The sequence below is a fragment of the Aeromonas sp. 62-46 genome, from assembly GCF_001898585.1.
Taxonomy (GTDB): Bacteria; Pseudomonadota; Gammaproteobacteria; order Enterobacterales; family Aeromonadaceae; genus Aeromonas; species Aeromonas caviae.
Genome location: NZ_MKUI01000014.1, coordinates 1 through 56,969, shown reverse-complemented (window position 1 = coordinate 56,969; position 56,969 = coordinate 1). Strand labels below are relative to the sequence as shown.

The window sequence follows — 56,969 nt, the reverse complement described above, 5'->3', positions numbered from 1 at the left end:
CGTCACGCAGTTCCAGCGCTTCGCGGGAACCGGTGGACGCGCCAGACGGAGCGGCTGCCATACCAACAAAACCACCTTCCAGGTGAACTTCGGCCTCAACGGTCGGGTTACCACGGGAGTCGATGATTTCACGACCGATCACTTTAACGATCTTGGACATGTGTATTTCCTCAGGTTTCGTAAAAAAACAACAAAAATATGCCAAAAAAAGCGGCTGTGGCACAGAGCCCCAACCGCATTTATTTTCAATTACTTCAAATTACGCTTCTGATACTCGCCCGCCGCCTTCACAAAACCGGCGAACAGGGCGTGGCCATCACGGGGAGTCGAGGTGAACTCCGGGTGGAACTGCGCGGCCACGAACCAGGGGTGATCCGGGATCTCGATGATTTCCACCAGCTTCTTGTCGGCGGAGAGACCGGTCACCTTCAGACCTGCCGCTTCAATCTGCGGCAGCAGCTTGTTGTTCACTTCATAACGGTGACGGTGGCGCTCGTAAATGGTCGGGCTGCCGTACATCTGACGGACCTTGGAATCTTCCACCAGGTGGCAGAGCTGGGAGCCCAGACGCATGGTGCCGCCCAGATCGGACTTCTCGGTCCGGGTCTCGACGTTGCCTTCGTCATCCACCCACTCGGTGATGAGACCAACCACGGGGTACGGGCTGTCTTTCTTGAACTCGGAGGAGTGAGCCCCTTCCATGCCCGCCACGTTGCGGGCGTATTCGATCAAGGCAACCTGCATGCCCAGGCAGATACCGAGGTACGGGATCTTGTTCTCGCGGGCATATTTGGCGGCCAGAATCTTGCCTTCCACGCCGCGTTCGCCGAAGCCACCCGGTACCAGGATCGCATCCAGACCTTCCAGCAGCTCGGCGCCACGGGTCTCGATGTCCTGGGAGTCGATGTACTTGATGTTGACGGAGAGACGGGTCTTCAGGCCACCGTGCTTGAGCGCTTCGTTGACGGACTTGTAGGCGTCCGGCAGGGAGACATACTTGCCCACCATGCCGATGGTGACTTCGGCAGTCGGGTTGGCCTCTTCATAGATGACCTGTTCCCACTCGGCCAGGTCGGCTTCTTTGCACTCGATGCCGAAGCGCTCGGTGATGTAGCCGTCCAGCCCCTGGGATTTCAGCAGCGCCGGGATCTTGTAGATGGAGTCGACATCCTTCATGGAGATGACGGCGCGCTCGGGCACGTTGCAGAACAGGGCGATCTTGGCACGCTCGTTGGCCGGAATGGCGCGGTCGGAGCGGCAGATCAGCACATCCGGCTGGATACCGATGGAGAGCAGCTCCTTCACGGAGTGCTGGGTCGGCTTGGTCTTCACCTCGCCGGCGGCGGCCAGGTAAGGAACCAGGGTCAGGTGCATGAACATGGCATTGTTGCGACCCACAATGGCCGCCAGCTGACGAATGGCTTCAAGGAACGGCAGGGACTCGATGTCGCCCACGGTACCGCCCACTTCGACGATGGCAACCTGATGGCCTTCGGCACCGGCAATCACCCGCTCCTTGATGGCGTTGGTGATGTGCGGGATCACCTGGATGGTGGCGCCCAGATAGTCACCACGACGCTCCTTGCGCAGCACGTCTGCATAGATGCGACCGGTGGTGAAGTTGTTGCGGCGGGTCATCTTGGTGCGGATGAAACGCTCGTAGTGGCCCAAATCCAGATCGGTTTCGGCCCCGTCCTCGGTTACGAACACTTCACCATGCTGGGTCGGGCTCATGGTGCCCGGATCCACGTTGATGTACGGGTCCAGTTTCATGATGGTCACATCCAGACCACGGGCTTCCAGAATGGCTGCCAGAGAAGCTGCGGCAATGCCTTTGCCGAGGGATGAAACAACGCCACCAGTCACAAAAATATATTTGGTCGTCATGCTGAACCTGAAAGAAGTTTAGGGAATTTTAAGGGGTGCTTCGGGGATGAAGCAGGACGGGGAAACAGTATACCAAAACCCCCACTCCCAAACAATGAACAAAAATCTATCAGGCTCCCCGCCGCCCCGTCTTGCGCCAAATCAACTTTGCTCGGTTTCCTTGGCCTTGTTCCAGGCCTCGTCCAGCTTCTCCAGGGAGCAATCCGTCATTTTCAGACCTTCTGCGGCAATAAAGTGTTCAACCTGACGAAAACGACGCTCAAACTTGGTGTTGGCAGCCCTCAGCACCTGCTCGGGATCCTTGCCCAGATGACGCACCAGATTGACGGTGGCAAACAAGAGATCGCCGAGCTCGTCGCTCACCCGAGTCTCGTCCACGTCGACCATCAGCGCCTCTTCCATCACCTCCTCAATCTCCTCGTGGATCTTGTCCACCACGGGCCCCAGCGTTTTCCAGTCGAAACCGACGGTGGCGCAGCGCTTCTGGATCTTGGCTGCCCGGGTCAGGGCAGGCAGGGAGAGGGGGATATCGTCCAGCACGCTCTCCTTGTCGAGCGCCGCACGCTCTTTCGCCTTTTCCGCCTCCCAGTTCGCTTTGACCGCCTTCTCGTCACCCAGGTCGGCATCGGAGAAGACATGGGGGTGGCGGCGAATGAGCTTCTCGCTCACGGTATCGACGATGTCGGCAAAGTCGAACAATCCCTGCTCCTTGCCGAGCTGGGCATAGAACACCACCTGGAACAGCAGATCACCGAGTTCCCCCTTCAGCCCTTGCCAATCTTCGCTCTCGATGGCATCCGCCACCTCGTAGGCCTCCTCCAGGGTGTGCGGCACTATGGTCTGGAAGCTCTGCTTGAGATCCCAGGGGCAGCCCCCGTTCGGGTCACGCAATCTGGCCATGATGTCGAGCAGTTGGGGAAGGTCGTAGCATTGGGACATGGGCAACTCACTTTCGATTCGGTAAATGGGGTTCATGAGGATCCGATCACGCCACTGTTCCACATGATGTGGAGCCATGGCGGACGGAGATGGGGTGCATGATATCCGTCTTCAATGCTCTACAAGGAGGGAGAAAATGCAGACCGGCCACTGGGGCCGGTCTGTTGAGCATTACAGCCGCTTGGCGCTGATCACGTCGTTGAGCTGACTGAGCTTGGCCAATGCCCGGTTGAAGGCGTTGATGTTGTAAATCTCCAGCTCCATGTCTATTTCGGCGGTCTGCTCGCGCACGTTGGAGCGCGAACGCACCCCCATCACGTTGATCTTCTCGTTGGCGAGCACGGTGGTGATGTCGCGCAGCAGACCGGATCTGTCGTTGGAGAGAATGCGGATGGTGAGACCGTAACCGCCGGAGTAGTTCTCCCCCCAGACCGCATCGATCAAGCGCTCCGGGTTGCGACGCGACAGCTCCTTGAGCTGCTCGCAATCTTCCCGGTGGATGGAAACCCCCCGTCCCATGGTGATGAAGCCCTGGATGGCGTCCCCCGGGATGGGCTGGCAGCAGCGGGCGATGTGAGTCATCAGGTTGCCCACCCCTTCCACCACGATGTGATCCTTGGGTTTGGGGCGGAAGGGCACATTGGCCTTCTGCTCCAGCTTCTCCAGCAGACGGCGATCTTCTTCTTCCGCCGTCGGCTTGTTGTAGCGGGTGTCGAGGTAGTTGAGCAGCTGGTTGATGCGGATGTCGCCGCTGCCGATACCGGCCAGCAAATCTTCCAGCTCCTCCGCATGGAAACGCTCCAGCACCACCTTGTCCACCTTGGAGAGAGTGAGGTTGTGTCTGTCCAGCTCTTTCTCCAGCAGCTCCTTGCCGGCGGCAATGTTCTTGTCCCGGTCCAGCTTTCTGAACCAGGTGGCCACCTTGGCCCGCGCCCGGCTGGAGCGCAGGAAGCCGGCGTTCGGGTTCATCCAGTCGCGGCTCGGGTTCGGCTCCTTCTGGGTGATCACCTCCACCTGATCACCGGTTTGCAGCGTATAGGTGAAGGGCACGATGCGGCCGTCGATCTTGGTGCCGATGCAGCGGTGACCGATCATGCTGTGCACGTGATAGGCGAAGTCGAGCGGCGTCGCCCCTGCCGGCAGGTCGATGACATCGCCCTTGGGAGTGAAGACATAAACCCTGTCCTCGAACACCTGACTGCGCAGATCGTCCAGCAAGGAGCCGCTCTCCGAGAGGTCCTCCTGCCAGGCGAGGAGTTTGCGCAGCCATTCGATCTTGTCTTCGAAGGTGCTGGTCTTGGCAGCGGCCTGTGCCCCTTCCTTGTAGCGCCAGTGCGCAGCCACACCAAGCTCCGCATCCTGATGCATCTGCTCGGTACGGATCTGGATCTCCACTGTCTTGCCCTCCTCCCCCACCACCACGGTGTGGATGGACTGGTAGCCATTGGGCTTGGGGTTGGCGACATAGTCGTCAAATTCGCGGGGAATATGGTGGAAATGGGTGTGAACGATACCGAGCGCCGCGTAGCAATCCTGCAGCCGCTTGGTGATCACCCGCACCGCGCGCACATCGAACAGCTCGTTGAATTCGAGGTGCTTCTTCTGCATCTTGCGCCAGATGCTGTAGATGTGTTTCGGTCGGCCATAGACCTCAGCCTCGACGCCGGCCTCGGCCAGGGCATCGCGCAGAGACTGCACGAATTCACGGATGTAGCGCTCGCGGTCGAGCCGTTTTTCGTCCAGTTGCTTGGCGATCTGCTTGTAGGTGTCCGGGTGCAGGTAGCGGAAGGCGAGATCCTCGAGCTCCCACTTGAGCTGACCGATACCGAGGCGGTTCGCAAGGGGGGCATAGATGTTGGTGATCTCCTGGGCCATCAGCACCCGGGTCTCCTCATCCGCCTTCTTCGCCTCACGCAGGCAGGCGATGCGCTCCGCCAGCTTGATGACCACGGCGCGCACGTCCTCGACCATGGCGAGCAGCATGCGGCGCACGTTGTCCACCTGCTCCGGCGAGGTTTCGCTGCGGTGAAGGGTTTGCAGGGAGCGGATGGCCTCCATCTCCAGCACCCCTTCCACCAGCTTGGCGATCTTGGGGCCGAAGTCCTCGTTCACCTTTTCCTGGCTGATGAGACCCGCTTCGACGAAGGGATAGAGAATGGCGGCCTTGAGGGTGGCGAGATCCATGCTGAGCATCAGCAGGATGCCCACCATCTCGACCCCGCGCACCAGCAGGCGGTTGGTGAGCGCTTCGTCACCCAGGGTCAGGCAATACTGGTAGACGGTTCGCAGCTGATTCTTGTCACTTTCACTCAGGGTAAGGGAACTGACCCACTCATCCAGAGTGAAATTGTCTTTCAAATGAATATCGCGCACCGCAACCATGGTATCAATCCTTAAAAGTGTGGGGTCGAAAGCCGATGCTCTCCTCATCCCCTCATCAACTGATGACTGCCTCAAATGGGGATGCATGAAAGAGTTTTCAAGGCATGTCACCGCGCAAGGTGACAGGGCTCTTCCCCGCATCCGATCCACTATCGACGACCTAGATTACCCTAATCACTCCCGCTCAAACAGCGCTGCCGCCGCTGGAAAACCAAGATAACCGCATGCTGCCCTGCCCGTTGAAGGCAGCGAGAAACACCTGTTTTACCTCACTCTGGCAGCATCATGCACATCGAAAAATCATCACGACCGCATCTTGATTCATCCAGAATAATGCGGTCGCCTCGACTCAGCCCCGTTCGAACAGCGCCATGGACTCCAGATGACCAGTGTGGGGGAACATGTCCAGCATCCCCAGACGGGTCAGCTTGTAGCCCCCCTGCACCAGCACCTGGCTGTCACGGGCCAGGGTGACCGGGTTACAGGAAACATAGACCACCCGTTTGGGGGAAAGTGCCACCACGTGGCTCATCACCTCCAGCGCCCCGGGTCTGGCCGGATCCAGCAGCACCAGATCGAACCCTTCCCGGGCCCAGGACATGCCCACGATGTCGCCGCTCAAGTCCGCCTTGTAAAAGCGGGCGTTGTCGATGCCGTTGCGGCGAGCATTCTCCTGTGCACGCGTCACCATGGCGAGCTCCCCTTCCACCCCCACCACTTCGCGGGCCTGACGGGCCAGCGGCAGGGTGAAGTTGCCGATGCCGCAGAAGAGGTCCAGCACCTTGTCATCCTTGCCTGCGTCGAGCCAGCTCAATGCCTGCTCCACCATGCGCTGGTTGACGGGCCCGTTGACCTGGATGAAGTCGCCGGGAGCGAATGCAAGAGACAGGCCATCCAGCGTGTAACTTGGCTGAGACTGTTGACGCAGAGGTTCGATCTGCTCGTCCGCCGCCTGCAGATAGAGGTCTATCCCCTGGGCGGTGGCAAACTCAGTCAAGTGCGCCCGATCCGCCTCGGTGGGGCGACCGGTGTGGCGCAGCAGCATCAGAATGCCCTGCTCCCCCTGAATGAGTTCCGCATGGCCCAGTTCGCGCTGGCTCTTCAGCCGGTTGAGGCATTCGCGCAGAGGGGCGATAAGGGCGGAGAGGGGCTCGGCCAGCACAGGACAGCCGGCAATCTCTACCAGATCGTTCGACTGGCGACGACGAAAGCCCACCCGGGTGCAGCGACCGTTCTTGTCAAACTTGATGGCCAGACGGCAGACCCGGCGGTAGGCGCGAGACTCCCCCGTCAGCGCAGGTGCCAACGCTGGCGCCTGGATGTTGCCAAGGCGCTCGAACAGGCTGACCAGTCCCGCCTCCTTGGCCGCCAGCTGATCTCCCTCTCCCAGGTGCTGGGCACTGCAACCGCCACACTCGCGATAGTGGTCGCAGAAGGGGGCGACCCGGTTGGCCGCCGGGGTCACCACCTGTTGCAGGGCGGCGTGGGCATAGTGCTTCTTGTCGTCGATGATGCGGGCCTTGATGGCCTCGCCGGGCAGCGCCCCTTCGACGAAGATGGCCTTGCCCTGATGACGGCCGACGCCGACACAGTGGTGATCCAGACTGTCTACCGTAAATTCAATACGTTGGGGCTGGGTGGACTTCTTTTGGGGCTTGAAAAACTGGGCCATAAAACTTGGTGCCTATAGGTGGCTATGTCATGATTGTGGAATCTGCGGCAGACCATTGTCCCACAAGAATAATCGTATGACCAAATACGGCCTGAGGGCCCCAGCCGCGGCATCCGCCCCATCGTCCATTCTGACCAAAAGTGGCCCATTGATATGACCGGATACGGCCTGAGACCCCGTACAGCGACATTGACTGTATTGCCTGCCCGACCCCAGTGCCTGCATGCGCCCCGGGTCATGGCTTCTCTTGCGAAAGGCGGGTCGGCGGCATGACCAAGTACGGTCTCAGGGCCCGGGTGCTGGCCTTCACCATCTTGCCGACCCTCATCATTGGCGGCCTCATCGCCGGCTATTTCACCTTCCACCGCTATCAGCAGCTGGAAAACAACCTCATCGATCAGGGCATCAACATCATCGAGCCCCTGGCCATCGCCAGCGAATACGGCATGACACAGCACAGCCGCGAATCCCTCAAGCGGCTGATCGGGCTCACCCATCGCAAGAACTCGCCCTTCATCAAGTCCATCGCCGTCTTCACCCAGGAGAACCAGCTGTTCGTGACGTCCAACTACCACAGGGACTTCAGCCAGCTTCGTCTGCCGGACGGCAGCGTCATCCCGGCTCTGACCAGCGTCTCCGTCAACGGCGATGACATCATACTGCGCACCCCCATCCAGGCAGAGACCAGCCTGGACGGCTTCCCGCTGCCAAGCGATCTGGAGCCGCCGGTCATCGGCTACATCTCCATGCAACTTGCCACGGACAGGGCCATCGTCCTGCAGTACCGCGACGCCTTCTTCGCGGTCATCATCGTGCTCATCGGGCTGGCCATCAGCGCCCTGTTCGGCTTCCGTCTGGTCAAGAGCGTGACCCAGCCCATCACCGACATGGTGCAGGCGGTGCACCGGATCAGGGAGGGGCGACTCGATACCCGGGTCAGCGGCCAGCTCACCGGCGAGCTCGACATGCTGAAAAACGGCATCAACGCCATGGCCAAGGCGCTCTCCGAATATCACGAGGAGATGCAGCAGAACATCGATCAGGCGACGTCGGATCTGCGGGAGACCCTCGAGCAGATCGAAATCCAGAACGTCGAGCTCGACATGGCGAAGAAGCGCGCCCAGGAGGCGGCCAGGGTCAAGTCCGAGTTCCTCGCCAACATGTCCCACGAGCTGCGCACCCCGCTCAACGGGGTCATCGGCTTCACCCGCCAGCTGCTCAAGACCAGCCTGACCCCGAGCCAGACCGACTACATGCAGACCATCGAGAAGTCGGCGCGCAACCTCCTTGGGATCATCAACGACATCCTCGACTTCTCCAAGCTGGAAGCGGGCAAACTGCAGCTCGAGCACATCCCCTTCAGCCTGCGGGACACCCTCAACGAGACCATGCACCTGCTGGGGCCGAGCGCCCACGACAAGCAGCTCGAACTCTCCCTCCAGGTGGATGCCGCCGTGCCGGACTACCTCACCGGCGACCCCATGCGCCTGCAGCAGGTGCTCACCAACCTCACCGGCAACGCCATCAAGTTCACCGAGCGCGGCAACGTGGACGTACGTGTCGAGCAGACCGGGGAATCCAGCGGCAACAAGGTGCGCCTGCGGGTGCTGATTCGCGATACCGGCATCGGCATCTCGGAAGAGCAGCAGCGCCAGTTGTTCCAGGCCTTCAACCAGGCAGACTCCTCCATCTCCCGCCGCTATGGGGGCACCGGACTCGGGCTCGTCATCACCCAGAAGCTGGTGCAGCAGATGGGGGGCCAGATCCGCTTCGAATCCGAACTCGGCAAGGGGTCGGTCTTCTCGTTCCACCTGGATCTGGATGTCTCGCCCCTGCCCCAGAGCGAGCGGCTTCCGCTGGATCGCATCCAGGGCAAGCGGGTCTGGCTGCTGGAGCCGGATCCCTTCACTCACGCCTCCCTGCTCGCCCTGTTGGGAGAGTGGCACCTGGATGTGCACTCCCTGACGGTGGACGAGGAGTGGCCCCCGATGAGCAGCCAGGACATGGTGCTCATCGGCAGCAGCCCCCTGCACAGCCCGCAGCAGGTGATTGCCCGTCTCGACGGACTGGACGGCCAGCAGAACACCATAGTGCTGCTCAGCAGCCACGAGCCGGCCCTCTACGACGCCATGCTGGCCCACGGCGCCGTCCACTGCCTCTCCAAGCCCATCAACCATCGCAAGTTGCTGCACGCCCTGCTCTCCCCCGAGGCGGTACGCCGTGCCCCCCTGCCCGCGCCGACGCCGCGCAGTGTGCAGGCGGTCAAGGTGCTGGCGGTGGATGACAACGCCGCCAACCTCAAGCTCATCGCCGCCATGCTCAAGGAGATGGTGACCGAGGTGGTGGTGTGCAAGAACGGCAAGGAGGCGGTCAACCTGGCCCAGAGCCAGCCGTTCGACATCATCTTCATGGATATCCAGATGCCCGTCATGGACGGCATCAGCGCCACCCAGGCGATCCGCCACTACTCCCTCAACACCGAGACCCCCATCGTCGCGGTCACCGCCCATGCCATTCCCGGTGAGCGGGAGCGCCTCATTCGCCAGGGCATGGACGACTACCTGGCCAAACCCATCGACGAGGGGATGCTGGCGCAGCTCATCACCGACTTCGCCCACCGGCGGCACCAGAATCACGGGGATCAGCAGATAGACTGGCCCCTTGCCGTGCGTCAGGCCGCCGGCAAGCCAGCCCTCGCCCGGGAGATGCTGACCATGCTGCTGGCCAGCTTCGACGAGGTGGAGCCCATCCTGGCGGCGGCGCTGGAAGGGAGTGCCGACGATGCAGACGTGCTGGCCCAGCTCCACCGCCTCAACGGTGGCTGCGCCTACTCCGGGGTGCCGGGTCTGCAACGCCTGCTCTCCCAGCTCGAGCAGCAGCTGCGCGACGGGGTCGCCGTGAGCGATCTGGAACCCGAATTGCTGGAGCTGCAGGATGCCCTGGAGCAGGTGAGGCAGGAGGCCCCCCGCTACCTGGCCCTGACCGACTGAGGCGCTTTTTCTGACTGGACAGGCGGCAGGTGGTAACATCTGCGCCGTTTCCACAGGAGTCAACATGACCAACAACGATATTCTGCGCCGCCTGCGCTATGCCCTCAGCATCAGTAACGACCAGATGGTCGAGATCTTTGCCAAGGGCAATCTGGCCATCACCCATGCCCAGTTGCACGGCTGGCTGATGAAAGAGGCCGAAGAGGGCGAGGCACAGGAAGCGGGCTTCGCCGCCTGCCCGGACTCGGCACTGAGCCAGTTCCTCGACGGCTTCATCGCCCTGCGCCGCGGTGTGCGGGAAGATGCCCCGCCCCAGGTGATCCCGAACCGGATCAACAACAACCTGATCCTGCGCAAGCTGCGCATCGGCCTCAACTACAAGGAAGAGGAGATGCTGGGCACCCTCAAGCTCGCGAACTTCAACCTCTCCAAGTCCGAGCTGAGCGCCCTGTTCCGTGCCAGGGATCACAAGCACTATCAGGATTGCGGGGATCAGATCCTGCGCAACTTCCTGATTGGCCTCACCACCAAATACAGGCCCGGGCCCTGATGACCGCCTCCGGCCAGGTGCGAGGCTAGACCATGAGCTGGCGCCGCCTGCTGGCTCCACGCCCGTCGGCGAGCGGCGGCGTGTGTCGGTTCGCGGCGCGCTGGCGCTGGTCACTGCCCCTCATCCTGCTGCTCGGCGCCTGCCAGCCTGCACCCTATCGGCTCAATCAGGATCATCAGAGCGCCAGCCAGAACGAGCGCATCGCCTTTCTCATCCTGCACTACACGGATGAAGAGGATGCCCGCTCCCTGCGCCTGCTGACCGAGCCGGAGCACAAGGTGAGCGCCCACTACCTGATCCCCCGCGACACCGACGAGCAACCGTTCCCGGTCTACCAGCTGGTGCCCGACAGCCAGAGGGCCTGGCACGCCGGACGCAGTCGCTGGCATCACTACGCCGGGCTCAACGCCAGTTCGCTCGGCATCGAGATAGTGAATCTCGGGTATGACGAGAAAGACGCGGCCCTGCCCGCCCATCTGAGACACTGGCAACCCTATCCTTCTGCCCAGATCGCCGCCCTCGGCGCCCTCGCCCGGGATCTGGTCGAACGCTACCAGATCCCCCCCACCCAGGTGCTGGCCCACAGCGATGTCGCCCCCGAGCGCAAGCAGGATCCCGGCCCCCGGTTCCCCTGGCGCGAGCTCGCCCTGCGCTACGGTGTCGGCGCCTGGCCCGACGAGGCCCGGGTGGCCGAGCTGCGCCAGACGCAGCTCATCCCCTGGGATGCGCTGCAATGGCAGCAGCAGCTTGCCCGTTACGGCTACGGCCTCCCCCAGCACGGCGCCTGGGATGAGCAGAGCCGCGCCGTCCTGCGCGCCTTCCAGCTTCACTTTCGCCCCGCCCTGGTCACCGGCGAGCCGGATGCCGAGTGCCAGGCCATCCTCACCGCCCTGCTGGAGCGCTACTTCCCGGAACCAGGCTGAGACGCCCCTTCCCTTTCGCCCTCTGCACACGGATGCCCGGCCCCATGCCAGATGAGCACGGGGTTCACCCCGCCTTCCACTCCTGAAAACCACAAGGGACGCCGAAGCGTCCCTTGTGGTTGCGATACCTGCGAAGCGGCATCAGATCCCCTGACGGGCTTCCTGCATCAGCGCACGCATGTCGCTGACCGCCTTGGCCAGACCGTCGAAGGCGGCGCGGCCGATGATGGCGTGACCGATGTTGAGCTCATAGAGCTCGGGGATGGCGGCGATAGCCTTGACGTTGTGGTAGTGCAGACCGTGGCCCGCATTGACCTTCAAGCCCTTGCCAGCGGCGTAGGAAGCACCGGCGGCGATGCGCTTGAACTCGGCGTTGCGCTCGGCATCCGTGGTGGCATCGGCGTAGCGGCCGGTGTGGATCTCGATGAAGGGAGCACCGCTCGCGGCGGCCGCATCGATCTGCAACGGATCCGCATCGATGAAGAGCGACACCTGGGCGCCCACGGCGGCCAGGCGGGTCACCGCATCGGTCACCTTGTCCAGCTGGCCCGCCACGTCCAGACCCCCCTCGGTGGTCACCTCGGTGCGCTTCTCCGGCACCAGGCAGACGAAGTGGGGCTTGATGCGGCAGGCGATGCCGATCATCTCCTCGGTCACCGCCATCTCCAGGTTCATCCTGGTCTGGATGGTCTGGCGCAGGATCTCCACGTCCCGGTCGGTGATGTGGCGGCGATCTTCCCGCAGGTGGACCGTGATGCCATCGGCACCGGCCTGCTCGGCCACGAAGGCGGCCTGTACCGGATCCGGATACTGGGTGCCGCGGGCGTTGCGCAGGGTGGCGATATGGTCGATGTTCACACCCAGGTAGATCTCGCTCATTGCTTACTCCTTGATACAGGTCATCTGTGAATGCCGGAGCGGGTGGAGCCCGCTCCTCTGTCCATGTGCCGCCGCAGGCCGGTTCTGGTCGCGGCGACAGCATTATTGTTCATGAAAGGCGATGTCATAAACACAAAACATCACCAGATAATAAAAATCAGCTTGAAACACTGCCTTTTCGCTTCAAAAAGAGCTCCCTGCTCTTCAGTTGACGCTTGCCGAGATAGGGCTGCAGCGCCAGCCGGCTGAAACGCTTGGCCGCCTGCAGCAAGGGAGGCGTGTCGAAACGCCCCTCGGCGAAGGCCAGCAGGTGGGCGCCGAGGAACAGGGTACGGGGATCCGGCGCCCGCTCGCAAGCGACAAAGCCGAGCTCCCGCTCGAAGCCGTAGAGCAGGGTGGGGTCGATGGGGGAGTCGTCGTCCGCGGCATATTCGAAGTCCACCGCGTAGCCCAGGGCCTGCAGCAGCAGGAACTCGAAGCGGCGCAGGGGCAGCTCCGGGGTCTCGCCGTCCGCCAGGGCCATGATGGCACGGGCATAGGCGTCGAACACCTCGGGGAAGGGGGTGTGCGCTTCCAGCAGGTAGTAGACCAGCTCGTTGAGATAGAGGCCGTAGAAGAGACGATCCCCGCCGAGGCGCAACGAGTGATCCGGGCACTCCACCTGGGTGAGGTTCTTGAGATCCCCCTTGCCGCGCCAGGCAATGGTGAGCAGGGTGAAGGGCTGAAGCAGCCCCTTCAGAGAGGAGCGTGGCCCGCGGGAACCGCGAGCCACCAGGGTGAATCGACCGCTATCCTGGGTGAAGACCTCGACCAGCTGGCTGGTCTCCCGATAGGGCCGACTGTGGATGACGAAAGCCGGGGTCAGCAATCAGTCGTCGCCATACCCGAGGCTGCGCAGGGCCCGCTCGTCGTCGGCCCAGCCGGACTTGACCTTGACCCACAGCTCGAGATGCACCTTGTTCTGGAACAGCCGTTCCATGTCGATGCGCGCCTCTGTGCCGATGGTCTTGATCTTCTCGCCCTTGTTGCCGATGACCATCTTCTTCTGGCCTTCGCGCTCCACCAGGATGAGCCCGTGGATGTGGTAAAGACCTGTCTCCTCCACCTTGAAGCGCTCGATCTCCACCGTCACCGAATAGGGCAGCTCCTCACCGGTGAAGCGCATCAGCTTCTCGCGGATGATCTCGGAGGCCATGAAGCGGGAAGAGCGGTCGGTCACGTAATCTTCCGGGAAGAAGTGGACGTTCTCCGGCAGCAGATCCTTGGCCCACTCGCGGATCTTCTCCACGTTGGTGCCCTTCTCGGCACTGATGGGCAGGATGTGGGCAAAGTTCATCTGCTGACCCAGCCACTCGAGGTGCGGCAGCAGATCCTCTTTCTCCTTGACGTTGTCGATCTTGTTGACCGCCAGCACCACAGGGCACTTGAGGTGGCGCAGCTTGCCCAGCACCATCTCGTCATCCTTGGTCCAGTGGGTGCCGTCCACCACGAACACCACCATGGCCACGTCCCCCAGGGAACTGGTGGCGGCGCGGTTCATCAGGCGGTTGATGGCCCGCTTCTCCTCGATGTGCAGACCCGGGGTATCCACATAGATGGTCTGATGGTTCTCCTCGGTGTCGATCCCCAGGATCCGGTGACGGGTAGTCTGGGGCTTCTTCGAGGTGATGCTGACCTTCTGGCCGAGCAACTTGTTGAGCAGGGTGGACTTGCCCACGTTGGGGCGGCCCACGATGGCGACAAAGCCGCAATAGGTGGTATCTGTCATGACCGCGTTCCCAATGCTGATGGAGTGAAAAGAGCGCACTGTGCCGGATCCGTCATGGTGCTCATGACAGCCGTTCCAGTGCTTGCTGCGCCGCGGCCTGTTCGGCCTTGCGGCGGCTGGAGCCGATCCCGACCAGGGGGCCATCCAGCCCATCCACTTCGCACTGGACGGTGAACTCCTGGTTGTGGGCCTCGCCCTTGACGTTGGTCACCGTGTAGGTCGGCAGGGATTTGCGGCTGCCCTGCAGGATCTCTTGCAGACGGGTCTTGGGATCCTTCTGTTCGATCCCAGGCTTGATCTCGCCAAGGCGGCTGGCATACCAGCCGAGCAGGAGGCTGCGCACCCGCTCCAGATCCGTGTCCAGATAGATGGCGCCGATCACCGCCTCGACGGTGTCGGCCAGGATGGACTCGCGGCGAAAACCGCCGCTTTTCAGCTCCCCCGGCCCCAGGATCAGGTGATCCCCGAGGTCGAATTCCCGGCCCAGCTCGGCCAGCGTCTTCTCGCGCACCAGGGTGGCGCGCATCCGGCTGAGATCCCCTTCCGCCGCCTGCGGGAAGCGGTGGAAGAGGTCATCGGCAATCACCAGACTCAGGATGGAGTCCCCCAGAAATTCCAGGCGCTCGTTGTGACGGGACCCTGCGCTGCGATGGGTCAGTGCCCGGGTCAGCAGCTCAGGATCCTGAAAGACATGCCCGAGACGGGACTGCAGTCTGTTCATCTTGATATTCATTTACTTGATTCCGCCAATGCGGTTGAAGCGCACACCGGTCGGCACCCAGCTCGGCAAGCTGGACCCTTCCTCGCGCTCGAATTCGAAACTGATCCAGATGGCGACCGCCTTGCCCACCAGGTTCTGCTCGGGCACGAAGCCCCAGAAACGGCTGTCGGTGCTGTTGTCGCGGTTGTCACCCATCACGAAATAGTGGCCTTCCGGCACCACCCACTCGTCGGGGTAGGTGCCGGGCTGGCGATAGTAGCGGTCCACCAGGTCCGGCATCAGCGGGTTGCGCAAGGTCTCGTGGGAGACATCGCCCAGCTGTTCGGTGTAGCGATCCAGCGGGATCCCCATCTGGCTGAACTCGCCGCGCTGCTCGAACTTGACGTCCAGCTTCTGGAAGCCGGGGCACGTTTTCCCTTCCTGCTCATCGCACTTGGGCCGGATCATCAGCTCCTTGTTGCGATAGATGACCCGATCGCCGGGCATGCCGACCACCCGCTTGATGTAGTCCACCCGGGTATCCAGCGGATACTTGAAGACCACCACATCACCGCGCTTCGGCTCACCGGTCTCGAGGAACTTGGTGTTGGTCACCGGGTCCTTGAGGCCGTAGGCAAACTTCTCCACCAGGATGAAGTCGCCCACCAGCAGGGTCGGCATCATGGAGCCGGACGGGATCTGGAACGGCTCGAAGATGAAGGAGCGCAGGATCAGCACCAGCGCGATCACCGGGAAAACCCCGCCGGTCTGTTCGATCCAGACCGGCATGGGGGCCACCTTGGCCAGTGTCTTCTCGTCCACATCCGGGCCGGCATTGGCACGGGCGGCGGCAATCTTGGCCGCCCGCTGCTTGGCCCAGACCAGCTTGTCGAGCGTCCAGATGATGCCGGTCAGCAGGGTGACGACGACGAGGATCAGGGAAAAGGTGCTTGCCATCGATTAATCCTTTCCGACGTGGAGAATGGCGAGGAAGGCCTCTTGCGGCACGTCCACACGGCCCAGGGACTTCATCCGCTTCTTGCCTTCTTTCTGCTTATTCAGCAGCTTCTTCTTCCGGCTCACGTCACCACCGTAGCACTTGGCGGTGACGTCTTTACGCAATGCCTTGACGGTGCTGCGGGCGATGATCTGGTTGCCGATGGCGGCCTGGATGGCGATGTCGAACATCTGGCGCGGGATCAGCTCGCGCATCTTCTCCACCACCTGGCGACCGCGATACTGGGCGTTCTCCTTGTGGGTGATGATGGCCAGGGCGTCGACCCGCTCGCCATTGATCATGATGTCCAGACGGACCATGTCGGAGGTTTCGAAGCGCTTGAAGCCGTAGTCCAGGGAGGCGTAGCCGCGACTGGTGGACTTCAGACGGTCGAAGAAGTCGAGCACCACTTCCGCCATCGGGATCTCGTAGGTCAGCGCCACCTGCTTGCCGTGGTAGACCATGTTGGTCTGTACGCCGCGCTTCTCGATGCAGAGGGTGATGACGTTGCCCATGTACTCCTGCGGCAGCAGGATGTGACACTCGGCGATGGGCTCGCGCATCTCCTTGATGTTGTTGATGGCGGGCATCTGGGCCGGGCTGTCGATGTGGATGGTGGAGCCATCGTTCAGCTCGATCTCGTAGACCACGGTCGGCGCAGTGGTGATGAGATCCAGATCGTATTCACGCTCCAGACGCTCCTGGATGATCTCCATGTGCAGCATCCCGAGGAAGCCGCAGCGGAAGCCGAAGCCCAGCGCCGTGGAGCTCTCCGGTTCGTAGAACAGGGAGGCATCGTTGAGGGAGAGCTTCTCCAGCGCGTCACGGAAGGACTCGTAGTCATCGCTGGAGATGGGGAACAGGCCCGCATAGACCTGGGGCTTCACCTTCTTGAAGCCGGCCAGCGCCTTCTCGGCACCGTGCTTGGCCAGGGTCAGGGTATCCCCCACCGGCGCACCGTGGATGTCCTTGATGCCGCAGACGACCCAACCTACCTCGCCACAACCCAGGCCGTCGGTGTCCACCTGCTTCGGCGTGAAGATACCGATGCGATCCACACCCCACACCTGACCGGTGCTCATCACCTTGATCTTGTCGTTCTTTTTCAGGGAACCGTTCTTGATCCGCACGAGCGACACGACCCCGAGATAGGAGTCGAACCAGGAGTCGATGATCAGCGCCTGCAGCGGCGCCTCCGGATCCCCTTCCGGGGACGGGATCTTGGCGACGATCTCTTCCAGCACCAGATCGACACCGAGGCCGGTCTTGGCGGAGCAGCGCACCGCGTCCACCGCGTCGATGCCGACGATGTCCTCGATCTCCTCGGCAACCCGCTCGGGCTCTGCGGCCGGCAGGTCAATCTTGTTCAGCACCGGCACCACTTCCAGATCCATTTCCATGGCGGTATAGCAGTTGGCCAGAGTCTGTGCCTCAACCCCCTGACCGGCATCCACCACCAGCAGTGCCCCTTCACAGGCAGCCAGGGAGCGAGAAACCTCGTAGGAGAAATCCACGTGGCCCGGGGTGTCGATAAAGTTCAGCTGATAGGTGTTACCGTCTTGTGCCTGGTAGTTCAGGGTCACACTCTGTGCCTTGATGGTAATGCCGCGCTCGCGCTCCAGATCCATGGAGTCCAGCACCTGGGCCTGCATCTCGCGATCGGACAGGCCGCCGCAAGTCTGGATCAGACGGTCCGACAGGGTCGACTTACCGTGGTCGATGTGCGCAATAATCGAAAAGTTACGAATGTGTTTCATCGAGCAAGAATCACTCAAAATTAAGTTAGGGTCGGATATGAGGGCAGGATTTTACTGGATAACCCGGTCGACGGCCAATCTTTAGTCGGCGGGCCCCACAAATAGCGCCTTGTCTGGCGGGCGTTGGGCACCTGGATGCCCTCCGCCAGACCCGGCCCCTCAAGAGAGATGACGGGTATTGAGCACCACCCCGAGCATGCGGGGACCGTATTCCCCCTGCTCGAGCCGGTCAGAAAAGTAACGAACCAGTAAAAATCCGATGGCGCCGCCCAGCAGACAGCAGAGGATGGTCACCCCCTCTCCCGCCGACAAGAGCGGCACCAGCCAGAGCTGGCCGAGCAGGGCGCCCAGCAGCAGACAGAAGAGCGGCAGCACGTACACCAGGGCCGCACCGCGCAGGATGCTGGCCTGAGGGATGCCCAGGCGGATCTGCTGGCCCACCGCTACATCGCCGGTGAGGGCGACCCGCAGCCGCTGCGCCTTCATGGGAAAGGCCTTGGCGACGGTGCCGGTCCCGCAGCTGGATTGTTGGTGGCAACCGCTGCAGGCGGATCGCCGCTCGCACTCCACCCAGGCGTGATTGCCGTCGATGGCCACTACTGTGGCCAGCTCTTCACTCATGTTACTCACCTGATGACTCCTCACAGGGGGCGGTGGATGCACCGGATCTCAGCACGGCGGCACCCTCAGGGCAAGTCTCACGGCAAAGACTCACTGCACCACCTCGTTGCGGGCCAGCGGCTGCACGGCCTCGGCGATGCGCTTGGCGGTTTCGGCGGGCACCTCGCCCACCACGGTGATCTCTACCCCGACCTCGTTGACGAAGCTCACCAGCGAGGTGGCCCCCTGGCGAATCAACTGCTGGCGCACCGCCTGCTTGGGATCGACCCGGGAAACATAGACGGAGAGATCCACCAGCCCGTCGGAGAGCATCATGTAATCCACCGGCAGACTGGTGCTGACCAGCTGATGCCGATCCTGAGAGAGCACCTTGAAGCCATCGGGCAACCAGGTCAGGTGCCAGTTGAGGGTCTGCTGGGGAGCGGGATAGGCATCTTCCAGCGCCAGCGCATCCGGCAGCTTGCTGCGTGCCAGGGTGACCAGCCAGGGGGCCGGCGCAGATTGCCTGTCCAGATCCACCCCCAGCACCTGCTCCACCAGATTTCCTTCCCGATCCACCATGTCCACCCGCAGCAGCAGATGGCTCTGTTCGTCAATCCAGAGCACGAAGCCGTACTTGTCCGCCTCCTTGGGCACCAGCCGTACCACTTGTGCCACCAGGCCGGCCACCCGGCTGCGGCCCGCCAGCACGGGGTCATAACTCTCCATCACCCGGGGCAGCGGCATCCTCACCAGGCTCGACCAGACCCCGGGGAAACGCGCCCCCTTGAGGGTGTAGGGTTCATGGGTGTTTTCGAAGAAGGTGTATTCGTTCTGGCGTTGCAGGAACTCCACGGCCTTGCCGTCGAGATAGCTCAAGTGAGCCACCTCCTTGCCATCGATGATCCCGTGGCTGAAACGGATAGGCTCGAGGCGCCCCTGGCGGGCCTTGACCATGGACAATTCGAAGTTTTGTTGCGAAACGGCACTCTGCATCTGCTGCAACAAGGCCTCGGCCGACAGATCGTCGGCCGAGGCCTTGGCACAAATCAACAGGAGAGAGGCCAGCAGGATACGGCTGGACTGGCGCACGATCTGATCCCTAAAAATGCGTTATTCCTGAATCTGCTTGTCTTGCAGCAGACGCTGTTGCAGTTGATGGTCGCGCAGGAAGGCATTGATGCGCTCGCGCTGCTCCTGCATCTGCTGCTCGCTCAGACCTTGCTGACGCACACCGGTCCGGCTGCCATCCTGGGGATAGTGCACGCTCACCGGCGCAGCACTGCCACCCACGGGTATGGTATTGAGCACCGGACTGGTCGGTACACCATCCTTGCCCTGGTACTGCTGCACGCCGAAGATGACGGCGGCAGCCACGGAGGCGGCAATGGCATACTGCCCCACTTGCTGGCCAAAGCGGCGAACGAAGGGGATCACCTTGCCGGCGGGCTGCACCTGGGGCGCAGCAGGCTGTGCCGGCTTGGGCGCCAGTATGGCGGGTTCATCCTCCAGCGCCAGCATGATGCTGTCGCTGAGATCCAGTTGCAGATTGACCGGCAGGTCACCCCGCATGGCATCACCGATCAGATGGTAACGCGACCAGGTATCCTGCAGAGCGGGATCCGTTCCCAGCTCGTTCAGTACCTCGATTTCGCTAAGGTCGCCATCCATCAGGGCTGAAAGTTGCTCTTTATTTGCCATAAGTTTGCCTGTCTTTCCCCAGTTAATGCTCGATCAGAGGTTGCAGCTTTTTATCGATTGCTTCCCTCGCCCGGAAGATGCGGGATCTCACCGTACCCACCGGACAATCCATGATCTCCGCAATCTCCTCGTAGCTCAGCCCTTCCATTTCACGAAGGGTGATCGCCGTTCTCAAATCTTCTGGCAAGGCTTCTATGGCGGTAAACACGGTACGCTTGATCTCGTCGGTCAGCGCCAGGTTTTCCGGGGTGGCCACCTCTTGCAGGGCTTCACCACCACCATAATATTCAGCCTCGTCCGCTTCGACATCACTGCTGGGCGGTCTGCGCCCCTGTGACGTCAGGTAGTTTTTGGCCGTGTTGACGGCAATCCGGTACAACCAGGTGTAAAACGCGCTCTCGCCACGGAATGTCGGCAACGCACGGTAGGCCTTGATGAATGCCTCCTGCGCCACATCCGGTACATCGCCCGGATTGTTGACATACCTGGCCACCAGGTTGACCACCTTGTGCTGGTACTTGCGTACCAACAGGTTGAATGCATTTTTATCGCCACGCTGGACCCGTTCAACCAGCTGTTCGTCCAGTAGATTCTGGTCGCTCATCAGAGCCGTAAAACCCCCATCAGGTTATCGTTTTTCTTTTCCGGCCCCTTCTAAGCGCACAAGTTCAGACAGGAGGAATCAGGGAAAGTTCGCTTGCATTGAAAAAAATGTGATGCGGGCTGCATCACAACCCCCCTTGGGCTACCATGGGGCCAGTTCTTAATCCAGGCCAATGATACTTATGAAAGCAAGTGTTGAATACCTTTGCGACGTACTCATCATTGGCAGCGGTGCCGCCGGTCTGTCCCTCGCGTTGCGATTGGCAGACCAGGCCAAAGTCCTGGTTCTGAGCAAGGGGCCCATCAGTGAGGGGGCCACTCTCTATGCGCAAGGAGGCATCGCTGCCGTGTTCGACGAGACCGACAGCATCGAATCCCACGTGAGCGACACGCTCAACGCCGGCGCCGGGTTGTGCGACCCGGCGGTGGTGGAGTTCACCGCCCGCAACGCCCGCGACTCCATCCAGTGGCTCATTCAGCAAGGGGTCCCCTTCGATCAGGAAGAGGATGCCGAGGGGGAATCCCACTATCACCTGACCCGGGAAGGGGGCCACAGCCATCGCCGCATCTTCCACGCGGCCGACGCCACCGGCAAGGCGGTGCAGCTCACCCTGATCGACCAGGTGCGCGCCCACCCCAACATCCAGCTGATGGAGCGCTTCAACGCGGTCGATCTCATCACCACCCGCAAGTTGGGTCTGCCGGGCAACAAGGTACTGGGAGCCTATGTCTGGAATCGCAACGCCGAGCAGGTCGAGGTGATCCGCGCCCGCTTCGTGGCGCTGGCCACCGGCGGGGCCTCCAAGGTGTACCAGTACACCTCCAACCCGGACGTCAGCTCTGGCGACGGCATCGCCATGGCGTGGCGCGCCGGCTGCCGGGTGGCGAACCTGGAGTTCAACCAGTTCCACCCCACCAGCCTGTTCCACCCGGACGACCCCAACTTCCTGCTGACCGAAGCGCTGCGTGGCGAGGGGGCCTATCTGCGCCGTCCCGACGGCAGCCGCTTCATGCCGGAGTTTGACGAGCGGGCCGAGCTGGCCCCGCGGGACATCGTCGCCCGCGCCATCGACCACGAGATGAAGCGCCTCGGGGCGGATTGCATGTATCTGGACATCAGCCACAAGCCGGCGGATTTCATCATCAAGCACTTCCCGACCATTTATGAGCGCTGCCTCGCGGTCGGTATCGACATCACCAGGGAGGCGATGCCCATCGTCCCGGCGGCCCACTACACCTGTGGCGGCGTGATGATCGACAACAACGGCCAGACCGACATCCCCGGCCTCTATGCCATCGGCGAGGTGACCTATACCGGGTTGCACGGCGCCAATCGCATGGCCTCCAACTCCCTGCTCGAATGCGTGGTCTATGCCCATCAGGCGGGAGCCGACATCCTGGCCAAGCTGCCCACCAGCGTGGCGCCCCCCAGCCTGCCGGCCTGGGACGAGAGCCAGGTGGATGACTCGGACGAGCAGGTGGTGATCCAGCACAACTGGCACGAGCTGCGGCTGATGATGTGGGACTACGTGGGCATAGTGCGCACCAACAAGCGCCTGGCCCGGGCCAAGCGTCGCATCGATCTGCTCAAGCAGGAGGTGCAGGAGTACTACGCCAACTTCCGGGTCTCCAACAACCTGCTGGAGCTGCGCAACCTGTTGCAGGTGGCCGAGCTCATCGTCAACTGCGCCCTGGAGCGCAAGGAGTCACGCGGTCTGCACTACAACCTGGATTATCCGGACATGCAGCCGGACTCCAAGCCAACCGTGCTGACCCCGGATCGGGAATGACGCCGGATCAGGAATAAGGTCGTTGCGTTCGATTCGGGCGTATGCCCTCTCCCAGATGACCCCGCCCAGGCGGGGTCATCTGCTATGAGCGGCAGATGTGGCAGGTAGAGAGAGACACCCCTAGCGGACAGCGAGGTGGATGGCGCGGGCCAGGGCGCGGTAGTGTGCAGGGGCCAGGGCATCGGAGAAGAGCCAGAGCTGCCCCTCGGAGCCCTCCACCGTCTTCAGCCGCAACCAGAGCACCCCGGGCAGGATGCGGCTGCGGGGATCCAGCCGATGGCGCCCCCCTTGCCACTCGAGCCACTCCCCGTCCCAGACGAGCACGCCGCTCGTCGCCGGATGGCGGCGCAACGCGCGCCACAGACTCAGCCCCCAGACAGGGAGGAACAGCCCCCATTGCCAGCCCTGGATCAGGCTGGCGACGGGCAAGAGCAGCAACAGAAACAGGATGCACAGCAGCAGACGCTGCTGGCGGGAGGCGATCACGGGCATCACTACCCGCTGGGGAGACGCGAGGCTGGCCATGAGGGGTGGCGGTCGCGAGTCGGACTCAGCGCAGGCTGTCGTGGCGGGCCTGGTTGCGCTCGAGGATCAGGGGGATCATGGCGGCAAAAGCGGGATCCTCAGGCACGCCGTGACCCATGCACCAGCGGAACAGCTCGGGATCCTCGCACTCCAGCAGGCGGATGAAGGTGAGCTGTTCGGCCTCGCCGAGGCCATCGAACTCGTGCTCAAAGAAGGGCATAAAGATCACATCCAGCTCGAGCATGCCGCGACGGCAGGCCCACTTCAGGCGGGACTTCTCACTTGGGTTCAACATGGAACTCTCCTTACAAAGACCGGGGAATGGTAGCAGCAGGATTTTCCGGCTGACAAACATTCCTTACGTCTTTACCATGCAGGTCACATACTTTCTGTCTCTGGAATCCCATCGTGAGCCTGCCGACCCCTCTTCTTCCTGCCGAGCCGACCCTGTTTTCCCTGACCAATCTGGCCATCACCCGCCTCGGCGGCCCGGATCGCGCCAAGTATCTGCAAGGTCAGGTCACCTGCGACGTCAACGCCCTGCAACCGGGCCAGAGCACCCTCGGCGGCCACTGCGATCCCAAGGGCAAGCTGTGGAGCGATTTTCGCCTGCTCTGCCTGGAAGACAGCCTGCTGATGCTGACCAAGCCCTCGGTGCTGGCCCGCCAGCTGCCGGAGCTCAAGAAGTTTGCGATCTTTGCCAAGGTCGAGATCGGCGAGTTTCAGGGCAGCCTGACCGGACTGGCCGGTCAGGGGACGGACGACTGGATGGCACAGCACTTCGCGCTGACCGGCACCGGTCTGGTGGAGGGCGGCATGGCAGTCAGGGTGGAGGCGGACCGCTGGCTGCTGGCGAGCACATCCCCGCTGGCCCTGAACCTGCCGGTGGGCGACGAAGGACTCTGGTGGGGGCTGGAAATCAAAGCCGGTCTCCCTCATCTGGAAGCCGTCCATCAGGGGGAATACATCCCCCAGATGCTGAACCTGCAAGCCCTTGATGGCATCAGCTTCAACAAGGGCTGCTACATGGGGCAGGAGACGGTGGCGCGCGCCAAGTATCGCGGCGCCAACAACCGCGCCCTCTTCGTGCTGAGCGGCACGGCCGCAATGCAGGTGGCCAGCGGTGACACCCTGGAGATCCAGCTCGGTGACAACTGGCGCCGCAGCGGTCTGGTGCTCAATGCCTGGCAGCAGCAGGGTCAGGTGTGGCTCACCGCCGTGCTGCCCAAGGACACCGAGGCCGACGCCCGCTTCCGCCTCAAGCTGGAAGAGGGCTCCAGCCTCAGTCTGCAACCCCTGCCCTATGCGTTGATCGACTGAATCCCCCTAGCGAGGCACCCGCGCCAGCAGTGCCTCCTGCAACCAGCGCCCCGCCTGCCCGAGCGGGCGGGCGCGATACCACTGCAACTCCAGCGCCAGTTCCGCCTCGGCGATGAAGTCCGGCTTGAGCACCACCAGCTCCCCCCGCGCCAGGGGCCGGTGCAGCAGAAACTCGGGCACCGCCGCCCATCCCAGCCCCAGTTTCACCAGCTCCAGGATCCCGAGATCCCCCTCCACCCACCACACTTGCGCCGAGAGGCGGAAGCGATGGCGCTCCGTCCCCTCCCGCCGTCCGGTCACCATCAACTGGCGAGCCCCTTGAAGGTCGCTCTCCTTCAACGGCGTCTTGTGGGCCAGGGGGTGATCCGGAGAGACCACCAGGGGCATGGTGACCGTCCCCAGGGAGCGGGAGACCAGCTCCCGCTCGGGGTGCGCCTTCTGATAGCTGATGCCGAGCTGGGCACGGCCGCTCTTGAGCAGCTCGGTCACGTCCTCCATCAGCGGGAACAACAGCTCCAGCTCCACCGCCGGGTAACGGCTGGCGAACTCCTCCAGCAGGGAACCAAGCCAGGGCAGGTGGGAGTCATCGTCGATGGCCAGGGTGAGGCGCGACTCGACGCCGTTGGCCAGCTCGCCGGCGATGGCCTGCAGTCGCTCGCTCTGGGCCAGCAGCACCCCCGCCTCCTGACAGATGCGGGCACCCGCCTCGGTCAGCACGGGATAGCGGCCGCTGCGATCGAACAGCGCAAGGCCGAGATCGATCTCCAGATTGGCGATGGCGGCACTCACCACCGACTGGGCCTTGCCCAGCCTGCGCGCCGCCGCCGAAAACGACCCGGTCTCGGCCGTCGCCAGCAATGCCTTGAAGTGTTCCAGTGAAGGGGTCATGAGCCAGCTCCGCCGTGCTGTTGTGTCGTCACATCTATCTATTTTAGCGATAGATACCAACGTGAATCTATCCGGTTTTGGCGATACATTGCCGCCATTCCCTGACCAAAGAGAGAGACAGACCATGCGTACGACCCGTGACCGCCTGCGCCACGCCATCGGCTTCGAATTGATTGGCCTGCTGATCGCCGCCCCGCTGGCCAGCTGGGTGACCGGCGTCGGGCTCAACCACATGGGCCCCCTGGCCCTGTTCTTCTCGGTGGTCGCCACCGTCTGGAACTATGTCTACAACATCGGGGTGGACAAGCTGCTGCTGCGCTATCAGGGCCACACCCACAAGGCGCTGTGGCAGCGTGTGCTGCACACCCTGGGGTTCGAGGGGGGCCTGCTGATCGTGGCCCTGCCGGTGATGTCCTGGTGGCTCGACATCGGCCTGCTGGAGGCGCTGGTGCTGGATATGGGCTTCGTGCTCTTCTACCTGGTCTATGCCTTCGTCTACAACTGGAGCTACGACAAGGTGTTCCCCATTCCCATGGGACAGGTGCAGAAGGCGCTGGGATAAGCGATTCGAGGGGTAAGGGCGAGGCACCATCATGCGATGGCATGATGGTGCTGAAGAGGGCCTCGCGGGGTCAGGCCTGGGCCGTGACCTCTTCCGGCGGGGTGTCGTCCTGCCTGGTTTCCTGGCGCATCATGGCTTCGAGGTCGCTCTGGTACTGGTTCAGCATGCGCTGGGCCGCCACCATGTCCCCCTTGTGCAGGCGTTCGAACAGATGATGCTGCACCACGCCGTTGAGGTACTCCACCGTGATGGGTTGCTCCAACGCCGACAACAGCTCCTCTTTTTCCAGCTCCGCATTGATCTCGTCGACACTGGTACGCAGCAGACCGGCCAGTTGCACCAGCATGCGGCGCTCCCCTTCACGCAACAGGCTCAACATGCGGTTTCTCTGCTGCTCATTCTGTTGGGTCATACATTTCCTTACGTAGAATTGGAACAAGCCCGCTCATTCTGCCCTGTCCTTTTCACAGCGTCCATCTCGGGCGCATGACTTATTCCGGGTGCGGGGGGCCGGGTGCTATTTGCCCCCCGGCCCGGTATAGTAACGGCTGATCCAGGGGGCCCGTGCGCCCCGTTGCCGAGACCGTCCATCCCTATGACCGACGCCATTCTGGTGCTCTGCACCTGCCCCGACGAGACCAGTGCAGACCGCCTCTGCGAGCAGCTGCTCGACCAGCGCCTCGCCGCCTGCATCAACCAGCTGCCCGGGGTCACCTCCGTCTATCGCTGGCAGGGCAAGACGGAACGAACCCGGGAGATCCAGCTCGTCATCAAGAGTCGGGCCGCTCTGTTCGAACCCCTGCGCCAGTGCATTCTCGCCCACCATCCCTACGAGGTACCGGAGATCCTGGCGCTCCCGGCAAGCCAGGGCCACCCTGCCTATCTCGACTGGTTGACACAGGAGACCTCATGACCGCCTCTCGCCCCCTCTCCTTCCTGCTGATGCTGCTGGGCCTGCTCTGCGTCCTGACGACGGCCCCCGCCCGGGCCAGCAGCCAGGATCTGCTCGGCAGCCTCGGCATCGAGACCCAGCCCAGATTCCTCAAGGTGGATCAGGCCTTCGCCCTCGAGAGCGAACAACAGGGTGATCGGCTGCTGCTCCGGATACGCATCGCTGACGGCTACTACCTCTATCGCCACAGCATCCGTGTGAAGGGAGAGAACCTCGCCTTCGACGAGCCCGTCCTGCCCCCCGGCACCGAGCACGAGGATGACTTCTTCGGCAAGAGCCGGGTCTATTACCAGGAGGTGCAGATCCCCGTGGCGCTGACCCGGGTCGGGGACGCGGCCAGCCTCACTCTGAGTTACCAGGGCTGTACCGAGGGACTCTGCTACCCACCGACCGACAAGCGGATCGCCGTCGAGCCCCTCGCCGCCCCCGCCCAGGCGGAAGCGGCGGCCAGCCTTCAGGGCACCGACGGGCCGGGCAGCCAGCAGGACAGGCTGGCGGCCGCCCTCGGCAGCCAGGGGTTCTGGATCAGCGTCGCCGCCTTCTTCGCCCTGGGTCTCGGCCTCGCCTTCACCCCCTGCGTCTTCCCCATGTATCCCATCCTGACCGGGATCATCGCCGGGGCCGGGCATCGCCTCTCCACCCGTCGCGCCTTCCTGCTCTCCTTCGTCTATGTGCAGGGGATGGCGGTCACCTATACCCTGCTCGGGCTCGTCGTCGCCTCGGCGGGCCTGCAATTCCAGGCGGCCCTTCAGCACCCCTATGTGCTCATCGGCCTCTCGGTGATGTTCGTGCTGCTCGCCCTCTCCATGTTCGGGCTCTACACCCTGCAACTGCCGAGCAGCCTGCAAACCCGTCTCTCGGGCTTCTCCAACCGCCAGCAGGGCGGATCCGTGGCCGGCGTCGCCATCATGGGCATGATCTCGGGACTGGTCTGCTCTCCCTGCACCACGGCGCCGCTCTCCGGGGCCCTCATCTACGTGGCCCAGAGTGGCGACCTCTGGCTCGGCGGTGCGGCCCTCTATGCCCTCTCCCTGGGCATGGGGCTGCCGCTGCTCTTGCTCGGCACCTCTGGCGGCAAGCTGCTGCCCAGGGCCGGCGCCTGGATGGATGTGATCAAGCAACTCTTCGGTTTTGCGCTGCTGGCGGTGCCCATCCTGCTGCTCTCAAGGCTCCTGAGCGATCAGGTGGCCACCCTGCTCTGGCTCGGCTGGGGGCTGGTGCTGTGCGGTTATCTCTATCACCACAACCAGCATCGCGCCCATTCGGTGGGCAAGAGCCTTGGCGGCTTCGTCCTGCTGCTGGCGATGATGGGTCTGGTGGTGGTGGGCAAGGATCTGCTGCTGCCACCCGAGGGGGCCAATGCCGCCGCCCAGACCCAGGCCCCCCGATTCATCCGCATCAAGACCCTGGACGATCTTAAGGTGCAGCTCGCCGCCGCCCGCGGCAAGCCGGTGCTGCTGGATCTCTACGCCGACTGGTGCGTGGCCTGCAAGGAGTTCGAGCACAAGACCTTCAGCGACCCCGATGTACAGGCGCGCTTCAGCGAGATGGTGCTGCTGCAGGCGGACGTCACCGCCAACGACGACGCCGACGTGGATCTGCTCAACGGCCTCAACGTGCTGGGATTGCCGACCCTCATCTTCTTCGATCGCGATGGCAACGAGGTGAACGGCCAGCGGGTGACCGGCTTCATGGGGCCTGTCGAATTTCTCGGCCAGCTGGACAAGCTGCGCTGATACCGGGTGGCCCGTGCAACCGTGTGGGCCCCCGGTTTGACCGCCATTTTTCTGGCAATCCCTTGTATATGACCGACGCCGTGGCAATATTTGCGCTTTCCCGTCTCGTTCGTCCGGAGTTTTGATGAAAAAGTGGTTCATCCCCCTGCTGGCCCTCTGGCTTTATGGCTGCAACGCAGGTCCTGGTGAAGAGACCATCCAAAGCCAGGTGACCGCCAGGTTGCAGGCGGGCACAGATGCTGACCTGTTCGACATCCGCGACTTCGCCGTGCTCGGCAAGGAGGAGCGGATGGAGGGGGTCTATCTGGTCAAGGTGAGCTATCAGCTCCACTTCAAGCAGGGACTGGATCAGTTGCAGGTGCTGCACGACGAGGATCTCGTCTATGACAGGGTCGGCCCCTTCCAGCAGGAGATGGGACTGATGGAGCTCGAGCGCAAATATGGCGACTTCGAGGCAGGCCAGGCCCTGGCGCAGGAGACCCAGGTCTGGATGATGAAGACGGAGCAGGGCTGGCGCCTGGCCGAGCCAGACGCGACGCAGCAGGGATAATCCCGAACCCCGCCCTCCCCCTAGAGCAGATCCTTCAGCCGATACCAGAGCATCCCGAGCGCCAGCAATGGAGAGCGCAGCGCCGGGCCACCCGGGAAGGTCATGTGAGGCACGCTGCTGAAGAGATCGAAGCCCCGGCTCTCCCCCTTGATCGCCTCCGCCACCAGCTTGCCCGCCATGTGGGTGGCATTGAGGCCATGGCCCGAATAGGCCTGGGCATAGAAGACGTTGGGATGCTGCTCGAGGCGGCCTATCTGGGGCAGCCGGTTGGCGCCTATGCCTATCATGCCCCCCCACTGGAACTCGATGGCGGTACCCGCGAGCTCGGGGAAAACCCGCAGCAGCTTGGGCAGCATAAACGCCTTGATGTCCTTGGGATCGCGCCCCGAGTAGTTGCAGGCCCCGCCGAACAGCAGGCGACCGTCCGCCGACAGCCGATAGTAGTCGAGCGCAACATTCTGATCGCACACCGCCATGTTCTGTGGCAGCAAGCGCTGGCGCAGGCGCTTCTCCAGCACCTGGGTGGCGAGAATGTAGGAGCCCGCTGGCAGCACCTTGCCCCCGAGATCGGGCTGGAGGTCGCCCAGGTAAGCGTTGCAGCCGATCACCAGGTAGTCCGCGCTGACCCGGCCGTGGGCCGTGGTCACCTCGACCCGCTCGCCGTATTCGATGTGGGTCACCCTTGAGTGTTCGAACAGGGAGACCCCGAGACTGGCTGCCGCACGCGCTTCGCCGAGGGCCAGGTTGAGAGGATGCAGGTGACCGGAGCCCATGTCGATCATCCCGCCGATATAGCGATCCGATCCGACCACGGTGTGCATCTCCTCCCGCGCCACCATTTTCAGTGCGTGCCGATAACCCAGGCTCGCCAGGTGCTCGGCATCCTCCTCGAACCCCTTCAGGTGGCGCGCCTTGGTGGCGAGATCGCAATAGCCCCAGGTGAGATCGCACTCGATATTGAAACGCTCGACCCGCTCGCGCACCAGTTGCACCGCTTCGATCCCCATGAGATCCAGCTCCCGCACGCCCGCCTCGCCAATCCAGCGGGCAAACTGGCTGGTGTCGTGGCCGATGCCGCGGATCAGCTGGCCGCCGTTGCGCCCCGACGCTCCCCAGCCGATGCGGTTGGCCTCCAGCAACACCACCTTGTAACCGGCATCGGCCAGGTTGATGGCGGTGTTGAGGCCGGTGAAACCGCCACCGATGACGCAGACGTCCGCATCCAGCTCACCACTGAGCTCGGGCCACTGCCGATGGTCGTTGCGAGTGGCCGCGTAATAGGAGGCCGTGTGTTCCTGATGTCCCTGTCTTCCTGTCTGCATGCTCAGCATCCTGCCTGGTTGCATTCGTTTACTAAATTAAACGGGTGTCATCGATAATACCCAGCCCCCCATCCCCAATCCAGCCCGTCAGGATCACAGAAATGCAAAAGGCGCCCCGAAGGGCGCCTTTTCATGCAATCAAGGTGCTGCGAATTACAGTACGTCGATGGCATTCAGGTCGGAGAAGGCCTTCTCCAGACGCGCGATCATGGAAGTCTGACCGGCACGCAGCCATACGCGCGGATCGTAGAACTTCTTGTTCGGCTTGTCGGCACCTTCCGGGTTGCCCAGCTGGCCTTGCAGGTAGGCTTCGTTGGACTTGTAGAAGTTCAGCACGCCTTCCCAGGTCGCCCACTGGGTGTCGGTGTCGATGTTCATCTTCACCACGCCGTAGGAGATGGATTCGCGGATCTCTTCCAGGGTAGAGCCGGAGCCACCGTGGAACACGAAGTCCAGGGACTTGGCAGGCAGACCGAACTTCTCGGAGACGTACTTCTGGGAGTTGTCCAGGATCTTCGGAGTCAGCTTGACGTTACCCGGCTTGTACACACCGTGCACGTTGCCGAAGGAGGCAGCGATGGTGAAGCGCGGGCTGATCTTGGACAGACGCTCGTAGGCGTAGGCCACGTCTTCCGGCTGGGTGTACAGGGAGGATTGGTCCAGGTGGCTGTTGTCCACGCCGTCTTCTTCACCGCCGGTGCAGCCCAGTTCCAGCTCCAGAGTCATGTTCATCTTGGCCATGCGGGTCAGGTACTCGCAGCAGATGTCGATGTTCTCTTCCAGAGACTCTTCGGACAGATCCAGCATGTGGGAGGAGAACAGCGGCTTGCCGGTTTCGGCAAAGTGCTTCTCGCCCGCGTCCAGCAGACCATCGATCCACGGCAGCAGCTTCTTGGCGGCGTGGTCGGTGTGCAGGATCACCGGTACACCGTAGGCTTCGGCAACGGCGTGCACGTGCTTGGCACCGGAGATGGCACCCAGGATGGCAGCTTGCTGGCCTTCCAGCTTCAGACCCTTGCCGGCGGTGAACACGGCACCACCGTTGGAGAACTGTACGATAACCGGGGCTTTGACCTTGGCAGCAGCTTCCAGCACGGCGTTCACGGAGTCGGTACCGACGCAGTTGACGGCCGGCAGAGCGAAGCCGTTTTCCTTGGCGATGGCGAACACTTTCTGAACGTCATCACCAGTGATCACGCCGGGTTTTACGAAGTCGAAAATTTTCTTAGACATGTTTAATCGTCCTGTCTCGTATGCCGTTAATAAAAAGTGGGGGGTTCATCATGAACCGGCACAGCGGCCACATGATAAACGAAACGGGAGGCTTTTGCCCCCCGTCCCGGGTCAATTAGGCTTTGGCGCGCTCTTCGAGAATCGCGACAGCCGGCAGTACCTTGCCTTCTACGAACTCCAGGAAGGCGCCGCCGCCGGTGGAGATGTAGGAGACCTTGTCGGCGATGCCGAACTTGTCGATGGCAGCCAGGGTGTCACCACCGCCAGCGATGGAGAAGGCCGGGGAAGCGGCGATGGCTTCGGCGATCACCTTGGTGCCTTCAGCGAACTGGTCGAACTCGAACACGCCGACCGGGCCGTTCCACAGGATGGTCTTGGCGTTCATGATGATGTCGGCCAGGGCCTTGGCGGAATCCGGACCGATGTCGAAGATCATGTCGCCGTCAGTCACGTCGGACACGGACTTGATGGTGGCCGGGGTGGATTCGGAGAATTCGCTACCCACAACCACGTCGGTGGTCACCGGAATGTTGGTTTCGGCAGCCAGTTTCTTGGCGGTGTCGATCAGATCGTGCTCGCACAGGGACTTGCCGACGTTGTGACCGGCAGCAGCGATGAAGGTGTTGGCGATGCCACCACCGACCACCAGCTGGTCAGCGATCTTGGAGAGGGATTCCAGCACGGTCAGCTTGGTGGAGACCTTGGAGCCGCCCACGATGGCAACCATGGGGCGCTCGGGCTTGAGCATGGCTTTGCCCAGGGCTTCCAGTTCACCGGCCAGCAGGGGGCCTGCACAGGCAACCGGCGCGAACTGGGCCACACCGTAGGTAGAACCTTCGGCGCGGTGAGCAGTACCGAACGCATCCATTACAAAGACGTCACACAGGGCGGCGTATTTTTTGGCCAGATCGATGGTGTTCTTCTTCTCGCCTTTGTTGAAGCGGCAGTTTTCCAGCACAACCAGCTCACCGGCGGCGACGTCTACGCCATCCAGGTAGTCTTTGGCCAGACGAACCGGGCAGGACAGTGCGTCTTTCAGATAGTTGACAACCGGAGCCAGGGAGAATTCTTCGTTGTATTCACCCTCGGTCGGACGACCCAGGTGGGAGGTGATCATCAGCTTGGCGCCCTTTTCCAGAGCCAGCTTGATGGTCGGCAGAGTCGCAACGATACGTGCATCGGAAGTGACCTTGCCGTCTTTTACCGGCACGTTCAGGTCAGCACGGATCAGAACGCGTTTGCCCGCCAGATCCAGGTCGGTCATCTTGATAACAGACATATTCAGTCCTCTATATATTTTCAGGTAATGTTAAAAAAACAGTAACCTTGCGCCCGGTGCAGACTTTCAGCCTGCGGCCATCATGGCCCGGGTGGTATCCAGCATGCGGTTGGCGAAGCCCCATTCGTTATCGCACCACATCAACATCTTGACGAGGTTGGCATCGCTGACCCGAGTCTGGGTACCATCAATGATGCAGGAGTGTGCATCATGATTAAAGTCTACGGAGACCAGTGGCTCTTCCGTGTAGTCCAGAATACCGTGTAATGTACCTCTGGATGCCCGTTGCAGGGCTTGATTTACGTCACTAACTGTCACTTTTTTACGAACAGTAATGCTCAGATCCATGGCGGTTACATTGATGGTGGGTACCCGCACCGCGATCGCCTCGAACTTGCCGGCGAAGTGGGGAAGGATACGTTCCAACCCCTTTGCCAGCTTGGTGTCCACCGGGATGATGGACTGGCTGGCTGCCCGGGTTCTGCGCAAGTCGCCGTGATAGGCATCGATGACTTGCTGATCGTGCATGGCCGAATGAATTGTCGTAATAGTACCACAATTTATCTCGAATTCTCGATGCAATGTTTCGATGACGGGGACCACGCAGTTGGTGGTGCAGGAGGCGTTGGAGACGATCCGCTCCCGCCCGGTCAGCACCTGGTGGTTGACCCCGTAGACGATGGTGGCGTCCACATCCGCGTCCGCCGGATGGGAGAAGAGCACCTTGCCCGCTCCCGCCCCCAGATGCAGCTCGGCATCGGCCCGGGAGCCAAACACCCCGGTGCAGTCCAGCACCACGTCCACCCCCAGCGCCCGCCACGGCAAGTTCGACGGATCCCGCTCGGCAAACAGGGCGATGAGATCCTCCCCCACCTGCATGCTGTTGCCCGCCAGCTGCACCGGATAGCGGAAGCGGCCGTGGCTGGTGTCGAAGCGGGTCAGGTGCACCATGGCCTCGGGGGCCGCCAGCTCGTTGATGGCCACTATCTTGATGGTCTTGTCGCGGCCGCTCTCGTAGAGGGCCCGCAGCACGTTGCGGCCGATGCGGCCATAGCCGTTGATGGCAATCTTGATCATGGAAACGTTGTGTCCTTAGCTGCGACAAAGGGATGGGAGGAAGGGGCGACTCACGAGAGCAGTGCCTCGCGAAAGACGCCGCGGGCCAGCAGTGCGGCACCGAATACCCCGGCGCTGTCCCCCAGGGCCGGCGCTATCATGGGGGTGGCGAAACGGGGGTTGAACAGGAAGGGCAATACCGTTTCGCGCCCGGCGCGATAGAGGCTCTGCACATTGCCCACGCCGCCACCGATGACGATGACGTCCGGATCGAGAATATTGATCACGTTGGCGAGGGCCTGGCCGAACAGCAGGTGCAACCTGTCCATGGTGAGCCTGGCGACATGATCATGGGCACTGGCCGCAGCAATCTGGGCGAGCGAGAGACGGCGTTTGGTCCTGGCCTCGTACCAGGCCTCCAGCGCCGGGCCGCTGATGAGGGTTTCGACGCAGCCGCGCTTGCCGCAGTAGCACTCTGGCCCCTCCGGAAACAGGACGTTGTGCCCCCACTCCCCGGCGATGCCGTGGTGACCGTTGAGGATCTGGCCGTTGATGACGATGCCGGCCCCGACCCCGGTGCCCATGATGATGCCAAACACCACTTTTGCATCGGGATGCTGCTGGCGCACCGCCCCCAGATGGGTTTCCGCCAGGGCAAAACAGTTGGCGTCGTTGGCGATGAGCACGGGGACGCCCAGCCTGCGCTCCAGATCTTCCTTGAGCGGCTTGCCGTTGAACTCGGTGGTGTTGCTGTTTTTCAGCAGCCCGGTCTGGGGGTCCCGGGCCCCCGGCGTCCCCATGCCGATGAGTGCAGGACGCTGACCGAGTTTGGCGGCACACTCGTCCACCAGTTTGGCGATCTGGCCCAGCATGTGCTGGTAGCCGCCGTGCCGTTCAGTGGGAATGCGGTGGCGCAGCAACACCTCGTCGCCATCGAGCACCACGCACTCGCACTTGGTCCCGCCAAGGTCGATGCCCCAATCCCACGCCCGCTTCTCCATCCAGCCTCCTGCCCCTCAACGACCCCATCCCGGCCACGACGGCCAACATGGGGGTGCAGTGTAACCCGAGCCGCGACCAGGATGCAGCCCCCTGTGTCACGGACAGCAAAACGGGGCCCGCAGGCCCCGTTCATCACGCTGTATGCCGCCCTCAGCGACCGTGGTATCGGGCGGAGAGCTCATGCACCGCGTTGACGAACACGCCGGCATGTTCCGGGTCCACATCCTGATGGATGCCGTGCCCCAGGTTGAAGACATGACCGTTGCCATGACCGAAACCGGCCAGAATGGTGGCGACCTCTTCACGGATGCGAGCCGGGCTGGCGTAGAGCATGGAGGGATCCATGTTGCCCTGCAGCGCCACCTTGTCGCCCACCCGGCGTTTGGCGTCCGCGATGTCGGTGGTCCAGTCCAGCCCCAGGGCATCACAGCCGGTGGCGGCGATCTGTTCGAGCCACTGGCCGCCGTTCTTGGTGAACAGGGTGACCGGCACACGGCGGCCCTCATGTTCACGGATCAGGCCATCGACGATCTTGTGCATGTACTGCAGGGAAAAGTCGCGGTAATCCCGCGGGGTGAGCACGCCGCCCCAGGTATCGAACACCATGACCGCCTGGGCACCCGCCCTGATCTGGGCGTTGAGATAGCTAATCACGCTGTCCGCCAGCTTGTCGAGCAGCAGGTGCAGGGTCTGCGGATCTGCATACATCATCTGCTTGATCTTGGTGAACGCCTTGGAGCTGCCCCCCTCCACCATGTAGGTGGCCAGGGTCCAGGGGCTGCCGGAGAAGCCGATGAGCGGCACGTCGCCCTTGAGCTCGCGGCGGATGGTGCGCACCGCATTCATCACGTAGCCGAGCTCGTCTTCCGGATCCGGGATGGGCAGGGCCTGCACGTCGGCCATGGAGGTGATCGGGCGCTCGAAGCGCGGGCCTTCCCCGTGTTCGAAGTAGAGGCCCAGCCCCATGGCATCGGGCACGGTCAGGATGTCGGAGAAGAGGATGGCGGCATCGAGTGGATAGCGGCGCAGGGGCTGCAAGGTGACTTCACAGGCCAGCTCGGCGTTGCGACACAGGGACATGAAATCCCCCGCAACGGCGCGGGTCGCCTTGTATTCCGGCAGATAACGGCCAGCCTGACGCATCATCCATACCGGGGTCATGTCCACTTCCTGGCGCAGCAGGGCACGCAGGTATCGATCGTTCTTCAGCTCTTTCATCCCAGTTCCTGAGTCATGTCACGCATAAAATGGCGGACATGATACCACTTTGTGCAAGGCTGAGGGCGCCCCTGACGCCGCACATCGCCGCAGGAGTGCAAAGATGTGAGGGGGCGCATACAAGCGCCCCCGTTTTCCCTCAACGCGCCTCGGCGAGGCACTGTTCGATGAGCCGGCGCGCTATGGTGCCATGAGGGGGCAAGCGCGGCAGCCGGTCAGCCTCAAAGAACCCTGCCGCCACCAGTTCGTCATCCTGCACCTTGATCTCGCCGTTCTCGTAGTCGGCGGTGAAGCCCATCATCAGGCTGTGGGGGAAGGGCCAGGGCTGGCTCGCCACGTAACGCACATTGGTCACCCGGATGCCGCTCTCCTCGAACACCTCCCGCACCACACATTGCTCCAGATTCTCCCCTGCCTCCACGAAGCCGGCCAGCACGGTATACATGGGATCATCCGCCTGATAGTGACGGCGGTGGGCTGCCAGCAAGATAGCCGGCCCCTTGCGCACCGCGACGATGATGCAGGGGGAGATGCGCGGATAGACGACATGGCCGTGATGACACCCCTGGGCCCACTCTCCTTCCCTCGGGGTCATGGGGGCGCCGCACTCACCGCAGAAACGATGGGTACGGCGAAAGGTGGCGAGCTGCCAGGCCCGTCCTGCGAGGCGAAAGCCCTCTTCGTCCCCCGCCACCATGAGCTGGCGCAGCGGGGCCATGGCCCCGGTCTCCGCCTCCGCGCCCAGATCCAGCAGATGGCAAGGCAGGCCGTCCCACTCGTCGAAGCGCTCGAAGGGGGCGGTGTGCAGATGGGTGGGCAAAACGGCGCGGGGCCCTTGTGGAATGCGCCCCTGTTCATCCAGCAGGACGAGGTGATCGCCCCCCAGCACGAACCAGAAGGCCTGTTCAGTTGATGACATATGATGAAGGCTCTTGTTGAGAATGCGCGCGGCACAGGATCGTTCGCCTCATCTTACGAGCGGGAAGGGCCGATGGCGACCCCCGACATGGCCCTCTTCTCGCCAGACACACCATGAAAAAAGGCCGCCTCTGGCGACCTTTCATCCTGTTGACCACCCGGGCGATCAGTTCATCCAGCGCTCGCTGCTCTTGCGACGGCGCGGGAGCATGGGCAGGAGGATCCCGAGCAGGATGCCGCCCCCCACCATGGCACCACCGCGGATGAACCAGTCCATCTGCATGTCGTGCTCACGGTTGTCATAGCTCTGGGTCAGGGCGTCGTTCTGTTCCTTGAGGCTGCTCATCTCGGCGCTCTGGCTGTCCAGACGGGCTTTGAGGCTGGCGATCTCCTTGCTCTGCTCGGCGATCTTGCCATCCTTCTCGGCGAAGCGTTTCTCGTTGTCGCCATTGAGGTTCAGCAGACGGGCCTTGGCTTCGTCCAGCTCTTTCTGAACCTGGGGAAGGCGTTCACGCAGGCTGATCTCCCCCTGCAGCTCGCTGTTCTTGATCCAGCCCTCGCGGCCACGACCGTCCACCACCTGGGTGAATCCGGCCTCCTGGTTCACCGCCTTGACCTCCAGCGGCTCACCGGCCTTGACGCTGCCGAGGATCCGGTACTGGGTACCCGGACCGTTGTGGATATAGGTAAAGATGTTGTCTGAAACATAGCGGGTATCGGCCAGTGCCTGTTGGGCACACAAGCAGATCAGGATCCCGAGAAGGGCGCGCATGGTCGATCGATTCTCTTCGTTGGATTAGGTTGCAGGCCGAATGTTAAGCCGCCTGCGGGTCAAAGGACAAGCAAAGAAAAGCGCCATCTCCCCGAGTGAGAGCTGTCTCGCAGCGCCGCCGGTTTGCCACGCGACCATTCCAGACGTCGCACCTACTTCTGTTTCAGCGCCTGCACCTCGGCGCGCAGGGCCTTGAGCTCTTTGAGCAGTTGCGCCTGCTGCTCGCTCTGCTGGCGTCGCCACACCGCGGTGTCATCGTTGGTCTTGCCGGGATGGACGAACAGGCTGGCCATGAAGCCGCTGAGGGCGCCAAACAACCCCACTCCAAAGAGGATCAGCAGGCTGGCGACGAAGCGCCCCTCCTCCGTCTTGGGCACCAGATCCCCGTACCCCACGGTAGAGAGGGTCACCAGCGTCCACCAGAAGGCATCGTAAGGAGTCTGGATCTGGCTGCCGGGTTGCCCCGTTTCCAGCCAGTACATGACGCCGGAGCCGACCCCCAGCAACAGGAAGAAGAGGAAGAGAATGCCGGAGAGGGTGGTTTCGTTGCGTTCACGACGGAACATGGCCAGCAGATCCGGTCTGTCCCGGAGCAACTGGTAGACCCGCCACAGCTGGATGAGCCGCGCCCAGCGCAGTTGTTCCACCATGGGCAGGCTGCCGGGCAGATAGAACCAGTTGCTCTTGAAGAAGGCCATCCTGTCGGAGGCGCGCGCCCAGCCATAGGCGAAGTGAGCGAGGAAGAAGTAGCAGATCAGACTGTCGACATCATAAAAGAGCTGTAAAGTCTGGGGGCTCAGTTCACCGTGCCCCTGCCAGCGAGCAGCCACCAGGCAAACCGAAATCACGGAGAGAAACCCCATCAGCAGATCCATGGTACGCAAATGAGTTAAGTGATGTCGCATACATTTTCCAACTTTAAGCACGGTGCAAATTAATAAAAAGGAAGATAATGCCGATAGCTATGACGGCAAAGGAATAATGGACGTTGAAAGGAGAAAAATTATGCAGTTGAACCCGCTGGAGAGGCGCATGAGCAACATCCGACTGGTGCCCAAGGTGGTGCTGCTCATGGTGTTCAGCACCCTGCTGCTGCTGGCCAAACTCTGGTTCGATGCCAGCAACCTGGAAGCGACCCTGCTCAGCGAGGGCATTGATGCCGCCATGGCCAACACCATCGCCGATCGCCTGCTCTGGACCGGGCTGGTGGAGACGGCGCTCATGGGGGTCGTCTTCGTGGTGCTGCTGCTCACCGGCTCCCGCCTCATGGTCAAGCAGGTCCACTACCTGGTGGGGCTGCTGGAGCGTTTCGCCAACAAGGATCTCAGCCACAGCGTGCTGCTCAAGTCCCGGGACGAGTTCGGCGACATCGCCAAGGCGGTAGCCCACTCCCAGGAGAACCTCAAGGAGGTGTTCGGGACCCAGCGTGCCGCCTGCAAGGAGCTCAACGAGATCGCCTCCCAGGTGACTCTCTGCATGGATGAGGCGAACGAGGCCATCAACGAGGAGTTCACCCAGATTGAGCAGCTTGCCAGCGCCATGAGCCAGATGGTAGGTGCCATTCGAGAAGTGGCCAACCACGCGGAGCAGGCGTCCCACGCCACCGCCGAAACCAGCCAGCTGGCCGAGGAGGGCAGCCGCTGCGTGGCGGCTACCGTCAACACCATCGACACTCTCTCCGGCAACATCCAGCGCTCCTCCACCGTGGTCAACGAAGTGGAGCACGGGGTCGATCGCATCGGCTCCGTGGTGGACACCATCCGCAGCATCTCGGAGCAGACCAACCTGCTGGCCCTGAACGCCGCCATCGAGGCCGCCCGCGCCGGTGAGGCGGGTCGCGGTTTTGCCGTGGTCGCCTCCGAGGTGCGCGAACTCGCGAACCGTGCCCAGGCGGCCACCGTCGAGATCCAGAAGATGATCGAGCAGCTTCAGGGCAACGCCCGCCAGGCCGTCGGCCTGATGGCCGAGAGCGTGCAGCAGGCGGACAAGGGGGTGGAGCAGGTGACCCAGGCAGGCACCCAGCTCGACACCATAGTGCAACGGGTGCAAGGAGTGGCCGACATGAACCGCCAGATCGCCGCCGCCTCCGAGCAGCAGAGCTCGGTCGCCGAGGAGATGAATGCCAACCTGGAGCAGGTCAAACAGGTGGTGGAAGGCTCCGTCGTGGTGCTGCGGGAGCTGAAAGATGCCTCCGAACTGGTGGAACACCACAGCCAGACGCTGGACAGCCATATCCAGGCCTTCAAGCTAGCCTGATGCTGGCCTGATGCTGGCGCCCGTCGTCAACCTTCAGGCTGGCCTGAGGTCGTGATTTGAGTACACTGGAAGGCCCCCTTAGGGGCCTTTCTTTTTTCATCACGGCAAGGAGCCAGGATGCAGACCACAGAACGTGCGCTTGAGATAAGCGACGACAAGGGGCGCCTCGACGTCCCGCTCATTCACCGTTTCCTCAGTGAAGAGGCCTACTGGTGCCTCGGCATTCCCCTCGCCACCCTGCAGCGGGCCATCAACCACTCCCTGTGCTTCGGAGCCTATCTCGACGGCCAGCAGGTCGCCTTCGCCCGGGTCATCACCGACAAGGCCACCTTCGGTTATCTCGCCGACGTCTTCGTGCTGCCCGAACATCGCGGGCGCGGCCACAGCAAGGCCCTGGTGGCAGCCATCCTCGCCCACCCGGAGCTGCAAGGGCTGCGCCGTCTCTCTCTCGCCACCTCCGATGCCCACGGCCTCTACGCCGGCTTCGGTTTTGTTCCGCCGAGAAGCCCCGGCAGCCTGATGGAAATCTACGACCCCGAGATCTACCGGCGTCCCTGAGCCCGGCCGATCGCCAGATCCGTCGCCGGATCACCTTCCGGGCAGCGGCGCTGTGACGCCAGCGCCCGGGAGTGCTAGATTGGCAGCCGGCATTTCACTCTCCCTGCAGACTCGTCAACCACAAGGATGGCAACCGTGGCCCAGCACTCTCCCTCTTTCTCCGCCTTCTCTCCCTTGCTGCAGGAGCAGGCCCTGCGCCACTGGCAGCGGCTGCTCGCTCTGGCGCCCCAGTATGACGCACTGCCCGAGCCCACCCGCCAGACTCTGCTGACCCTGCTCGGCCTCTCCGACTTTGTCGCCGACTCCCTCATCAAGCAGCCGGGGCTGCTGGCCGAGACCCTGGCATCGGACGCACTGACCCGGGCCGAGCGCTGGCCCGCCTATGAACCTGAGCTCGCAGCCCTGCTCGCCGAGGTCGCGGACGAGGAGGCGCTCAAGCGCATCCTGCGCCAGTTCCGCCGCAGCCGCATGCTGGTGATCGCCTGGCGCGAGCTGCTCGGGGAGTCCGAGGTCGAAGAGAGCTTCATCCATCTCACCAAGCTGGCGGATGCCCTCATCTGTGGTGCCCGCGACTGGCTCTATGCCAAACAGTGCAGCGAGCTGGGCACCCCCATGGACGGCGATGGCAACCCCCAGCCGCTGCTCATCCTCGGGATGGGCAAGCTCGGCGGCGGCGAGCTCAACTTCTCCTCGGACATCGACCTTATCTTCACCTTCCCCGAGAACGGCTACACCGTTGGCGGTCGGCGGGAGCTCGCCAACCAGCAGTTCTTCATCAAGCTGGGGCAGCGTCTCATCAACGCCCTCCACCAGCCCACCCAGGATGGTCAGGTGTTCCGGGTCGACATGCGGCTACGCCCCTTTGGCGATGCGGGGCCGCTCGCCATCTCCTTCGCCGCCATGGAGGACTACTACCAGCATCACGGCCGCAACTGGGAGCGCTACGCCATGGTCAAGGCACGGGTGCTGGGCCCCCAGTGCGAACACGCCATGGCCCTGACCGAACTGCTGCGCCCCTTCGTGTTCCGCCGCTACATCGATTTTGGCGTCATCGACGGCCTGCGCCAGATGAAGGCGATGATCGCCGCCGAGGTGCGCCGCAAGGGACTGGAGGGCAACATCAAGCTGGGGGCCGGGGGCATTCGCGAGGTGGAGTTCATCGCCCAGGCGCTGCAACTCATCCGTGGCGGGCGCGAGCCCGCCCTGCGGGTACGCCACCTGCCCGAGGCGCTGGCCGCCATCGCCCAGGGGGGTGCCCTGGAGGGGAGCCAGTGCGAACGCCTGCTCACCGCCTATCGTTTCCTGCGCCGGGTGGAAAACATCTTGCAGGAGATCGGCGATCAGCAGACCCAGACTCTGCCCACCGAGGAGCGGGATCGCCAGCGGCTCACCGCCACCCTCGGCTTTACCGACTGGGACGCCTTCATGGCCCACCTCGATGAGGAGATGGCCGCCGTCCATCAGGAGTTCGTCGCCGTGGTGGGGGAAGAGAAGGAGGCCCCCGCCCACCTGGAACAGCTCTGGCTCGATCTCTGGCGCACCGAGCTTGATGCCGCCGAGCTGGAAAAACTGCTGACCACGCAGGGAGTGGTGGAGCCCGCCCCCCTCTGCGCCGCCCTGCTGCGTTTCAAGGAGGAGTACAAGCGCCGTCAGGTGGGGCCCCAGGGGCGCATCGCCCTGGACTGGCTGATGCCGGAGCTGCTGCGCCTGGTGGTGGCGAGCCGCGAGCCCGCCCGCCTGTTCGAGCGAGTCTGCACCCTGCTGACTCGCATCTTCACCCGCAGCGCCTATCTGCAACTGCTGGCGGAAAACCCCGCCGCCCTGCGCCAGCTGGTACGCCTGTGTGACGAGAGCAACCTGGTGAGCGAGCAGCTGGCCCGCTACCCCATCCTGCTGGACGAGCTGCTGGATCCCCAGCACCTCTACCACCCCACCCCGCTGGATCAGTACAAGCCCCAGCTGCGCCAGTTCCTGCTGCGCATCCCCGAGGAGGATGTGGAGCAGCAGATGGAGGCGCTGCGCCAGTTCAAGCAGGTGCAACTCCTGCGCATCGTCGCCGCCGACATCGCCGGTGCCCTGCCGCTGATGAAGGTGAGCGACCACCTCACCTGGCTGGCGGAGGCGATCACCGAGGAGGTGGTCAATCAGGCGTGGGCCCAGATGAGCGAACGCTACGGGGTGCCGCCCGAGGTGGCGGTGAGCGGCCAGCGCGGCTTTGCGGTGGTGGCCTACGGCAAGCTGGGGGGCATCGAACTCGGCTACGGCTCGGATCTCGATCTGGTGTTCCTGCACGGCGGCGACCCCAACAGTTACACCGATGGCCGCAAGCCCATCGACAGCCGCCAGTTCTACCTGCGCCTGGCCCAGCGGATCCTGCACCTGTTCAGCACCCGCACTCCGTCCGGCATCCTCTACGAGATCGACATGCGGCTGCGCCCCTCCGGCGACTCAGGCCTGCTGGTCTCATCGCTGTCGGCCTATGAGCAGTACCAGCAGCAGGAAGCCTGGACCTGGGAGCATCAGGCCCTGGTGCGAGCCCGTCCCATCTATGGCGATGATGCCGTGGTCGCCGAATTTGCCCGCATCCGCCGCGACGTGCTGGCCAAGGAGCGGGATCTGCCCACCCTGGCCCGCGAAGTGCGGGAGATGCGCCAGAAGATGCGGGATCACCTGCTCAAGGCGGGAGAGGGAGAGTTCGATCTCAAGCAGTCCCCCGGCGGCATGGTGGACATCGAGTTCATCGCCCAGTACCTGGTGCTGGCCCATGCCTGCGGTGAGCCGGACGCCCTCACCCGCTGGTCAGACAATGTGCGCATCTTCGATGAGTGCGTGATGGCGGGGGTACTCACACTGGAGCAGGCGGAGGGGCTCAAGCAGGCCTATCTGGAGATCCGCAACCTCGGCCATCGCCTCAATCTCTCGGAGATCTCCCGCAAGGTGGGGGACGATCAGTTGCCGCGAGAGCGGGGCCATGTGCTGGCGGTCTGGCAACAGCTGCTGGGAGAATAAGCAGAAGGGGCGCCATGGCGCCCCTTCTCGTTGACGAAAGGCTTGTTGAAGATGACCTAGCGCCCGCCCGCCACATCGATAAAGGTGCCGGTGGCATAGGAGGCCTCGTCCGACAGCAGCCAGGCGATGGCGGCCGCTACCTCACGGGGTTCGCCGCCCCGTTGCAGCGGAATGGCCCCCTTGATCCTGTCCACCCGGCCGGGCTCGCCGCCGTCGGCATGCATGTCGGTGTAGATGAAACCCGGACGCACCCCGTTGACCCGGATCCCCTGGGCCGCCAGCTCCAGCGACAAGCCTCTGGTCAGCACGTCGACGGCCCCCTTGGCGGCGGCATAATCCACGTACTCCCCGGGGGAGCCCAGCCGGGCAGCGGCGGAAGAGACGTTGACGATGGCGCCCCCCGCCGTCATGCGGCGCACCGCCTCGCGGCAGCAGAGAAAGCAGCTGGTGACATTGGTGGTCAGGGTCTGGTTGATGCGCTCTGCGCTCATCTCCAGCACCCGCATCTGGGGCTGCAACCTGCCGGCGTTGTTCACCAGGTGGGTAACGGGGCCGAGCCGCGCGTCCATCTCCTCGAACAGGCGCACCACCTCGGCCTCCACGCTGACATCGGCCTGCACCGCGATGCACTCGACCGGATGGGTGGCCAGGATCTCGGCCACCACCGCCTCGGCGGACGCCCTGTCCTGACGATAATTGAGACAGAGATGGTAACCCTGCGCCGCCAGATAGCGGGCTGTCGCGGCCCCGATACCTCTGCCACCGCCGGTGATCAGCACCCGTTTGTTCATGAACCCTCCTGGCTCCCGGTTTCGAAGACTGTTTCGCATAGTACCTCATGTTGCCGACCACACCTCGTCCCGTAACGCCCGGCACCACTGCAAAGAGCCCGCACGGGGCGGGCTCTTGATGACAACAACGGGAGGCTGGCTATTTGAACAGGCCCTTGAGCAGCTGGTCCGCCACCCCCTTCACCCCTTCGTTGTCGGCCTTGTCACCCAGCAGCTTCTTGAGACCGCGCTCGGCCTCCTTGCGGGCCTTCTCCTCCAGCACCTTGTTGTTGCTGAGCAGCTCCTTCACGTCGAGCTTGTAGCTCGGCGCCTGCCAGTGGCCGCCGATGCGCACCGGTATGGTGATGTCCTTGAGCTCATCCACCGTCTTGCCCCCCTGCCCCTTGCTGCTCTCCACCACGGAGGTGAGGAACAGGAAGTCGAGGGTCTCCGGCACCAGGGCGGTCTGGCCCTGCCCCTTCACCCGCAGGGCGGGGGCAAAGAGCTGGATGTCATCGCTCCTGGCAATCCCGTTGGCAATCTGGAAGCTGGCGGTGAGGGCGCTGAAGTCGGTCTTGCGCACCTCCTTCACCTGATCCGCCCCCTTGCCGGTCAGGGTGGCCCGCGCCTCGCGGATCATCTCCGCCAGGTTGATGCCGTGCAGGGCGCCATCGCTCAACTTGAGGTTCACCTTACCCTGCATCCGGCTGCGCAGCGCCTGCTCGGAAAGACCGCTACCCTGCACCTGCACCTCCAGATCCCCTTTGCCTTCCAGCAGGTCGGTCTGGGCCAGGGTCTGCAGCAGGGGCCGCACATCGACCCCCTGCACCCGCTTGTGCACCTGATAGCGGGCCGGCTGCTGACGGGCATCGAGCACGCCGCTGGCGGTCACCTGGCCGCCGGCCACCCCGGCACTGAACTGCTTGAGGGTGAGCTGACCACCGGCCAGGGCCAGTTGCAGATCCACGGCGCTGAGATCCAGCCCCTTGAGGCGCAAGCTGCCCAGTTGCAGGCGGCCAGCCAGGTCCACCGACTTGAGGGCGGTCAGATCCGGTTCGGCCGTGGAGAGCGCCTGGGCGGCGGTCTGTGCCGGTGCTCCGGCCGAGGCTGCGGCGCCCGACATGGCCGCAGCGGGCGCGGCTTTGGCCGATTGACCGAGCCAGGCGTCGAGATCCAGCTTCTCCCCCTTGAGGTCAAAGTCCACTTTGGGTACGGCCCCCAGACGAACGGCGCCGCTGCCGCTCAGCAGGGCATCGTCCGCTCCCAGCACCAGGTTGCTGAGGGCGACGCTCTGCTTGTCGAGCTCCGCGCGGGCAAAGCCCGCCAGCTTCACCTGCATCTGCGGGCGCGGCAGGGCATCGCCGCTGAGCTTGGCGGCCAGCACGGCATCCGACAGCTCCAGCAGTTGCCGGTTTTCATCGAGGCGCGCCTTGAGGGTCCCCTCCAGCGTACCGGCCAGGGTCGGCTTGTCCGCAGCCCCCTGTGCCCCGCTGAGGCTAAGGCTCAGACTGCTCCACTCCCCCAGTGCCAGCCGATCGGCCTTGAGGGAGAAGGCATCCAGCCGCTGGGTCGGTTCGCTCAGGCTCCCCGCCAGTGCGACATCTTTCAGCTCGCTGCGGCTGGCATCGGACGCCAGCTTGAGCTGGGCCGACCCCTTGAGATCAAACGCCAGCTCACCCTGGGCCCCCTTGGCGGCCAGGGTCACCGGTACCCATTGATCGACCGCCAGCTGGCCCAGGTTCAGGTCCAGCTGTTCGAGACGAGAGACGGTGCCGTTGCGATCGTCCTGCAGCAGGGCGCTGGCCTGTTGCAGCTCCACTCCTTGCAGGCTGATCTGCCAGGGCTGCTTGTCACTGGCGGCTGGGGGCGTCGTTGCGGCAGGCTCGGAGGCCGCCTCCTCCTTGGGGTCGGCGGAGGCCTGGAGTAGATCCCTCAGGTTGGAGCTGCCGTCAGCCTTGGTCTGGATAAACAGATGGGCGCCGCTCAGGGTCACCTTGCCAATCTCAAGCCGGTGGGAGAGCAGCGGCAGCAGGCCTACCGAGGCCTCACCCTGCTCGAATCGCACCAGGTCGGGCTCGGCAAAGCCGGCGGGGTTGCGCAGCGCCACCTTCTCGAGAGAGAGGCCGAGGCTCGGCCAGAAACGCCAGCCGATATCCCCTTGTATCACCAGCTCGCGGCCGGTGCTCTTGCGCACTTGTTCCACCAGCTGGGGCTTGAACTGATTGGGATCGATGAGGGACACCAGGGCGGCGATGGCCACCACGGCCGCCAGCGCCAACCCCAGCAGGATGTAGATGATCTTCTTCACGATGGACTCCTTGAATGCGGATCTTGTGGCTGACTATACCACCGGGGGGATGACAGATGGGGCCCGTCTGCCAAAACGGGCCAGCGGCGAGACAGGGATGGTCGCAGGCCCACGTTCAAACACGCGGCAATAAAAAGGGCCCCGCAGGGCCCTGATGATAGTGGATGGCTGGCGCCCGTCTCGCCCGGATCAAGGCTGACGCGGCAGCTCCCTGTAGCCCATCTCGTACAGGGTGAAGGCATAGATATCCGCACTCTGCTCGATAAGCTTGGCCACCGGCGTGCCCGCCCCGTGCCCGGCATTGGTCTCGATGCGGATGAGCTGGGGATGGGGGCCGGCATTGTCGGCCTGCAGGGTGGCGGCAAACTTGAAGGAGTGGGCCGGCACCACCCGATCGTCGTGATCCGCCGTGGTCACCAGGGTCGAGGGGTAGCTGACCCCGGCCCGGACGTTGTGCAGCGGCGAGTAGCCCTTCAGGTAGTCGAACATCGCCTCGCTGTCGGCGCTGGTGCCGTAGTCATAGGCCCAGCCCGCCCCGGCGGTGAAGGTGTGGTAGCGCAGCATGTCGAGCACCCCCACCGCCGGCAGGGCGACCCGCATCAGATCCGGCCGCTGGGTCATGACCGCCCCCACCAGCAGACCGCCGTTGGAGCCACCGCGGATCGCCAGCCGATCGGTGCGGGTGTAGCCCTCGGCCTTGAGGTACTCGGCCGCCGCAATGAAATCGTCGAACACGTTCTGCTTGTTCTGCTGGGTGCCCGCCAGGTGCCAGGCCTGGCCATACTCGCCGCCCCCGCGCAGGTTGGCCACCGCATAGACGCCCCCCAGATCCAGCCAGTTGGCCACCGACACGCTGAAGCTCGGGGTCAGGCTCACGTCGAAACCGCCGTAGCCGTAGAGGATGGTCGGGTTGCTGCCATCAAGCTTGAGCCCCTTGCGGTAGCTGATGATGAGCGGCACCCGGGTGCCGTCCTTGCTCTGGTAGAAGCGCTGCTCGGAAACGTAATCCTCCGGTTTGAACGGCGCAGCCGAGGCGCGATAGAGGCTGATGGCGCCGCTCTTGGGCTCGAACCGGTAGAGAGTCGGCGGCTGGGCATAGTGCTCGAAGCCGAAGTAGAGGGCGGGGTCGTCGTGCTTGCCGTTGAAGCCACTGACGCTGCCAAGGCCGGGCAGCGCCACCTCGCGCACCCGCTTGCCTTCGTAGTCGAACTGCTCGACCCGGGCGGTGGCATCCACCATGTACTCGGCGAACAGATAGCCGCTGCCGCTGTGCACCGTCAGCACCTGCTGGCGCTCGGGGATGAGATCCCGCCAGCGGGCCGGGCCCGGGTTGCCGGCATCCACCGTCACCAGCCGGCCGTTGGGGGCGTCCCGGTTGGTCAGCAGATAAAGGGTGCTGCCCTTGTTGTCCACCAGGCTCACGTCCGCATCCAGATCCCCCTGCACCGTCAGCAGCGGCGCGTTCTCCTGGCTCAGATCCTTCACATAGAGGCGGTTGCCCGAGGTGGAGTTCGCCGCCGAGATAAGCAGGAAGCGGTCATCTTCGGTGACGGTCGCCCCCACGTAACGGTGGTGCTGGGCCGGGATGGCGCCGAACACCAGCCGGTCATCCTCCTGCGCCGTGCCGAGCCGGTGGAAATAGACCTTGTGCTGATCGGTCCTGGCCGACAGCTCGCTGCCATCCGGCTTGTCGTAGCTCGAGTAGAAGAAGCCCTCGTTGCCGAGCCAGCTGATACCGCTGAACTTCACGTCCTTGAGGGGCGCCTCCAGCGGCTGCTTGCTCTCTACGTCCATCAGGTGGATCTCGCGCCAGTCGCTGCCGGCCAGCGACAAGGAGTAGGCCAGGATGCGGCCATCGCGGGAGAAGCTCAGCTGATCCAGCGCCGTGGTGCCGTCGGGGCTGAGGGTATTGGGATCGAGGAACACCTCCGCCGGCTTGCCCTCCAGCTGGCGCCACAGGACGTTCTGGTTCTGCAGGCCGTCGTTCTTGAAGAAGTAGTGGTAGCGCCCTTCGCGAAACGGCGCTCCCTCCTTGGCGTAGTTCCAGGAGGCGGCCAGCTTCTCCTTGATGGCGGCGCGATACGGGATCTGCGCCAGGTAACCCTGAGTCACCCGGTTCTGGGCCTTGACCCAGGCCTCCGTCTCGGGGCTGCGATCATCCTCCAGCCAGCGATAGGGGTCGGCCACGGCCTGGCCGAAATAGTGATCCACCTGCTCACCCTGGCGGGTGACGGGGTAGTGAAGGCGCGTATTCCCTGACATGGCATCCTCTCTGGTTGGCTGGCCGCTGCACGCACAGAGCAGTGACAGGGCCAGCAGGCTGACAATGGCTCGCATCGAGGCGGCTCCCTGCGGTTTGAGTGAGCGGGCAGGTTAACAAAGCGCGCCGGATGGCCCAACCCCCCAGCGGGTGACCAGGCGACATGAGCGGGAAACCGCCACAACCCCGACCAATCGGAGTCATATGAATTTTTTCGCTTAGGTTTGCCAGTTTATTTTGTTTGTTATCCGGCCCTTGGGTCACAGGATGGAATAAGCGACTGACCATCTCGACTCATTCAGGATAAAGCATGCCGTACAGCTACCTATCACATCTGCGTTGCAGCAAGACCGGCGAGATAGTGGATGCCGATCAGCCCCAGCAGCTGAGCCCGGTCGGCGCCCCCTTGCTGGCCAGCTACGACCTCGAGGCTCTGAAGCAGGCCTGGCATCCGGCCGCCCTGCTGGGGCGACCCGCCAGCCTGTGGCGCTACCACGAGCTGCTGCCGGTGCGCGACCCCGCCCAGGTGATCACCCTGGGGGAAGGCTTCACTCCCCTGCTGCCCCTGCCCGCTTTCGGCAAGCAGATCGGCATTCCGGATCTCTGGATGAAGGATGAGAGCATCATCCCCACCGGTTCTTTCAAGGCCCGCGGCGCTGCGGTCGGCGTCTCCCGCGCCCGGGAGCTCAGCATCACCCACTTCGCCATGCCCACCAACGGCAACGCCGGGGCGGCCTGGGCGCTCTATGGCGCCCGCGCCGGGCTGCGCAGCACCATAGTCATGCCCCAGGCGGCCCCCGCCATCACAAGACTGGAGACCTCGCTGGCCGGTGCCCGCCTCTATCTGGTGGACGGCCTCATCAGCGACGCCGGTCGCCAGGTGGCCGAGGCGGTGGCCGAGCAGGGGCTGTTCGATGCCTCCACCCTCAAGGAGCCCTATCGCATCGAGGGCAAGAAGACCATGGGGTTTGAAATCGCCGAGCAGCTCGGCTGGACCCTGCCGGACGTGATCCTCTACCCCACCGGCGGCGGCGTCGGCCTCATCGGCATCTACAAGGCGCTGCGGGAATTGCAGGAGCTGGGCTGGGTGCAGGGGCCGCTGCCGCGCCTGGTGGCGGTGCAGGCGAGCGGCTGCGCGCCCATCGTCCAGGCGTGGCAGCAGGGGGAGCGCGAATCGCGCTTCTGGCCCGATTCCCAGACCCTCGCCTTTGGCATCAACGTGCCCAAGGCGCTGGGGGACTTTCTGGTGCTGGACGCCCTCTATCGCACCGAGGGGTGCGCCATCGCGGTGGACGATAGCGCCATCCAGCGCGAGATCCGCCAGCTTGCCGCGCGCGAAGGCAGCTTCGTCTGCCCGGAAGGGGCGGCCGCCTTCGCCGCCGCCCGCCAGCTGCGGGAAGCGGGCTGGATACAGGGGGGCGAGCGGGTGGTGGTGCTCAACACCGGCGCCGGCATCAAGTACCCTGACGCCATCACGGTCGTGCCCCAGCGGTTGCGCCGTGACGGGAGGATCCCGGCATGAGCTTCGACTGGTCCTTTGTTCTCGCCACCCTGCCGGCGTTCGGCCAATCGGTCTGGGTCACCTTGCAGCTCGGCGCCATCGTGATCCTCACCTCGCTCGTCGTGGCGCTGCTCAATGTGACGCTGCTGAGCCTGCACAAGCCCTGGCTGAACGGGCTGACCCGCGCCTATGTGGAGCTGGCCCGCAACACGCCGCTCTTGATCCAGCTGTTCTTTCTCTACTTCGGGCTGCCGGCGCTCGGCATCTCGCTCTCCGGCTTTGCCACGGCAGTGATCGCCATGACCTTCCTCGGTGGCGGTTACCTCACCGAGGCGCTGCGTGCAGGCGTTCAGGCAATCCCCCCCAGCCAGCTGGAAGCGGGCCGGGCCATCGGCCTCTCCCGCTGGCAGCTGCTGCGCCACGTCCAGCTGCCCCAGGCCTGGCTCGCCAGCCTGCCGGCGCTGTTTGCCAACTTCATCTTTCTGCTCAAAGAGACCACGGTGGCCTCGGCAGTGGCGGTGCCCGAGCTGCTCTACACCACCAGGAACTACATCGCCCTCTACTACAAGACCTACGAGATGCTGGCGGTGCTGACCTTGATGTGCGTGCTGATCTTTCTGCCGCTCTCCCTTGCCCTGCGCGTCGTTGAAAGGAGGCTGCAACATGGTCAGTTCGGTCATTGAGCAACTGATGAAGGCACCTATTGTCCAGCTGCTGCCGTCACTCGCCACCCATGCAGAGGAAAGGAGGGATCAATATGGTCAGTTCGGTCACTGAATCGCTGATGCAGGCGAGGATCCCGATGTGGGCACTTATCTTCCAGCTGCCACCCTCTATCGTCACCAAGAAGCAGGAAAGGAGGGCTCGCTATGGCCAGTCCAGTCACTGAACAGCTGACGCAGGCGCTGCCGCTGCTGGCGATGGGCGCGGGTCAGACCCTCGCCATATCGCTGCTCGCCATCCTGTTCGCCACCCTGGGCGGGGTCGGTTATGGCGTGCTGGCCCAGCAGGGGGGAAGGCTGACTCGGGGAGTGTTGCGAGTCTATCTGGAGCTGTTTCGGGTGGTACCCGTGCTGGTCTGGCTCTACCTCTTCTTCTTCGGGCTGCCGATCTTCTTTGGCCTGGATATCCCGGCCTTCTGGTGCGCCGTGCTGGTGCTGGCCCTCTGGGGCGCCAGCGAGGTGGGCGAAGTGGTTCGCGGTGGCCTCAAATCCCTCGCCCGCGGCCAGCAGGAGGCCGGCCTGGCGCTCGGGCTCTCCCGCTGGCAGCTCTATCGCCACGTGCTGCTGCCCCAGGCGCTGCAACGGCTGACGCCGCCGACCATCAACATCTACACCCGCATCATCAAGACCAGCTCGCTGGCGGTGCTGATCGGGGTGGTGGAGGTGATCAAGGTGGGCCAGCAGATCATCGAGCGCACCTATGGCTCGCTGCTCATCTACGGTCTGCTGTTCCTGTTTTTCTTTCTGGTCTGCTATCCGCTCTCGCTCGCCTCTCGCCGGCTGGAGCAACAATGGGGTAATGCGGTATGACACCTCTGCTTGAGCTCAATGCTGTCAGCAAACAATTCGGCCAAAACCGGGTACTGGATGAGGTCAGCCTCACGGTGAACGCCGGGGAAGTGATCGTCATCCTGGGGCCGAGCGGCTGCGGCAAAAGCACCTTGCTGCGCACCCTCAACGGGCTCGAACCCATTCAGGGGGGCGACATTCGCTTCGATGGAGAGAGGCTGGATGCCAGTACCGACTGGCAGCGGCTGCGCCAGCGCATCGGCATGGTGTTCCAGAGCTATCACCTCTTCCCCAACCTGACGGTGCTGGAGAACGTGCTGCTCGGCCCCCTTCAGGTGCAAAAACGGGAGCGGGCCGAGGCCCTGCTGCAGGCGGAACAGCTGCTGACTCGCATCGGCCTGTGGGAGCGGCGCCACGACTATCCACGCCAGCTCTCCGGCGGCCAGCAGCAGCGCATCGCCATCGTGCGGGCCCTGTGCATGAACCCCCAGGTGATGCTGTTTGACGAGGTGACCGCTGCGCTGGATCCCGAGATGGTACAGGAGGTGCTGGAGGTGATCCGGGATCTCGCCGGCAGCGGCATGACCCTGCTCATCGTCACCCACGAGCTGGCCTTCGCCCAGGCGGTGGCGGATCGCATCGTCTTCATGGACGGCGGCCACATCCTGGAGCAGGCCGCCCCCCATCAATTTTTCGACAATCCCAGGAGCCAGCGTGCCCGCCAGTTCCTCGCCAAGTTTTCTTATACAACTGTCAGCAAACGAAAGGAGTCAGCATGAAGATAATTACCTCGGTCCTGTTTAGCGCCCTCATCGGCCTGGGCCTCGCCAGCGGCGCCGCCCAGGCAGAAGACGGTTCCCTCGCCAAGATCAAGGCGCGGGACAAGCTCATCGTCGGCGTCTTCACCGACAAGCCGCCGTTTGGCTATGTGGACGAGAAGGGCAACTACGTCGGCTTTGACACCGACCTCGGTCGCCGTTTCGCCAAGGACCTGCTGGGAGACGAGAACAAGGTCGAGTTCGTGGCGGTGGAGCCCGCCAGTCGCATCCCCTTCCTGCAGAGCGACAAGGTGGATCTCATCCTCGCCAACATGACTGTGACCCCGGAGCGGCGGCAGGTGGTGGACTTCACCAACCCGAACCTCAAGGTCGCGGTGCAGGTGCTGGTGCCGGAAGGCAGCGACGCCAAGAAGCTCGACGATCTGGCCGGCAAGCGGCTTATCGTCACCACCGGTACCACGGCCGACATCTGGCTGACCCGCAACCACCCGGACTGGAAGGTGCTCAAGTTCGAGAAGAACACCGAATCCCTGCAGGCGCTGGCCCAGGGCCGCGGCGATGCCTATGCCCAGGACAACCTGGTGTTGTTCAGCTGGGCCAAGGAGAACCCGGGCTATCGGGTGCTGCCCGAGAAGCTGGGCTCGGAAGACCCCATCGCCCCGGCGGTGAAGAAGGGCAATATCGAGCTGCGTGACTGGGTCAACGACCGTCTCGCCAAGCTGGGGGAAGAGAAGTACCTGCTCAAACTCTACGACCAGTATGTGCGCGACAAGCTTAGCGCCGATACCGATCCCAACGACGTGATAGTGGAAGGAGGCAAGTGGCAGGGTTGAGCCCTGCCCCCACAGCAGTGCTGAGTGTGAAGTGTGTGATCTTTGGTTCCGTTGGTCTGCAAACCGCAAGGTTTGACCTTTCCAGGCGCCCCCTCCAGGTGGCGCCTTTTTTTTGTTTGCAAGACCCCGGCAGACGGGACACCCGCTCTGTGAGCCAGCTCCCCCTGCCCCGGGATGCCCTGTGCCATCCTCACTGAAACGGCAGCGGGAGGAGAAACCCATGTGGATAGAGGCCGAGCCCGTCTACGGCGCCCTGGTGTCCCTGGCCATCGGGCTCATCATCGGGCTGGAGCGGGGCTGGCAGGTGCGCCAGCTCGGAGACAACCAGCGCATCGCAGGGATGCGCACCTATGGCCTCATCGGTCTGCTCGGCGGGGTCTGCGCCCTGCTGCTGCCCACCCTGGGCGCCTGGCTGGCCCTGTTCGGTCTGCTGACCGTGGTGACGGGGTGCGGCCTCTCGGTCTGGCTGGCCCAGCGCTGGCAGGGGGAGTTCGGCCTCACCAGCTCGGTAGCCATGGTGCTCACCTACCTGCTGGGGCTGATGTCGGTGCTGCAGAGCCCGAGCGAGGCGGTGGCCTGCGCCGTGCTGGCGGCCCTCCTGATGGGGCTCAAGGGCAAGATCCAGCAGGGGATGCTGTTCTTGAGCGAACTGGAATTTCACGCCACCCTGCGCTTTCTGCTCATTTCCCTGGTGCTGCTGCCGGTGCTCCCGGATACCGAGATGGGTCCCCTCAATGCCTTCAATCCCTTCAAGATCTGGCTCATGGTGGTGGTGATCGCCGGCATCTCGTTCTGTGGTCACTTCGCGGTGCGCCTGCTCGGCACCCGCTCCGGGCTGGTGCTCACCAGCATGCTGGCGGGGCTCGCCTCCTCCACCGCCCTCACCCTGCAATTTGCCCGCCTCAACAAGGAGCAAGGAGGGCTGGAGCGGCTGCTGGCCACCGGCATCCTGCTGGCGGGGGCCACCATGTGGCTCAGGCTGCTGGCACTGGTGCTGATCATCCACGGGGAGCTGGCGCTGCGTCTGGCTGTCCCCCTGCTGCTGCTGGCGGCCATCGTCTACGGCTTTGCCTTCTGGTTCTGGCGCCAGCGGGAAGAGATGCTGGACGGTCCGGTACAGCCCGAAACCCGCAACCCGCTGGATCTCGCCACCGCCATCAAGTTCGGTCTGCTGCTCGCCCTCATCGGCTTCATGGCCACCCTGCTGCAAAGCAAGGTGGGCAACTCCGGGGTCTATCTGCTGTCGCTGGTCTCCGGCATCACGGACGTGGACGCCATCACCCTCTCCCTCTCCCAGCTCGCCCAGAAGGAGCTGGCCCTGGAGGTGGCGGCCAGGGGCATACTGCTCGCCGGGCTGGTCAACTCCCTGGTGAAAGGGGTGCTGGCACTGGTGATTGGCGGACGCAGCCTGGGGCGGCGGGTCTTGCTCCCCTACCTCGTCTCCATCCTGCTCATCCTGCCCCTTGTCCTGATGACATGATGACGGGGATCACCTGACGGGCCCGACACTCTGACACCCCCTCCCCTTGTCGCGTATACTGCCCCCTCTTGCAGCAGGAGGAGATGACCATGGCAAGCGACTGGGACAAGGTACTGGCGGGGGGCGCCCTGGACAGCCAGAGCGAGGAGATAGCGAACGACCGCATTCGCGGCCAGGCGCTGCTGAGCCGGCTCAACGCCTCACCGGCGGGGGATCACGTCCTGCGCCAGCAGATCTGCCGCGACCTCTTCGCCCACTGTCCCGACTCCTGCTGGATCAGCACCCCCTTCACCTGCGAATTCGGCCGCAACATCCACATCGGCGAGAAGACCTTCTTCAACTTCAACGTCACCATACTCGACGTGGGCGAGGTGCACATCGGCAACCATGTGTTGCTGGCCCCCAACGTGCAGATCTACACCGCCACCCACACCATGGACTATCTGGAGCGACGCAACTGGACCGCCTACAACAAGCCGGTGCGGATCGGCGATGACTGCTGGATTGGCGGCGGGGCCATCATCTGCCCAGGCGTCACCATAGGGCCCCGCTCCATCATAGGGGCTGGCGCCGTGGTCACCCGGGACATCCCGGCGGACTCCCTGGCGGTGGGCAATCCGGCCCGGGTGATCCGCACGCTACAACCGGGCGAGACTCGGGATCAGGCGTGCCTGTCATGATGGCCCTTGCCCTGCTGCCTTTGGGTTGGGCAGGCTGGCTCGGCGCGCACGATGCCAACTGGTGGCCGCTGGCCCTGATCCTGCTGATGAGCCTGCTGACCCTGGTCGTCTACGCCTGGGACAAACGCCAGGCCATTCGTGGCGGCTGGCGCGTGCCCGAGGCCCGCCTGCATCTGCTTGAGCTGTGCGGCGGCTGGCCCGGCGCCCTGGTCGCCCGCCAGTGGCTGCGCCACAAGACCCAGAAAGGGAGCTACCGCCTGCGGTTCTGGGCCATCGTCTGGGGGCAGTTGCTGCTGCTCGGGATCTGGCTCGGCTGGCCGCTCTGGCAGGGGCTCTGAGCCGACGCGCTGACAATGCCCCTGTCAGCCCAGTCGCCCACGGGGCAGACAGGGGCGCTGCACAATCGCCCCTCCATGACAGGCAATGCAAACAAGATGAATCGGGATCTGCATGACATGCCAGGAAAGGCGCCGCGCCCATCCCCCCGCACACCATGCCAATTGAATACGGCACTTCGTACGCCCCCCATCCATATGGAGGGCACAAAATATGAATAGCCGATTGAAAATGGCTCCCATAAAAATTGTATCAAAATATGTCTGAGGGGAATTTAGCAAAATTCATTCAGAGTTAGTTCATCAAAACCAGTTAAACAAAAAGCACGTTGAATGCATCGCACAATATAATTTGTTACAGGATATTTCAGGCGAAAATATAACTAATTCCATTCAGAGTTCATTCATACTGAAAGCAAACAAAAAGGAATAACAAAAGTACATTTTTTAAAATGCTGGTCGTGATTAATATCGCAGGTTATTATTCGATCACATTATAGAGTTACCAAACATAGCCGCCTTAAAGATCGTCGTACATACTTTTTTTGTTCGTACTTTCCCGCATCCTTGCATAGCTGTAGCTCGCCCCTGTTTATGATTGCCCAAGCCCTCTGGCTTGCTCCAAAAATATAAATATAGAGGACCTTGCTTATGACAAAGATGTTACGGTCATATGTCGCCCTGCTCTTCTCATTTTTATTACTGGGTTGTAATGGTAATAACAATGACTCATCCACTGTAATACCACCAGATATCTCCATATCCGGATTGCAGATCACCCCCGCCGTTTCCTCCCTGCCGGTTGGCCTGAGTGAACAACTCAAAGGGGAAGTCATTCTGTCCAATGGCCAGGTGCTGGATGTCACCGCTGACGATGCCGTGAGCTGGCGTTCCAGCGACCCGGCCGTTGCCACCGTCAGCAACAGTGGCACCGACAAAGGCAGGGTGACCGGCGTCTCCGCAGGAACCCTCACCATCACTGCCTCCGGTGAAGCCAATGGCCAATCCTTCAGCGCGACGGCCGAGGTGACCATCACCCATGCCGTTGTGGCCCAGCTACAGATCACCCCCGCCGTTTCCTCTCTGCCCGTTGGCTTGAGTGAACAGCTCACAGGGGAGGCCATTCTGTCTGATGGTCAGGTGCTGGATGTCACGACTGACGACGTGGTGAGCTGGCGCTCCAGCGACCCGGCCGTTGCCACCGTCAGCAACAGTGGC

The 56,969-nt window shown here is 63.2% G+C and carries 52 protein-coding genes (1 of these 52 running past the window's edge); 21 read left to right on the top strand and 31 right to left on the bottom strand.

Annotation, left to right across the window (positions count from 1 at the left end; translation table 11 throughout):
- The 5 genes from eno to rlmD form a co-directional block, all read right to left on the bottom strand.
- On the bottom strand, positions 1-160 hold the start of the coding sequence (gene eno, locus BGO64_RS04250) for a phosphopyruvate hydratase (RefSeq protein WP_043154803.1). The gene continues 1,142 nt to the left of window position 1, outside the view; only the first 160 of its 1,302 coding nucleotides appear in the window; its start codon is at positions 158-160; the stop codon falls past the left edge of the window.
- Between the two features lie 89 nt (positions 161-249).
- Positions 250-1,887, bottom strand: coding sequence for a glutamine hydrolyzing CTP synthase (gene pyrG, locus BGO64_RS04245; protein ID WP_039041042.1), 1,638 nt, complete (start codon positions 1,885-1,887; stop codon positions 250-252).
- A 141-nt stretch (positions 1,888-2,028) separates the two neighbouring features.
- Entirely contained in the window at positions 2,029-2,826 is a 798-nt protein-coding gene (mazG, locus tag BGO64_RS04240) for a nucleoside triphosphate pyrophosphohydrolase (protein ID WP_286700236.1), read from the bottom strand.
- A 171-nt stretch (positions 2,827-2,997) separates the two neighbouring features.
- Positions 2,998-5,208, bottom strand: a complete 2,211-nt coding sequence (relA, locus tag BGO64_RS04235; RefSeq protein ID WP_010675631.1) for a GTP diphosphokinase — start codon at positions 5,206-5,208, stop codon at positions 2,998-3,000.
- A 349-nt stretch (positions 5,209-5,557) separates the two neighbouring features.
- Positions 5,558-6,880: a 23S rRNA (uracil(1939)-C(5))-methyltransferase RlmD gene (gene rlmD, locus BGO64_RS04230; RefSeq protein WP_119197319.1), complete on the bottom strand. Its 1,323-nt coding sequence runs from the start codon at positions 6,878-6,880 to the stop codon at positions 5,558-5,560.
- Between the two features lie 269 nt (positions 6,881-7,149).
- Here rlmD and barA point away from each other — a divergent pair, with 269 nt between their 5' ends.
- The 3 genes from barA (at position 7,150) to BGO64_RS04215 (ending at position 11,343) form a co-directional block, all read left to right on the top strand.
- Entirely contained in the window at positions 7,150-9,870 is a 2,721-nt protein-coding gene (barA, locus tag BGO64_RS04225) for a two-component sensor histidine kinase BarA (protein ID WP_286700235.1), read from the top strand.
- A 64-nt stretch (positions 9,871-9,934) separates the two neighbouring features.
- On the top strand, positions 9,935-10,420 hold the full coding sequence (locus BGO64_RS04220; RefSeq protein ID WP_041213904.1) for a YehS family protein: 486 nt from the start codon (positions 9,935-9,937) through the stop codon (positions 10,418-10,420).
- A gap of 32 nt (positions 10,421-10,452) precedes the next feature.
- A complete protein-coding gene (locus tag BGO64_RS04215; RefSeq protein WP_286700234.1) occupies positions 10,453-11,343 on the top strand; it encodes an N-acetylmuramoyl-L-alanine amidase in 891 nt (296 codons plus the stop codon).
- Between the two features lie 141 nt (positions 11,344-11,484).
- On the opposite strand, the gene pdxJ is transcribed toward BGO64_RS04215, so the two are convergent.
- From pdxJ to rpoE, 10 genes are all read right to left on the bottom strand, one after another.
- The gene (pdxJ, locus tag BGO64_RS04210; protein ID WP_010675636.1) at positions 11,485-12,222 is read right to left on the bottom strand and encodes a pyridoxine 5'-phosphate synthase; all 738 of its coding nucleotides are present in this window, start codon (positions 12,220-12,222) and stop codon (positions 11,485-11,487) included.
- A gap of 157 nt (positions 12,223-12,379) precedes the next feature.
- Positions 12,380-13,090, bottom strand: a complete 711-nt coding sequence (recO, locus tag BGO64_RS04205) for a DNA repair protein RecO (RefSeq protein ID WP_039040537.1) — start codon at positions 13,088-13,090, stop codon at positions 12,380-12,382.
- Positions 13,091-13,990, bottom strand: coding sequence for a GTPase Era (gene era / locus BGO64_RS04200; protein WP_041211854.1), 900 nt, complete (start codon positions 13,988-13,990; stop codon positions 13,091-13,093).
- A 61-nt stretch (positions 13,991-14,051) separates the two neighbouring features.
- Complete coding sequence (gene rnc / locus BGO64_RS04195) at positions 14,052-14,723, bottom strand: ribonuclease III (protein ID WP_010675639.1); 672 nt, start codon at positions 14,721-14,723, stop codon at positions 14,052-14,054.
- Positions 14,724-15,647, bottom strand: coding sequence for a signal peptidase I (lepB, locus tag BGO64_RS04190; protein ID WP_010675640.1), 924 nt, complete (start codon positions 15,645-15,647; stop codon positions 14,724-14,726).
- Between the two features lie 3 nt (positions 15,648-15,650).
- Positions 15,651-17,444 carry a translation elongation factor 4 gene (lepA, locus tag BGO64_RS04185; RefSeq protein WP_010675641.1) on the bottom strand — a complete coding sequence of 598 codons (1,794 nt, stop codon included), beginning with the start codon at positions 17,442-17,444 and terminating at the stop codon, positions 15,651-15,653.
- A gap of 159 nt (positions 17,445-17,603) precedes the next feature.
- Complete coding sequence (locus BGO64_RS04180) at positions 17,604-18,065, bottom strand: SoxR reducing system RseC family protein (protein WP_039040538.1); 462 nt, start codon at positions 18,063-18,065, stop codon at positions 17,604-17,606.
- Between the two features lie 90 nt (positions 18,066-18,155).
- Positions 18,156-19,136, bottom strand: coding sequence for a MucB/RseB C-terminal domain-containing protein (locus tag BGO64_RS04175; protein WP_261998959.1), 981 nt, complete (start codon positions 19,134-19,136; stop codon positions 18,156-18,158).
- Positions 19,137-19,157: 21 nt separating this feature from the next.
- On the bottom strand, positions 19,158-19,745 hold the full coding sequence (locus BGO64_RS04170; RefSeq protein ID WP_041211670.1) for a sigma-E factor negative regulatory protein: 588 nt from the start codon (positions 19,743-19,745) through the stop codon (positions 19,158-19,160).
- A gap of 22 nt (positions 19,746-19,767) precedes the next feature.
- On the bottom strand, positions 19,768-20,349 hold the full coding sequence (gene rpoE, locus BGO64_RS04165; protein ID WP_010675645.1) for an RNA polymerase sigma factor RpoE: 582 nt from the start codon (positions 20,347-20,349) through the stop codon (positions 19,768-19,770).
- 181 nt (positions 20,350-20,530) lie between these two features.
- Between rpoE and nadB the strand changes: the two genes are divergently transcribed.
- Complete coding sequence (gene nadB, locus BGO64_RS04160) at positions 20,531-22,138, top strand: L-aspartate oxidase (RefSeq protein ID WP_010675646.1); 1,608 nt, start codon at positions 20,531-20,533, stop codon at positions 22,136-22,138.
- A gap of 120 nt (positions 22,139-22,258) precedes the next feature.
- On the opposite strand, the gene BGO64_RS04155 is transcribed toward nadB, so the two are convergent.
- Positions 22,259-22,630 carry a protein YgfX gene (locus BGO64_RS04155; RefSeq protein WP_286700254.1) on the bottom strand — a complete coding sequence of 124 codons (372 nt, stop codon included), beginning with the start codon at positions 22,628-22,630 and terminating at the stop codon, positions 22,259-22,261.
- Between the two features lie 58 nt (positions 22,631-22,688).
- A complete protein-coding gene (locus tag BGO64_RS04150) occupies positions 22,689-22,958 on the bottom strand; it encodes an FAD assembly factor SdhE (RefSeq protein WP_104452276.1) in 270 nt (89 codons plus the stop codon).
- Between the two features lie 113 nt (positions 22,959-23,071).
- Between BGO64_RS04150 and ygfZ the strand changes: the two genes are divergently transcribed.
- Positions 23,072-23,983, top strand: a complete 912-nt coding sequence (gene ygfZ / locus BGO64_RS04145; protein ID WP_286700233.1) for a tRNA-modifying protein YgfZ — start codon at positions 23,072-23,074, stop codon at positions 23,981-23,983.
- 6 nt (positions 23,984-23,989) lie between these two features.
- Here the strand turns inward: ygfZ and BGO64_RS04140 are convergent, their stop codons facing one another.
- The gene (locus BGO64_RS04140) at positions 23,990-24,871 is read right to left on the bottom strand and encodes a LysR family transcriptional regulator (protein WP_010675650.1); all 882 of its coding nucleotides are present in this window, start codon (positions 24,869-24,871) and stop codon (positions 23,990-23,992) included.
- A 124-nt stretch (positions 24,872-24,995) separates the two neighbouring features.
- On the opposite strand from BGO64_RS04140, the gene BGO64_RS04135 reads away from it, so the two are divergent.
- Complete coding sequence (locus BGO64_RS04135; protein WP_039040541.1) at positions 24,996-25,433, top strand: PACE efflux transporter; 438 nt, start codon at positions 24,996-24,998, stop codon at positions 25,431-25,433.
- A gap of 70 nt (positions 25,434-25,503) precedes the next feature.
- Here BGO64_RS04135 and BGO64_RS04130 read toward each other — a convergent pair whose 3' ends face one another.
- Complete coding sequence (locus tag BGO64_RS04130; RefSeq protein ID WP_286700232.1) at positions 25,504-25,845, bottom strand: hypothetical protein; 342 nt, start codon at positions 25,843-25,845, stop codon at positions 25,504-25,506.
- A 183-nt stretch (positions 25,846-26,028) separates the two neighbouring features.
- On the opposite strand from BGO64_RS04130, the gene cutA reads away from it, so the two are divergent.
- The 3 genes from cutA to BGO64_RS04115 all read left to right on the top strand — a co-directional run bounded on the left by cutA (position 26,029) and on the right by BGO64_RS04115 (position 28,671).
- Complete coding sequence (gene cutA, locus BGO64_RS04125) at positions 26,029-26,346, top strand: divalent-cation tolerance protein CutA (protein WP_010675653.1); 318 nt, start codon at positions 26,029-26,031, stop codon at positions 26,344-26,346.
- Positions 26,343-28,121, top strand: a complete 1,779-nt coding sequence (locus tag BGO64_RS04120; RefSeq protein ID WP_286700231.1) for a protein-disulfide reductase DsbD — start codon at positions 26,343-26,345, stop codon at positions 28,119-28,121. The genes cutA and BGO64_RS04120 overlap by 4 nt, the downstream gene beginning before the upstream one ends.
- A gap of 124 nt (positions 28,122-28,245) precedes the next feature.
- Positions 28,246-28,671, top strand: a complete 426-nt coding sequence (locus tag BGO64_RS04115) for a hypothetical protein (RefSeq protein ID WP_039040544.1) — start codon at positions 28,246-28,248, stop codon at positions 28,669-28,671.
- 20 nt (positions 28,672-28,691) lie between these two features.
- Here the strand turns inward: BGO64_RS04115 and BGO64_RS04110 are convergent, their stop codons facing one another.
- The 9 genes from BGO64_RS04110 to BGO64_RS04070 form a co-directional block, all read right to left on the bottom strand.
- Complete coding sequence (locus BGO64_RS04110; RefSeq protein ID WP_286700230.1) at positions 28,692-29,993, bottom strand: NAD(P)/FAD-dependent oxidoreductase; 1,302 nt, start codon at positions 29,991-29,993, stop codon at positions 28,692-28,694.
- Positions 29,994-30,146: 153 nt separating this feature from the next.
- A complete protein-coding gene (gene fbaA / locus BGO64_RS04105) occupies positions 30,147-31,226 on the bottom strand; it encodes a class II fructose-bisphosphate aldolase (RefSeq protein ID WP_010675658.1) in 1,080 nt (359 codons plus the stop codon).
- A gap of 115 nt (positions 31,227-31,341) precedes the next feature.
- Positions 31,342-32,505 carry a phosphoglycerate kinase gene (locus BGO64_RS04100; protein WP_010675659.1) on the bottom strand — a complete coding sequence of 388 codons (1,164 nt, stop codon included), beginning with the start codon at positions 32,503-32,505 and terminating at the stop codon, positions 31,342-31,344.
- A gap of 66 nt (positions 32,506-32,571) precedes the next feature.
- Positions 32,572-33,582, bottom strand: coding sequence for an erythrose-4-phosphate dehydrogenase (gene epd, locus BGO64_RS04095; RefSeq protein WP_041211676.1), 1,011 nt, complete (start codon positions 33,580-33,582; stop codon positions 32,572-32,574).
- 50 nt (positions 33,583-33,632) lie between these two features.
- On the bottom strand, positions 33,633-34,562 hold the full coding sequence (locus BGO64_RS04090) for an ROK family protein (RefSeq protein ID WP_286700229.1): 930 nt from the start codon (positions 34,560-34,562) through the stop codon (positions 33,633-33,635).
- Positions 34,563-34,713: 151 nt separating this feature from the next.
- Positions 34,714-35,781: a uroporphyrinogen decarboxylase gene (hemE, locus tag BGO64_RS04085; protein WP_286700228.1), complete on the bottom strand. Its 1,068-nt coding sequence runs from the start codon at positions 35,779-35,781 to the stop codon at positions 34,714-34,716.
- Positions 35,782-35,920: 139 nt separating this feature from the next.
- Positions 35,921-36,700, bottom strand: a complete 780-nt coding sequence (gene nudC, locus BGO64_RS04080; protein WP_286700227.1) for an NAD(+) diphosphatase — start codon at positions 36,698-36,700, stop codon at positions 35,921-35,923.
- 165 nt (positions 36,701-36,865) lie between these two features.
- A complete protein-coding gene (locus tag BGO64_RS04075; RefSeq protein WP_010675664.1) occupies positions 36,866-37,471 on the bottom strand; it encodes a TIGR04211 family SH3 domain-containing protein in 606 nt (201 codons plus the stop codon).
- Positions 37,472-37,623: 152 nt separating this feature from the next.
- Positions 37,624-38,376, bottom strand: a complete 753-nt coding sequence (locus tag BGO64_RS04070) for a potassium channel family protein (RefSeq protein WP_286700226.1) — start codon at positions 38,374-38,376, stop codon at positions 37,624-37,626.
- 100 nt (positions 38,377-38,476) lie between these two features.
- On the opposite strand from BGO64_RS04070, the gene BGO64_RS04065 reads away from it, so the two are divergent.
- The 3 genes from BGO64_RS04065 to glnE all read left to right on the top strand — a co-directional run bounded on the left by BGO64_RS04065 (position 38,477) and on the right by glnE (position 43,294).
- Positions 38,477-39,727, top strand: coding sequence for a methyl-accepting chemotaxis protein (locus BGO64_RS04065; RefSeq protein ID WP_010675666.1), 1,251 nt, complete (start codon positions 38,477-38,479; stop codon positions 39,725-39,727).
- Between the two features lie 117 nt (positions 39,728-39,844).
- Positions 39,845-40,285 carry a GNAT family N-acetyltransferase gene (locus tag BGO64_RS04060; RefSeq protein WP_010675667.1) on the top strand — a complete coding sequence of 147 codons (441 nt, stop codon included), beginning with the start codon at positions 39,845-39,847 and terminating at the stop codon, positions 40,283-40,285.
- 135 nt (positions 40,286-40,420) lie between these two features.
- Entirely contained in the window at positions 40,421-43,294 is a 2,874-nt protein-coding gene (glnE, locus tag BGO64_RS04055) for a bifunctional [glutamate--ammonia ligase]-adenylyl-L-tyrosine phosphorylase/[glutamate--ammonia-ligase] adenylyltransferase (RefSeq protein ID WP_286700225.1), read from the top strand.
- Positions 43,295-43,350: 56 nt separating this feature from the next.
- On the opposite strand, the gene BGO64_RS04050 is transcribed toward glnE, so the two are convergent.
- From BGO64_RS04050 to BGO64_RS04040, 3 genes are all read right to left on the bottom strand, one after another.
- Positions 43,351-44,085 (bottom strand): SDR family oxidoreductase, encoded by a 735-nt coding sequence (locus tag BGO64_RS04050; protein ID WP_041213919.1) that lies wholly within the window; start codon positions 44,083-44,085, stop codon positions 43,351-43,353.
- A gap of 139 nt (positions 44,086-44,224) precedes the next feature.
- Positions 44,225-46,372: an AsmA family protein gene (locus BGO64_RS04045; RefSeq protein WP_286700224.1), complete on the bottom strand. Its 2,148-nt coding sequence runs from the start codon at positions 46,370-46,372 to the stop codon at positions 44,225-44,227.
- Between the two features lie 189 nt (positions 46,373-46,561).
- Positions 46,562-48,709: a prolyl oligopeptidase family serine peptidase gene (locus BGO64_RS04040; protein WP_286700223.1), complete on the bottom strand. Its 2,148-nt coding sequence runs from the start codon at positions 48,707-48,709 to the stop codon at positions 46,562-46,564.
- A 233-nt stretch (positions 48,710-48,942) separates the two neighbouring features.
- Between BGO64_RS04040 and BGO64_RS04035 the strand changes: the two genes are divergently transcribed.
- From BGO64_RS04035 to BGO64_RS03995, 9 genes are all read left to right on the top strand, one after another.
- Positions 48,943-50,154, top strand: coding sequence for a threonine synthase (locus BGO64_RS04035; protein ID WP_286700222.1), 1,212 nt, complete (start codon positions 48,943-48,945; stop codon positions 50,152-50,154).
- Entirely contained in the window at positions 50,151-50,816 is a 666-nt protein-coding gene (locus tag BGO64_RS04030; protein ID WP_286700221.1) for an amino acid ABC transporter permease, read from the top strand. The genes BGO64_RS04035 and BGO64_RS04030 overlap by 4 nt, the downstream gene beginning before the upstream one ends.
- Positions 50,817-51,002: 186 nt before the next feature.
- Complete coding sequence (locus BGO64_RS04025; RefSeq protein WP_286700220.1) at positions 51,003-51,665, top strand: amino acid ABC transporter permease; 663 nt, start codon at positions 51,003-51,005, stop codon at positions 51,663-51,665.
- Positions 51,662-52,423, top strand: a complete 762-nt coding sequence (locus BGO64_RS04020; RefSeq protein WP_286700219.1) for an amino acid ABC transporter ATP-binding protein — start codon at positions 51,662-51,664, stop codon at positions 52,421-52,423. Before BGO64_RS04025 ends, BGO64_RS04020 begins: the two co-directional genes overlap by 4 nt.
- On the top strand, positions 52,420-53,256 hold the full coding sequence (locus tag BGO64_RS04015; RefSeq protein ID WP_039040560.1) for a transporter substrate-binding domain-containing protein: 837 nt from the start codon (positions 52,420-52,422) through the stop codon (positions 53,254-53,256). Before BGO64_RS04020 ends, BGO64_RS04015 begins: the two co-directional genes overlap by 4 nt.
- Positions 53,257-53,476: 220 nt before the next feature.
- A complete protein-coding gene (locus BGO64_RS04010; protein ID WP_286700218.1) occupies positions 53,477-54,736 on the top strand; it encodes an MgtC/SapB family protein in 1,260 nt (419 codons plus the stop codon).
- Between the two features lie 89 nt (positions 54,737-54,825).
- Positions 54,826-55,416, top strand: coding sequence for a sugar O-acetyltransferase (locus BGO64_RS04005; protein ID WP_041215770.1), 591 nt, complete (start codon positions 54,826-54,828; stop codon positions 55,414-55,416).
- On the top strand, positions 55,413-55,754 hold the full coding sequence (locus BGO64_RS04000; protein WP_139739468.1) for a DUF1294 domain-containing protein: 342 nt from the start codon (positions 55,413-55,415) through the stop codon (positions 55,752-55,754). The genes BGO64_RS04005 and BGO64_RS04000 overlap by 4 nt, the downstream gene beginning before the upstream one ends.
- A gap of 765 nt (positions 55,755-56,519) precedes the next feature.
- Positions 56,520-56,969, top strand: a 450-nt coding sequence (locus BGO64_RS03995; protein WP_286700217.1) for an Ig-like domain-containing protein, incomplete at its 3' end; no start/stop codon positions are given.

Excerpts from the sequence above, each read along its gene's own strand:
- pyrG (WP_039041042.1), bottom strand. The coding sequence starts at position 1,887 with ATGACGACCAAATATATTTTTGTGACTGGTGGCGTTGTTTCATCCCTC.
- mazG (WP_286700236.1), bottom strand. The coding sequence starts at position 2,826 with ATGTCCCAATGCTACGACCTTCCCCAACTGCTCGACATCATGGCCAGA.
- relA (WP_010675631.1), bottom strand. The coding sequence starts at position 5,208 with ATGGTTGCGGTGCGCGATATTCATTTGAAAGACAATTTCACTCTGGAT.
- rlmD (WP_119197319.1), bottom strand. The coding sequence starts at position 6,880 with ATGGCCCAGTTTTTCAAGCCCCAAAAGAAGTCCACCCAGCCCCAACGT.
- barA (WP_286700235.1), top strand. The coding sequence starts at position 7,150 with ATGACCAAGTACGGTCTCAGGGCCCGGGTGCTGGCCTTCACCATCTTG.
- BGO64_RS04220 (WP_041213904.1), top strand. The coding sequence starts at position 9,935 with ATGACCAACAACGATATTCTGCGCCGCCTGCGCTATGCCCTCAGCATC.
- BGO64_RS04215 (WP_286700234.1), top strand. The coding sequence starts at position 10,453 with ATGAGCTGGCGCCGCCTGCTGGCTCCACGCCCGTCGGCGAGCGGCGGC.
- pdxJ (WP_010675636.1), bottom strand. The coding sequence starts at position 12,222 with ATGAGCGAGATCTACCTGGGTGTGAACATCGACCATATCGCCACCCTG.
- era (WP_041211854.1), bottom strand. The coding sequence starts at position 13,990 with ATGACAGATACCACCTATTGCGGCTTTGTCGCCATCGTGGGCCGCCCC.
- rnc (WP_010675639.1), bottom strand. The coding sequence starts at position 14,723 with ATGAATATCAAGATGAACAGACTGCAGTCCCGTCTCGGGCATGTCTTT.
- lepB (WP_010675640.1), bottom strand. The coding sequence starts at position 15,647 with ATGGCAAGCACCTTTTCCCTGATCCTCGTCGTCGTCACCCTGCTGACC.
- lepA (WP_010675641.1), bottom strand. The coding sequence starts at position 17,444 with ATGAAACACATTCGTAACTTTTCGATTATTGCGCACATCGACCACGGT.
- BGO64_RS04180 (WP_039040538.1), bottom strand. The coding sequence starts at position 18,065 with ATGAGTGAAGAGCTGGCCACAGTAGTGGCCATCGACGGCAATCACGCC.
- BGO64_RS04170 (WP_041211670.1), bottom strand. The coding sequence starts at position 19,745 with ATGGCAAATAAAGAGCAACTTTCAGCCCTGATGGATGGCGACCTTAGC.
- rpoE (WP_010675645.1), bottom strand. The coding sequence starts at position 20,349 with ATGAGCGACCAGAATCTACTGGACGAACAGCTGGTTGAACGGGTCCAG.
- nadB (WP_010675646.1), top strand. The coding sequence starts at position 20,531 with ATGAAAGCAAGTGTTGAATACCTTTGCGACGTACTCATCATTGGCAGC.
- BGO64_RS04155 (WP_286700254.1), bottom strand. The coding sequence starts at position 22,630 with ATGCCCGTGATCGCCTCCCGCCAGCAGCGTCTGCTGCTGTGCATCCTG.
- BGO64_RS04150 (WP_104452276.1), bottom strand. The coding sequence starts at position 22,958 with ATGTTGAACCCAAGTGAGAAGTCCCGCCTGAAGTGGGCCTGCCGTCGC.
- BGO64_RS04140 (WP_010675650.1), bottom strand. The coding sequence starts at position 24,871 with ATGACCCCTTCACTGGAACACTTCAAGGCATTGCTGGCGACGGCCGAG.
- BGO64_RS04135 (WP_039040541.1), top strand. The coding sequence starts at position 24,996 with ATGCGTACGACCCGTGACCGCCTGCGCCACGCCATCGGCTTCGAATTG.
- BGO64_RS04130 (WP_286700232.1), bottom strand. The coding sequence starts at position 25,845 with ATGACCCAACAGAATGAGCAGCAGAGAAACCGCATGTTGAGCCTGTTG.
- cutA (WP_010675653.1), top strand. The coding sequence starts at position 26,029 with ATGACCGACGCCATTCTGGTGCTCTGCACCTGCCCCGACGAGACCAGT.
- BGO64_RS04120 (WP_286700231.1), top strand. The coding sequence starts at position 26,343 with ATGACCGCCTCTCGCCCCCTCTCCTTCCTGCTGATGCTGCTGGGCCTG.
- BGO64_RS04115 (WP_039040544.1), top strand. The coding sequence starts at position 28,246 with ATGAAAAAGTGGTTCATCCCCCTGCTGGCCCTCTGGCTTTATGGCTGC.
- BGO64_RS04110 (WP_286700230.1), bottom strand. The coding sequence starts at position 29,993 with ATGCAGACAGGAAGACAGGGACATCAGGAACACACGGCCTCCTATTAC.
- fbaA (WP_010675658.1), bottom strand. The coding sequence starts at position 31,226 with ATGTCTAAGAAAATTTTCGACTTCGTAAAACCCGGCGTGATCACTGGT.
- BGO64_RS04100 (WP_010675659.1), bottom strand. The coding sequence starts at position 32,505 with ATGTCTGTTATCAAGATGACCGACCTGGATCTGGCGGGCAAACGCGTT.
- epd (WP_041211676.1), bottom strand. The coding sequence starts at position 33,582 with ATGATCAAGATTGCCATCAACGGCTATGGCCGCATCGGCCGCAACGTG.
- BGO64_RS04090 (WP_286700229.1), bottom strand. The coding sequence starts at position 34,562 with ATGGAGAAGCGGGCGTGGGATTGGGGCATCGACCTTGGCGGGACCAAG.
- hemE (WP_286700228.1), bottom strand. The coding sequence starts at position 35,781 with ATGAAAGAGCTGAAGAACGATCGATACCTGCGTGCCCTGCTGCGCCAG.
- nudC (WP_286700227.1), bottom strand. The coding sequence starts at position 36,700 with ATGTCATCAACTGAACAGGCCTTCTGGTTCGTGCTGGGGGGCGATCAC.
- BGO64_RS04075 (WP_010675664.1), bottom strand. The coding sequence starts at position 37,471 with ATGCGCGCCCTTCTCGGGATCCTGATCTGCTTGTGTGCCCAACAGGCA.
- BGO64_RS04070 (WP_286700226.1), bottom strand. The coding sequence starts at position 38,376 with ATGCGACATCACTTAACTCATTTGCGTACCATGGATCTGCTGATGGGG.
- BGO64_RS04065 (WP_010675666.1), top strand. The coding sequence starts at position 38,477 with ATGCAGTTGAACCCGCTGGAGAGGCGCATGAGCAACATCCGACTGGTG.
- BGO64_RS04060 (WP_010675667.1), top strand. The coding sequence starts at position 39,845 with ATGCAGACCACAGAACGTGCGCTTGAGATAAGCGACGACAAGGGGCGC.
- BGO64_RS04050 (WP_041213919.1), bottom strand. The coding sequence starts at position 44,085 with ATGAACAAACGGGTGCTGATCACCGGCGGTGGCAGAGGTATCGGGGCC.
- BGO64_RS04040 (WP_286700223.1), bottom strand. The coding sequence starts at position 48,709 with ATGCGAGCCATTGTCAGCCTGCTGGCCCTGTCACTGCTCTGTGCGTGC.
- BGO64_RS04035 (WP_286700222.1), top strand. The coding sequence starts at position 48,943 with ATGCCGTACAGCTACCTATCACATCTGCGTTGCAGCAAGACCGGCGAG.
- BGO64_RS04030 (WP_286700221.1), top strand. The coding sequence starts at position 50,151 with ATGAGCTTCGACTGGTCCTTTGTTCTCGCCACCCTGCCGGCGTTCGGC.
- BGO64_RS04025 (WP_286700220.1), top strand. The coding sequence starts at position 51,003 with ATGGCCAGTCCAGTCACTGAACAGCTGACGCAGGCGCTGCCGCTGCTG.
- BGO64_RS04020 (WP_286700219.1), top strand. The coding sequence starts at position 51,662 with ATGACACCTCTGCTTGAGCTCAATGCTGTCAGCAAACAATTCGGCCAA.
- BGO64_RS04015 (WP_039040560.1), top strand. The coding sequence starts at position 52,420 with ATGAAGATAATTACCTCGGTCCTGTTTAGCGCCCTCATCGGCCTGGGC.
- BGO64_RS04010 (WP_286700218.1), top strand. The coding sequence starts at position 53,477 with ATGTGGATAGAGGCCGAGCCCGTCTACGGCGCCCTGGTGTCCCTGGCC.
- BGO64_RS04005 (WP_041215770.1), top strand. The coding sequence starts at position 54,826 with ATGGCAAGCGACTGGGACAAGGTACTGGCGGGGGGCGCCCTGGACAGC.
- BGO64_RS04000 (WP_139739468.1), top strand. The coding sequence starts at position 55,413 with ATGATGGCCCTTGCCCTGCTGCCTTTGGGTTGGGCAGGCTGGCTCGGC.